The organism is bacterium (genome assembly GCA_020444325.1).
GTDB lineage: Bacteria > Bacteroidota > Ignavibacteria > SZUA-365 > SZUA-365 > BM516.
On sequence record JAHLLD010000004.1, the window covers coordinates 1 to 57671 of the forward strand.

Below are 57671 nucleotides of genomic sequence, written 5' to 3' on the forward strand. Positions count from 1 at the left end.
AATCTGCAATCTGCAATCTGCAATCTGCAATCTGCAATCTGCAATCTGCAATCTGTAATCTGTAATATTGCATCGCTCCGGCACGCACCCTATCTTACCCGCTCATTTCACAAACGGGAACATGCATGAAATCTGTACTCCGGAATGCGTTCGCGGTGTTAGGGGGACTCATCATCGGCAGCGTGGTCAATATGGGATTGATCATGGTGAGCGGGAATGTGATTCCTCCGCCTGAAGGCGTGGATGTGGCAAGCATGGAAAGCCTCAAGGCGAACATGCACTTGTTCGAAGTGCAGCATTTTATTTTCCCGTTTCTTGCTCATGCGCTCGGTTCGCTGGTTGGTGCCATATTCGCCGGAATGCTCGCCACTACCAGGAAAATGATCTTTGCCGTGGCTATCAGCATGTTCTTCATGATCGGAGGCATCATGAACGTGTTCATCCTGCCATCGCCGACATGGTTTATCGTGGTGGATCTCGTCCTGGCCTATATTCCCATGGGACTCCTGGGTGGGGCTATTGCAGCCTCCCGCGGAAAGGCACGGCCGCAGGTGCAGGCGTAAATGCATCGATAGAGTACTAGGTATCCCGGTTTCCATTGCATTTTCGCGACGATCATACTATCTTTACAATTCCCAGGGCGACGTACCCAAGTGGCTAAGGGGACGCTCTGCAAAAGCGTTATGCATCGGTTCGAATCCGATCGTCGCCTCAAGACCGGACAGTTTCTGTCCGGTCTTTTTTTTTCGGGGTTGGAAAGAAAGACTTGACTTTTACAAAATCTCTATGTTATTTAATGTGTCGTTATACCGTACAACATTACTTCGTAGTCTTCAGAAATGGCCATGCCATTCACGCACCATACCGTGGCGCGATCGACTGTCGAGTTACAGCCAGCAGCAGGTCAGCACCAGCACATCAGTGCTTCTTCCACATTCGTCGGGAATGGGGAGGACAAGCCCCGTATTTCCCTGTGCACGGGTTGCTATGAGGGACGCGGTGATCACACGCTGTATCTGCCCCGCCGGAAGGCGCGACGCTGCGAAGCATGTGCGGATGAACATCCAAATGACACCTGTTTCCTTGCGAAATGCGTTTTCTGCGGCGAAGACGCCATCGTAGCTCGCCGCGAAGGGAAGTCCATGTGGTACGCCTGTGAGAAGCACGAGTTTTTCACCTTCCAGGCTGATAAATGGAAGCCCCTGCCTCTGAACAGGGAAGAAAAGCGCACCATTCGTCGGCAGCGCATCATGCGGCGGATGTCCCATCTGCGCCGTGGTGCGATCACCCTTTCCGCCGTTTCCCTTCTGTATTTCTTCCTCCTCCGCACACCTCTGCGTGAACACTACGATTTCGATCTCATCGATTACGCCTCCACCCTCTGGAGTGGCGTTTCCGGACTGTTCGACAGCTTCGTGCAGCTCGGAACCACCATCGCCCAGAGCCTCTGATTCTCACCACACATTTTTTCAAATTTGTCATCCCCCTTGCGGGATTGCTTATTCAAATGCAGCGTACTGTCGAACCATGCACAATGGCTAACCCATTTCCGTCTTGACATTGCAGATAGTGGTACCGTATATTGGTACCATAGCACGGGTTGGATTTGATACGGCATGAACAATAGACTGCGCACAACGCTTGCGGCCATCTTTGATGAACCAACAAGAAGCGATATTTCATGGAGGAGAATTGAAGCTCTTATCCACGCTCTCGGCGGTGCAGTTTCCGATGGCCACGGTTCAAGGCGTCGTTTTCATCTTAATGGGAGAGTCGCAACGTTTCACAGACCACACCCGGGAGATGATACACGTAAAGCGACAGTTGAGGGTATCCGTCGTTTTTTAAGGAACGCAGGAGCGGTTCCTGATCAGGAAATAAATGGTGGGAGCCAGTAGCGCTATGACTGAAGTACGTGAACGCATATTTGACGATCTAGCCGGATGAAATTATGGAATACAAGGGCTATACCGCTGAAGTGGTCTATGATGAGGATGCCAGGGAATTCCACGGAAGTGTAAAAGGAATCCTGGACGTCGTTACATTTGTGGCGACAACTGCTGAAGAGTTGAGACAGGAATTCCACGATTCTGTTGATGATTATCTGGATTATTGCGCTGAGCTCGGGCGTGAGCCAGACAAACCATTCTCTGGCAAATTCAATGTGAGACTGACGCAGGATCTTCATCGACGTGTTTTCATTGCCGCTGAACGGCTTGGAATCAGCATTAACGCATTTGTAAACGCTGCGCTTGAAAAAGCGACAGAGAGCAGAGAAAACGAAGGTCTCACAATTGTTGCTTCACCAGGCAAGTCGTACAAGACACGACGAAAAAAGCAAGGTTGAAGCCGTAGGCAAGCGTCTGGATTGAGGTTCATCGTTGTCATTCACAAAGATCCTCCCCACTCTGTCGTCTTGTTTCCGAGCCCATCTCGCCCTAAATTTAAAAGATAGTTTTCTCCAGAAGCTTCTGACGCGCTGGAGCGGTCAAGAAGCCGGAATCTGCCACAGCATTGCTGAGTTGGTGTAGCAAATCCACCGCAGTGGTGTCCCTTTGTTTGAAATGCTTTTCTCGCTTTCAGCCTGAAAGCGGAGAATTGACCCCCTGGCCGGGGTGGCGGAATTGGTAGACGCGAAGGACTTAAAATCCTTTGGACCCGAAAGGTCCGTGCGGGTTCGACCCCCGCCCTCGGTACCAGAATACACACAATCACATATCGGTCAACCAATATTCATGACAGTACCGTTTATGCGCCGGATACGGACTTCCGTCGGCGCGTTCCTTTTGTTCGCGGCCATGCTCTGCTGCGTTCCACAACTCCAGGCGCAGGACCTCGGGGTGGAACAACAGGATGAGAGCAGCAAAGCGGCCACGCCACCTGAACGGCAGTATATGCTTCCCGCGGTGGAAATCCCTGTCAGCGATACCGCCTACATCGTCGGACCGGGTGATGTGCTGAGCATCAATATTTTCGGGACGAAATACTACAATTTTTCTGTCCCCGTCAATAGTGATGGCACGGTGATTATCCCCAAGCTGGGCACGGTATTCGTGCGCCACAGCACACTGCGCAAGGTGAGAGACAAAATCCATGCATTGCTGCGTGCCGAGGTGCGCAAGGCTGATATTGTCATCAGTCTCTCTCGCGCACGGCAGGTGAAGGTCACCGTGGCCGGTGCAGTCCGGAAACCCGGTGTCGTCACGCTGCCCGCCACTGCACGCGTCTCCGAAGCACTGTCCCTCGCAGGCGGCGCGGTTGAGGACACCACGGCGATGCGCAATATCGTGGTGCAGCGAATAGACGGACAAAAGGTGATGGCGGACCTGACACGCTACCTGCGTACCGGTGCGCTCGATGCCAATCCTTTCGTGAGCGGGGGCGATCGCATTTACTTCCCGGTGCGTGATCGCAACGTGAGGGTGTCCGGCGCCGTGGGGGCGCAGGGACAACTCGACTTCGTGCCCGGGGAACGTCTCTATGAGGCACTCGAAGTGTGTCAGGGACTCCGAGCTTCCGCCTTCCGTGACTCCGTTGTCATCCATCGCTTCCGGGCGGACAATCGCACGACCGACCCGATTTATCTCGATCTTCGGGGATACCCCGATGATCAGAGTGCGAATATTGAATTGCATCCGGGAGATCTGATCCTCGTGCGCCGGGTTCCGCAATATCAGCAGCACCGGCTGGTGCTCGTCACCGGAGAGGTTCGCTATGAAGGCAGCTACAGTATCGAGCGCGGGAAAACCACGCTGCGCGATCTGATTGCGCGTGCGGGAGGATTCACCACGGAAGCGTCTCTTGAAGAAGCGGTGGTTATTCGAAAACCGCCGGAAAACGAGAAAGACCCGGAGTTTGAACGCCTGCAGAAAATCCCTGCAGCGGATTTGCGTGAAGACGAGTACGAGTATTTCAAAGCGCGTTCCCGGGAGAAAGTCGGAACCATGGTCGTGGATTTCAAACGCCTGTTCCTGCAGAACGATGCGTCACAGAATATCGTCATGCGGGAAGGCGATGTTGTGGAAATCCCGAAGCAGAAAAATTACATCCGTATCATCGGACGCGCTGACAACCCCGGTAATGTTATTTTCCGTCCCGGCTGGTCGTACATGCAGTACATCAATGCCGTGGGTGGTTTTGGCTGGCGGGCCGATGAAGGTGATGTGCGCGTGGTCAAGGCGCGCACCGGCGAGCTGGTCGATGCCGATGATGAGGAAGATTACGCGCTCGAACCGGGCGACATCATCTGGGTCAAGGAGGTACCGGAAACAAGATTCTGGGAAACGGCTTTCGAAGCACTCGGCGTGATTTCCCAGATTGCCGGTATCTTGGGTATTATCATTGCTGTAAGCAGATAATGAGGACGCATGGCAGAAACGCAGCAATCAGCTGAAACGCAGCAATCATTTGAAAGTAAGGACCTGGAAACCTGGCGCCTCCTCTTTCGTGAGGTCTGGCAACGGAAAAAACAGGTCGCGGGCATTGTCGGCGCAGTCACCATCGTCATGCTGGTGTATGTGCTCATCATGCCGCAAACGTTCACCTCGACGGTTACCCTGCTTCCACCGCAGCAGGAAAAGAGCTCGCTCGGACTCGGTTCGCTCCTACAGGGAGCCAGCTCGCTTCCGATGCTGGACCTTGGATCCTCCCTCGGCTTCGGGGGACGTCCCTCCGACATCTTTGCCGAAATCCTGAAAAGCCAGTCCGTCGCTGAAAGTCTTATCGTGCAACACGATCTCGCGCCGTACTTTGGTGTCCCCTCAGATCTTTCATACCGTCATGCGGTAGAACCGTTGCGGGAGTCGACGGAAATCGAGGTCAACAAGAACGGAGTCATTCGCATTTCCGTCACGCTTGGGACGGGCTTCCTCGCCTCGGCCTCGGATATCGATTCCATCAAATCCCTCACCGCCGATATCACCAACGATTATGTGTACTGGCTCGATCGCATCAATCAGGACAAGCAGACGTCGAGCGCACGCAGTTCCCGCATGTTCATCGAGGAAGAGCTTACGAATACGCAAGCGGAACTGGATTCCGCGTATGAGTCCCTCGTGCGTTTCCAGAAGGAAAACAAATCCGTCTATCTCGAAAAGCAGATGGAAGCGGCACTGACCGGGGCCGCTCAGCTCCGAGAGCGGGTGAGCCGCGCACGCGGTGAACTTGCGCTGGCAAAAGAGGATTTCTCGGAAAACAGCATGGTCATTTCCCAGTTGCGGGCGCAGCTCGATCAGCTGGAAAAAGAGTATGCAGCGCTGAGCACCGGCGATACGAACGAGGACAGTGAATTTCACGTGCCCTTCAGCCGCGTACCCGACGTCGCCAGGAAAATGGCGTACTATTTGCGCAAGGTGAAAACGCTCGAGCAGGTCATTCTGTATCTCAGTCAGCAGTATTACCAGGATCGTGTGCAGGAAGCACGCGATACGCCGACCGTGCAGGTACTCGACGCCGCTGTTCCCGCCATCCAGCGAACTTCGCCGCGCCGTGCGGTATGGATGCTGATGACGGTCTTCTTCAGTTTCCTCATTGCGGTCCTCTCCGTGATGCTGCGCAGTGTCATGGCCGTGCGATCCTCACGCAAACACTGACCGCCGGGTGACCATGAACGCACCCGTGCTGCAGCGTTTTTCCCTCAATTTCTGGACATTGACTGTGTCCAAGGTACTGTACCGCCTGGTCAGTATCGGCGTAACCATTTACCTCGCCCGCGAACTCGGTGCCGCCATCCTCGGCGGGTATACCGTAGTCATGGGCATTCTCACCCTGTATCTCGCCTTTGCCGATCTTGGCGTCACGAATCTGGTGATCAAGGACGTCAGCCGGAATCGCACGCTGTCAGTGGATTATCTCGACAATTTCTTCGTGCTGCAGGCGATTGTTGGCGCGCTGCTGGTCGTGCTGATCATGCTTACCGGCTGGTTTTCGGGGTATGAGCAGCTCATCCTCGTCGCGCTGGCGATCGGCAGTGTGGGACCGTTTTTCAGCGGACTCTCGAATGCCTACCAGGCACTGATGAATGCGCATGAACTCTTCTATCCTTTTGCCATGATCGAAGTCGCCTGCATGTTGATTTTTCTCGCGGGCAATGTCATCGTCGTGCTCACTGGCGGGGGATTGCTGGCGCTGGTTGTGGTCACCAGTGTGGTCTCGGTCGCAAAGTTTGTTCTCGGCGCGGCATGGGCGAAGCGTTTCGCCATGCGTGTGCGCCTGCGTTTCAACTGGGACAGCATCAGGAAACTGCTCGTAGCCGGACTCCCGTTTCTTCTCATCAACGGCACGCATTTCGCCATTCAGCGCATGGACGTTCTTTTCCTCTCCTGGACGGTCAGTGATGAACGCGTCGGGATGTACGGGTTGTCTTCCCGCCTGATTTTTGCCTCGCTGTTCCTGCTTGCTTCCGTCGGGGCGCTGCTGTACCCGGTGTTCAGCAGGCTGCTCGCCGAAAACGGTGCGCGCGCGCTCGCTCTGTATCGGCGTGGAACAGTGTATGTGTTTTTGCTCTCCGCGATCATGGCGCAGCTTTTTTTCACCCTCGCGCCCACGATCATTCATGTCCTCTATGGAGACGCCTTCGTGGAGACGGTTGGCATCCTCCAGCTGCTGGCGCTGTTTATTCCGCTGTTCGGAATCGGACTCCTCGCGAGCAATGTGCTCATGGTGAGCGGAGCAGTATGGCGCGCTGTCTGGGCAAGCATCGTCGCGCTCGCCATCGGTGCGGCTGTCTCGCTGCCTGCCATCGCAATGTGGGAAATCCGCGGCGCCGCGATTGCCGTACTGATCGCGGAAAGCATTGCCGCACTGCTGTACATCGTTTTCACCCGTCAAAGTCTGCAGATGATGCTGCCGTTACGTCGACTGCTTACCGGTACACTCGCCGTGCTGCTTCCCCCGCTGTTGCTTTCGCTGGGCGGCAGGGGTGAAGGTCCCATCGCCGCTGCGGCATCCCTGCTTCTCGCTGTTCTCCTCCTCTTCCTCACGCGTACACTGACCATGCAGGATGTGCGTGAACTCCGTGCCTTGCTGCTGAAAAGGGAGGTGCCTGCATGAAATATGCAGAAACTGCATATTTCTCCCTGCGCGAGCTGCTGCAGCGTCCCCTGGTGTGGTCCGGTGTCGTTGCGTTGTTCACCATTGTCTTCCTTGTGATGACAGGGGAAAAGATGGTGGAATCACCCGTATACGCCGTGAGCCTCGCAGTGATGTTCGGGGCCATCGTTCTCATGCTCATCGACTTCCGGTTGACGCTCTTCCTGTTCATCGCCTTCCTGTTTGCCTATGAGGAATTCAACCTGAGCAGCGAACAGGGCTTCGTCAACGAAAGCATTGCAAACACCGTGCTTGCCGTCAAGGTGTTCGGTTTCGCGCTGATGGACGTTTTGAGTATTGTGCTGCTGTTACCTGTATTGGTGCGGGAGTGGCGTTATGCTCTGGAACATGGCCACGTGCGGTGGTTCCGTGCCGACCTTTTTCTGCTGCCTCTGCTTGCAGTCTGGATTTACGGCATGATACCCGGCATCGTACACATGCGTTCGCTGTCGGACTACACGTGGGACCTTCGTATGCTCGCGCATGTTCTCGTGTTCTATTTCATTTTCTCGCGCGCGCTCTCCACACGCCGTGATTACGTAACGGCACTGCTGATCGGTGCCGCGGTGTTCACCGCAAAGCATGGAATGTTTTTCTACCGCTATCTCACGGGCGGAGGACTGCAGACGGGCGTCTACAATCGCGTCCTGCTCGGCAGTGACTTGCCCCTGACCGCACTTGCGGTGACGCTCACGATTGCGTCTCTGCTGATTTTCCGCAGGGAGCTGCAGAGCGCAGCGCATAAATACCTGCATGGATTGCTCCTGTTGCTCGGCGTGTATTTCGTGGTCATGCTGATTGCGGGACTCGGAAAACTCACCTACCTGCAGGCGCTGTATTCGCTGCTGCTCATCGCGGTGCTGCACCGGAAGGATATTCGTCCACGTACCGTACTCGCGGTCATCGGACTCAGCGCGGGCGCGGCACTGCTCGTGTTTTTCACTGTGCTTTCGGCTGACAGCCGTGATGCCGTGCTCTATGCCTTGACCAGTGCATTCAACTGGTGGGACGCACTGAAACTTTATGGCGATCTCTCGTTTGGAACGCGTCTGCTGGAAATCATCAATGTCTGGGATCAGCTGACCCGCGAGGGAGCGCTGCTCCTCGGGCAGGGCTGGGGCGCGGCATGGCATGAAGTTGCCGCGCGCATGCCCTTCGACGGAGGCGCTTTCGCCGTGGAGGAACAGCACAGCGGCGTACACGTGCAGACGCATATCGATGCGATCACTTTTCTTCTCAAGGTCGGGATTATCGGCACACTGGCGATTTACGCCTCCATGCTGCGCTTCGCGCTCGAGGGGATACGGATGTACAGAGTCGAATCCCGTCCCTGGCATCGCTGGACGCTCATAGCCCTCGTGCTCATGATCATCATCTTTGTGCCGAACTATCTGTACTTTATTCGACTCAAGTATTTGCTCGGTTTCGCATTTGCCGGCATCACCGTATTCATGACAACGCATGACACAGCCCAGGACCACCATACCGGTCTCGCTCATCCTGACCACGAAGAATGAGGCGGAGCATATTCCGCTCTTCTTTCGCGGCGTACGTTCCGCTACGGTGCTGCCTGCGGAAATTGTCATCTGTGATGGTGGGTCAAGCGATGATACCGTGGAGGTGATCCGTCGCGAACAGAACGATCTTCCTGTGACGGTGATCGTCGAGAACGGGGCGAATATCGCAAGAGGACGCAATTGCGCCATCGCGGCAGCGCAGCACGATATCCTTGCCATTACCGATGCGGGTTGCATCATCGATGAGCACTGGCTCGAACGCATCACGGAAGATCTCCTTGCTGACGAGGCGGTGCACGCGGTCGGAGGGGGATATGAACTTATCGGTGATACCTTCGTGCAGCGCTGTACAGCCGCTGCGTCCATTCCCTTGTCTCTTGTCGACAAAGAAAGCTTTCTGCCGTCCTCTCGCAGTTTTGCGGCGCGGCGTCAGGCCATCCTCGATGCAGGGGGATACCCGGAGGAGCTGACATTCGCCGGCGAAGACACGGCGCTGGTATTGCGGATGAAAGCATTGGGGCAGCGCTTCCTCACCCGCTGGGACGCCATGGTGCAATGGTACACACGTCCGACCTTTCGGGGCTTCCTCCGCCAGCACAGGCTGTACGGGCTCGGTGATGGCGAGGCCGGCTCACATCAACAGCGGTACATCCGAAGCACTCTCAAGTGGATACTCTTGCTGGCGATCACCATCTCCGGCGTGTTCTTCCCACCATTGCTTGTCCTGGTCCCTCTTCTGCTCTTCCTGTATTTTCTGTATCTCACCCCGAAGTACGAATGGGGGAAACGTCCGATATTCCATGCTTTCGGGGGCTTCCTGTTCGTGGCACTCAAAGAGTGGAGCATGCTGACCGGGTATGTGCAGGCGAAGCTGAGGGGAAGAAAGGGAGGCGCAGCATGAGCACGCGTATCGTGCATATCGTCTTCAACCAGATTCGCAAGCTACCCCCGCTGATGGCTGAGCTCCAGGCGCTCACCAGTGCGTTTGATACCGTGGTGATCGCTCCTTCCTACGATCAGGAACCGGCCTTCCTTGAGCGCGTCCTGCCGCAGGTGCGCATCGAGTATGTGCATCTCGTCAGCCGTGAGAGATCTTCCGCACAGACACCGCTGCTGAAGCTCTGGCGTTTCGCGGAATTCACCTGGCGCTGCATGCGTGAGCTTCGCACCGAACGCCCCTCGATCATTGTGGGACATGATATGCCGGGTATGCTCCCGTTGCTGCCGTGGCTGCTGCGGGGACGCGTTCCGGTGCTGTACAATGCGCATGAACTGTGGTCGGAAGCCGCGGAAGATAATGCGCCCTTGCGCGGACTCTGGCGCAGACTCGAGCGTGTGGTCTGCAAACGCGCGGCACACGTCATCGTTCCTGAACCCCATCGGGCGAACATCGTGCTGAAGGAGTATGGTGCACGGCATGCCCCCATCGTGGTACGCAACATTCCACCCACGCCGCCTCCGTATCAGCAGTCCGATCTGCTGCGTGAGCGCTTTACGCTTCCACGGGATGCCGTGATCATGCTTTACCAGGGACTGTTCGCACCCACGCGCTGCCTGCTCCCATTGCTGGAATCGATGACGCATTTGCCGCCGCATTTCCACCTCGTACTTGCCGGAGAAGGGGATGCCGCTTACAGCGCAGAGATCGATGCGCGGGCTGCGGAGCTGTCCGGCCGTGTGCATCGTCTGCCGTGGACCCCACCGGACGATTTGCGCGCGATTACCGCAAGTGCGAATCTCGGCATCCTGCTGTACAGCAGGGAAGGACGCAACAACATTTACGCGGCGCCCAACAAGCTGTATGAGTATCTGTTCGCCGGACTCCCGATTGTCAGCTCGGCATTTCCCGGATTGCAGGCGGTGATCGAAGGTAACGAGTATGGTGCCTGCGCCGAACCAGATGATCCTGAGGCGATCGCTGGGGCTATTCAGTCCGCAGTAAATATCCCCTCAGGAAAGCTCCTTGCGGCAAGGGCGCGCGCACAGTTCAGGTGGGAAGATGAAGTGCTGCAGCTGCGGCTGCTCTACCAGGAAACAGTGAGGAAGCACCATGCGCGCTGATGCCATCGTCTGTTTCGCAGGGAATGACTGGTGGGCGCATAATCCCATGACGGAAAAACAATGGATGCGCGTGCTTGCTGCTGATGGATATACCGTGCTTTTCGTTAATTCCATCGGAATAGGACTCCCGGGAAAGGACTCTCCGCGTATCGCGTCACGCCTCTGGCGCAAACTGAAAAGCCTGGCCCGCTGGCTGCGGAAAGACGATGGCGTGTGGGTACTCACGCCGTTTCTGATTCCGCTCTGGTCCATCCCGGCCATTCGGCGCTTCAACCTTTTGCTTATCACACTGCAAGTACGCTTTGCGATGAAGCGCGCGGGAATGACGCGGGCGGTGTTCTGGGCGGGACTCCCCACGGCGGCATTACTCGTTGACCGCATTCCGCATGCATCCTGCGTGTACTACGTGCAGGACAATTACACGGCGTATTACGACGCCATGAATTTTACCCGTGTGGCCGAGGATCACCGCAGCCTGCTCGAGCGTGCCGATGTGGTGATCTGTGCTTCGATCGGTCTCGCGGAGCGTGAGTCCGCCACCGCATCGCGTGTCGAATACATTCCGCACGGCGTGCACCCGGTATTCCTGGAAGCGGACATTGCAGCGAGGCCTCCGATACCCGAGGAATTGCGCGCGCTGCCACGACCCATCATCGGCTACTGGGGGTCACTGGAAGCGCTGCAGGACACCGAGCGCACCGCCCAGCTCGCGCGTATGCACCCGGGGTGGTCCTTCGTCTTTATCGGCCGGGTGATGATGGACAACAGTGCGCTCGCCGCATTACCAAACGTGCATTTTCTCGGCTATCTTCCGATAGAAGACATCCCGCGCTACGGGATGCATTTTGATATTGGCTATCTGAGTTTCGTGCAGAGTGAATGGATCACATACAGCTGTCCGATAAAATTCCGGGAGTATCTCGCGCTCGGACTGCCCGTCGTGTCTCCGCCCATCATCGAGGTGGAGCGTGCCTTCCCTTCGGAAGGCTGCATCGCGCGGAGCACTGAGGAATTCTCCATCTGCATGGAGAACGCTTTTCGTGGCGACAGCGATGATCGCCGGGCACAGCGCAGAGCGTTGGTGCAGGAGTATTCCTGGGAGGCTTCCGCACGCAACGTTGCGACGGTACTCGCATCGCTGGAGGGAAGTGACTGATGTGCGGCATCACCGGAATTATCGGCGCGCATGAACCCGACCGGCTTCGGCTGATGACGCAGATGCTCGTGCATCGCGGTCCCGACGACGGCGCGGTGTGGACCATGGAAGGGGCAGGACTCGGACACCGGCGCCTGAGCATTCTCGATCTTTCCGAAGCGGGGCGTCAGCCCATGCAGACAGAAGATGGCCGCTACGTCCTCGTCTTCAACGGGGAAATTTTCAACTACACGGAACTGCGTGATCAGCTGAAAGGAAAGGGATATACCTTCCGCTCACGCTCTGATACAGAAGTGCTGCTGCAGGCCTGTGTCACCTGGGGTGATGAGGTGGTGGATCATCTCGTCGGACAGTTCGCCTTCGCGTTCTGGGATGCCCGGGAGCGCAGGCTGCTGCTGGCAAGGGATCACCTGGGTGTGAAGCCCCTGTATTATGCGCTTGCGGATGGTGCACTGTATTTCGCATCCGAAGCCAAGTCCATCGCGGCTGTTCTGGCGGATACGCGCGCGCTGCGTGAAGACCTGCTGCAGCAGTACCTCGCGTTCCTCTGGGTGCCCGGTGAAGACACCATGTTTCGCGGCATACGCAAGCTGCTGCCCGGAAGCATCGCCGTTTTCAAGGACGGTGCGATGCAGACACACCGGTACTGGGATGTCACGGAAAAATGGCAATCTGCGGGTCCCGCACGTCCAGTACCCGAAGAAAGGGACGAAGAATTTCGCATGCTGCTGCGTCGCTCCGTGCACTCACAGCTCATGAGCGATGTGCCTGTCGGACTCCTGCTCAGCGGAGGAATTGACTCGACCATTCTTCTCGAGGAAATCGCTTCGGTGCGTGAAAATCCGAAAGCGTTCACCGCGCATTACTCCGACGCCAGCCGGGGACGCGATGTGTTCGAAGACGATCTCCCTTACGCCCGTCTGGCCGCTGACGCCTACGATACGGAGCTGGAAGAAGCGGAGCTGGAAAGCGATGCGCCCAAACTTCTGCCCGATGCGGTCTGGCACTGTGACGAACCGCTGGCCGATCCCACGATCGTCACCAATCTCGCACTCTCTCGCCGTGCCCGACAGAAGCTCACGGTGCTGCTCACCGGTATGGGCGCCGATGAAATACTCGCGGGATATCCGCGCTACGCCGCAGTGCTGTTCGGAGAGCGGCTTCGCGGTGTGCCATCATTTCTCGTCTCGGCCGGTACGACCATGCTGCGCGCACTTGTCCATGCGGGACTGCTGCCCATCGAGAAGGGACGGCGTCCACTGTACCTGATGTCCCATCTCTCACGTCCTTTCGTGCAGCGCTTCATCGGGTATTCCTCATACAATTCCGTGCGTGATCTCCGTGCGCTGTTTGATGGCGCTGCGAGGGAGCTTGTGAATGAAAAAGAGTTGTACGCGTTTCATGACGGACTCTTTGCGCGAAGCGAAACACTGACCCCGCTTTCGCGCATGCTGGCGGCGGACCTGAGTACATTCCTGCCGTATCTGAACCTGGAGAACATGGACAAGACCAGCATGGCGGCTTCGGTGGAGATGCGTGTGCCGTTTCTCGATCATCGCCTGGTGGAATACAGCATGGCGCTGCCGGATGAAGACAAACTGCGCGACAACAGTCAGCGCAAGGTCCTGCTGCGCCGCGCATGGGAGCATCGCATCCCCGATCGTATCCTGCGTCGGCCGAAGACCGGATACAGCCCCCCGGTCCGTGGCTGGATGCGTGACAACCTGCGCGAATTCACGGAAGACCATGTGCGCAGCTCCGCGTCCACGCGGGGCTTGTTCGACGCCCGGCGCATCGATCGTCTGCTTGCGGAAAACGCCGCCGGGAAGGAAGATCACAGCCTGCGCCTCTGGCAGCTGCTCGTCTTCGAACTCTGGATGCGTGCATTTGTCGATGGGCCGCTTCCAGCACCCGCCCTTGATCCGGCGGATCTGCCCGACCTTGGTCCGGGAGGCGAAGGATGAAAAAGCGCAGCACCATGAACACATGGCAGCGTGTGTTTACCGCATTGCTGCTCGGACTCGCACTTACGGGGACGGCGTTACAGCTGCATGTCGGACTCGCTGACAACGGTGACTACACGCGGCTGATGCAGTGGTTCTCCACTGGTCCATCAGGTTTCGCGGAAAACTGGCCTCCAGCAGACACGCAGGAATACAACGACCGTTTTTACAACAACGTCCCTGCTTTCTGGAAACTCGACTTTCCCTTCGCTTCACGCTGGGTGAGTTCGATCCTCCCGCTCTGGCTTGCAGGAATCCTGCTCAACGTGTTGCTGTTCTCTTCGCATACGCTGTACCTCCCCATACTCTCCATTATCCCCCGACTCCTCCTCCTGCTCTTCATCTGGCTGCTGCTGCGGCATTTTGCGCGGGAGGGGGGACGCAGCGCACCGCTGCTCTTTGTCGCTGTCGGACTCCCTCTTGTATTCCTGTCCTTCAATACAGAGTACGTCGCCTACTTCACGAGCTTTTACCAGGAGCCCGCCTCACTCACCGGGCTGCTGCTTATCATTCTCGCCATCGGGTATTACACCGGAAAGGATGATAGCCGCTGGCGTCCGTGGCTCTCAGCCGCCGCCGTATTTTTCATGACCACGGCCAAGCTGAGTAATATTCACTGGGCGCTCATCGCCATGCTCCTGCTCGTGCCGTGGAAGCTGCTGCGGCATCGCAGGAAACGGCTTCTCGTGTATGTGCTTCTCATCGGTATCCTCCCGGCCGGATTTTCCCTGCTGCAGGCATCGCTCTACGGCACCCGGAAGGTGAACGCATACCAGAGTATTTACTGCGGCGCAATGGTGTTCAGTACTCATCCAGCATCGCATCTCGAGCGCCTCGGCATGCCGGATGGTCTGAAATACATCGGACATCATGCGTATGGGCCCGAGGGTGAGGAAGCCATGCAGCGCTATCCGGATCGCATGACACATCGCGTTGTGGCCGATGTACTGCTGCATGAGCCTGTCATCGCCTGGCGCATGCTGGTGTTCGCCGCTGACAGCATGCAGCAGGCAGAACTCACGCATCTCTCGAAGCGCGTGCTCTACAATCAACCGGGCAGTTCGCGTCCCTGGCCGCAGTGGACACCAGCAACAGTCGCTGCCGACACGCCGCTCAACGCATGGACCCGGCTCAAGCGCAGCGCCTTCCCGCAGGGACAGTCACTCATCGCGGGCAGCATTCTGCTCCTGCTGCTTTTTCTTCGTGCGCTGCGTTCGAAGAACAGACTGCTCAGGCGTTTTGCCGCCGTGGGTGTGCTTCTCGCACTCGGATTGTTGTCGGACATGTGGATGCAGATTTTCGGGGATGGCCAGCGCGATCTGATCAAGCATCTGTACCTGGCGAATATCTGCTGGGATGGCATGGTGATCGCCGGTCTTGGTGCAATGGCATCGCTGCTCGCCGGAGGGAAAAAGAAAACGAATCACGGAACAAAAAAGCGCAGCTAAGCGCCGCGCACACAACCGCACAGGAGCGACATGGCAGGAAAGGCAAGCGTCATATTCTGGTCTCTGTACTACCTCAAGCCGTCGATGATTTACTGGCGCGTACACCGCACCGTGAAAGGCGCTGCCATTGGCATGATCGAAAAAACGGGTTTCAGCCGTGTGTTCTTCGCGCGACCCGTTCCCGATCCCGGCGTGACCCCGGTGCCCGCGCTTTCGTCCCGCTATCACTGCGAAGATATCGACCTGGCCGCCGGACGCCTGCAGTTCCTCAACGATGTGCTCGAACTTCCGGATTCACCGTCGGCAAGAACGGACGCTGTCGCGAACAAACCGCTGCTCTGGCAGTTTCACTTCGGGTATCACGATTATCTGCTTGCAATGCTCGCGGCACAACCGACTCCCGCCCTCGCGCGGGATATCCTGACCTTTCTCGAACGCTGGGAGGAAACCTGGCCGCTGCACGCGGTGGGAGCTCGCACGAGCGCCTGGCATCCGTACGTTCTTTCCATCCGTATTGAATCCTGGGTGCGTCTGTACACACTGCTCGAGGAGCAGGATGTGATGACAACCGATCACCGTCGCCTGCTGGCGCAGGGCATTGAACGCATGACACGCGTGCTGCTGCGCAATCTCGAGAAGGGCACGATGGCCAATCACCTGTTGCGCAATATCAAGGCGCTGGTGTTTGCAGGACTCTTCCTGGATTCTGCCACAGGAGCGCAGGCCCGTCGCGTAGGCACCGATCTGCTGGAACGGGAATTGCGGGAACAGGTACTCGACGACGGATGCCACTACGAACGCAGTCCGATGTACCATGTCTCGATGACCAATGACGTGCTCGATATCGCCGAAGCCATTACACTTTCCGGCAGCACGGTCTCGGATGTCCTGGCACAGACAGCCGCATCGATGGTGGGCTTCCTCGAGCGCATGCGGCACCCGGATGGAGAGATCCCCTTCTTCAACGACGCGACCCGCAGCTTCTTCCTTCATACCGACGAGGTGCTCGAGCGCGGGAAATCACTATGCCGGGAGATGGAATGGGATATTCCTGGAGAGGCGGACCCGGCCGCCGGCAAGCCTGCGCGTGTTTCCGGATTGCTTACTGCCGAGACTGAACGGAGCTGGCTGGTCTTTGACGCCGGGAATGTGGGACCGGATTATCAGCCTGGACACACGCATTGCGACACGCTGAGCTTCGAATGGTCGCTTGATGGCAGACGCTTCGTGACGGATACCGGCGTGTATCATTACCGCGAATCGCAGGAACGTACGTATGCACGTTCCACAGCCGCACACAACACCGTGGAAATCGACGGGGAAGAGCAGTCCGAGGTTTGGAAGAGTTTTCGCGTGGGACGTCGGGCGCATATCCGGCATCTGTCGCGTGAGCAGCGGGACGGTGTCACCATCCTGCGCGGCACGCATGATGGATACGCAAGACTGGGAAGAGGGATGCTGCATGAACGTGCCGTGGTTATAGCGGGCGATGCCTGGGTTACGGTGGTGGACTGGCTGCATGGATCGCAGCGTCACCAGTATCGGAGCTTCCTGCATTTTCATCCGGATGTAGAGTTACAGCCTGCGACGGGACGCGTGGACATCAAACATGCTGATCGCAGCATTGTGTTCCTCAGCGCGGGACCGGAATCACTCGTCACCAGGAATACCGAGTTCTATCCTGCCTTTGGTGAAAAAGTGCAGCGCAGCAGTATTGTGCTGCAGAACCATGCATTGTTTCCTCATACGACAGCGTATGTGTTTCTGTTTGAAGGCGCCAACAGTCCTGTCTCCATCAACGAAGGCGATGGAAGTGTGAGTCTTCGTCTTCCCGACGGAAACAACATGCGACTGGCATCGAAGTATTGATCGCTGCGATTGGAAAGGAAGCATATGAAGCACACTCCCATCAATCTCCACGAAAAGCTTACCGCGGTTACAGAGCAGTGGTCGCCACGCGTCGTAGCGGAGCTCAACGATTACCAGGTGAAGCTTGCAAAACTGGAAGGGGAGTTCGTCTGGCATTGTCATGAGGATACGGATGAACTGTTTTATGTGCTGGAGGGAGAGCTGGAAATTCGCATGCGCGATGGGAGCGTGAAACTTGGGGAAGGGGAAATCTACGTGGTGCCGAAGGGAGTGGAACACTGTCCGGTCGCCATGCAGGAGTGCGCTGTGCTGCTGATAGAACCGCGTGGTGTGCGCAATACCGGGGATGCAGGGGGCGCGCTGACAGCCGAAAATGATATCTGGGTTTAGTCATTAATAAAGCAGCAGTCCCGCGGGCGCGGGACTGCTGTTATCCACGATGTAGTCGCTCCGTCATGAGTGGAGAAGTATGAGCTCCCTGCTCCCGCTTGCGGAATGGAGCTGGAGGAAGTAAAGCCCCGGTTCCAGACGAGAGGTGGCTATAGGAAGAACATGGTGCCCGGCGTTCATGACCTGGTAGTCGAGCAACGTGGCGAGGAGAGTTCCGTAGCGGTCGTGAAGGGTGACCTTCACTTCAGAGGGTTGGTTGAGTCCGAACGAGACCGTGCCATAGGTCTGAAACGGCGCGGAAGATTCTGTCCACAGTGAAAAACTCTGCGGCACCGCATCGGGTGTCACGCTGATCACCGGGGAGACGATGGCGCTTCCGTCCTCGCGCAGTTGCCGAAGCCGATAGTACGCGACGCCATCATCACGGATGTTGTCAAGAAATGTGTATGTGCGATCGGCTGTCTGCGCTGAGCGCATGTAACCGACGGATTTCCAGTGGCGGTCGATCTGTGAGCGGCGTTCGATGGCGAATGCCTTCGTGCCTCTGTCGCTGACGCTTTCCCAGCGCAGCTGTATCACTTCACCTATGCGCGCGCCGGCGAACATGTGCAGGTCTGCAGGTGCAGGCTGTTCGGCTTCCTGCGTTTCACTTGCAGCTTCAAGCAGTGGCTGTGCGACAGGTGTGAACGCGATGGTGGCGTTCGTTGTGAGAGTGGAAGCAGCCGCGTGAGATCGCGTTGCCGTGTTGCTGAATCGCGCCTTGTCTGCATCGTCGCCTGTATGGGAACTGCGGTGGAACGGGAGTCCGGTCGTCAGCACGCCGGCAATGCTCGCGGTCGAGAACATTCCGCCATTGGCATACTGCTGCGCGGAGGCGCTGAGTGTTAGCAGAAGCGACACGATGATGATATGCTGAATGCTACGCATGATGCTATCCTCCTTTCACTCAGCGGATGACAATCATACGTTCGCGCACGACTGTCGACACGCTGCGGAATTCCAGGAAGTAGGAACCCGGCGTTACGGAGGAAAGTGTCAGTGGCACCACATGCGATCCATTGTAGAGGGACAGGTGCTGCGAGTACTGCGGCAGCAGTCGTCCGCTTGCATCGTAAACATGCAGGTCGCCATCCATCGGTTCGGTGGTGCTGAGTCTGACCGTCGTCACCGCATCGCTGCGCACGGGATTGGGATATATCTGCATTTCCGGTGCTGCGGGCAGGGGCTCGATCTCGAGTATGGATGAGTAGTTCTCCGTACCATCACGATCGATCTGCAGCAGGCGGTAAAAGAGTTTCTCTCCACTGAAACGCGATCCGATTCCGGCATCGACGAAGCTGTAATTGAGGGGTACGTTGCTGGTGCCGCCACCCGGAATCTCAGTGATATCGTTCCAGCTGTCCTGATCCGTTGAGCGCTGCACGCGGAAGGCATGGTTCTGCAGTTCCGTTTCCGTGCGCCATTTGAGATGCACGTCCTCATGGACCATGGCGCCGGAGAAATAGGTGAGTTCGACAGGGAGGGGACCAGTTGAGCCATCATCTATATCGACATTAAAGCGTGAGAGGATTACGTCGATGGGCGTAACCACGGTGTAGTTGCCAGTCATGGCAAATACGAGTCCAATCGGGTTGGCGCCAGAAGTATTAGTCACGACCAGGGAACCGGAATCCCCACCTGCTGTAAAGACGGCTTTTTTTCGTGGTGGCTCTACAAGTATTTGATTTACGAAACGGGTTGCTCCTGCAGGGTATGCAATAATTACGGTCGTATTGATAGCAATCACATTTCCGTCAGTGAGTCCAGTTGCTTTCCCGTACTTCTGCACCGATTGATTGAGAAATGCGGTCGAGGTTGTTGACGAAGGTATGCCATACCCATCCTGCGGGGTAAAATTCGCGACCATACTTGCACTGGTCTGAACCAGGGCAGCATCCATAGTATTGTTGGCAGTCATACTAAACGCGAGCGGTTCGAAATCCGCCAAGCGTCCGATAGTATCTGCCATAATGATTTGACAGCTGACATCGCTACGCCCAGGCTGCATTATCAGATTACCATTGCTCGCAGCATTATACCGCGCAAATACATGATTGCATGATAGGATATATGTGTTGGTTCCATCTGTCACTCGCGCCCCAATGGTACCTGCACCACAATCAAAGTAATTACCGGATGAAACGCCGATAGGGACAGGTCGTGTATACCGTGTCGTTGTGGATGACGTCGAGGTGCCAGCGATTGGCTTCGATGGACCCGCTACGCGTTCGACAACAGGGATTCCTTCAATCTGTTCTGGGAGAATTTCAGGACCAAGTTCTCGTTCAGTCAGCAGAACGAGTGCGATTTCACCCGATTCCGTTGTACCGATACCAATCCCGAAAACGCCTTCTATGCCGAGAAATTCCTCAGTATAGTAATCCTGGACCTCCATGACATGCTGGACGATACGGTTCTCAACAGAGAGTACCATTCCATCATCATCACTATCCTGGCCCAGGGCCTGTCCGTGCAATGCCACGAGCGTCAGTACCATTCCTGCAAGCAGGACGGTCAGACGTCTGGCATACGCAGCAAGTCGGTTTGACTGTTTCATACTTCCTCCAGTATTTGAATGGTTGCGATTCGACAGCCACGTCGAACGAGAGCTCTTTCGAAACTCTGCCATCCAATCTAGGAGGGGGACCTTTCAGCGGTCTGAATCTCCCATTAAAGACCCATTACAGTTGTCTTACGACTTGTTAAGGTTCATCTGACTCCATATAGAGGAGGTCACTTCTATATAGTAGGGAATGATTTCCTGCCTTGAAGCGAGACGGCCTTTTCCTTGAATTCTCAGTGCGTCAGACCGAATATTCAAGGAAAAGGCCGAATTATGCAGTTTCTGCATATCAAATCAGTGGAATTTATGCAGTTTCTGCATAATTCCAGGTAGTTTCAGGAGCTAGCCGGAGATTGACCGCAACAGCGGCTCACTTCGTCAACAGCTTAGCGCAATAGTGTCATCCGACGTGTACTCTGCTGATCATTCCAGGACAGCCTGTAGAGATAGATTCCGGAGGGCAATCCCGCTGCATTGAATTGCACCCGATGACTACCGGCCGCTCGATACCCGTCCACAAGTCGACGCACTTCCTTGCCAAGAAGATCTGTCACAACCAGCTGTACCTGTCCGCTTCCCGGAATGCTGTACGTAATTTCCGTGGAAGGATTGAACGGGTTCGGGTAGTTCTGTGCGAGGGTGAAGCCCTGTCCGTCAAGCACGGGGGCGGTACTTACGCCGGGATCTTTCTTCAAAATCAGAAGGAAGCCAGGTCTGCTTGCCGCATCCATGTTCGGGGGAGAAGAGCGTGTCAGGTACACACCATCAGTGGCCTCAACCCGCCAGATGACGTCTTGCTCTTGTGTGAAGGGATCTCCCGAGATTACGTCAATGAGTCCGGCCAGAAGACGGTGTCTGCATGTAAAACAGGTATCACGACCTTCATGATTCGCGTCGAACACCTGCGCACGGGCCAGGGTCACTGCATCGACAAAGGAAATTTTGTATCTGACGGAATCGGAGAATGTCATGGGATTGAAGCGGGAAACCTGAATGTCGGTATAGGGATCTTGCGGATTGGCTTTCTCCCAGGTAAACACCTCCAAATCATCCGTACTCCACACTTTGAGCACCGTCGAATCAGGCGGTGTGAGCAGGGTAAAAGGGTTGGGAGGATGATCGATTATCTCGTAGGGTGGTGTCCGTCCGGAAATGGAAGGGTGGCTGACGGAGTGCACGAGTATCCATTGCAATTCGTCCCCGCGCGATTCGAGGCGGGATATCCTCGAGCAGACGAAATAGTTGGTCAGACCGGTGATATAAATCGTGCCGGAGAACGGGTCCGCAAGTCCCTGGCAACCACCGAATTCCGCCGGAAAACGAGCAGAGAACTGCACTTCAAAGGTGGTGTCTTTGATGAAATTCATGAAGCGATCCCGCGGGACGACGATGAATTCGTACAGACGCAGCAGGAAAACACTGTCCGATCCCTGTATATTCGTCGTCAGGTCAACCAGGAAATTCTCCAGCGGTCCCCTGGTGAACTCCAGGTCAGGGGAATCCTGTGAGAGATTGCTCCATCGAGGCGCGATGGAAAGAACGACCTCCTGACCCTCAGTTGCGTCCGTCTGCGTGAATGTGAGCGAAGCTTCACCGTTCTGGAAGAGGGATTTACCGACAGTGTAATGCAGGCGGGGTCCCTGCGATGTATGGGTAAGGGAGTCCCACACCAGCGGCGTCCCGTTGACAGTCGCCTCCAGCCAGGTGTATGCCTCGGAATCTCCGTTCCAGGACCTCGTGCTGCTGTCGACTTCCGCCATCGAGCCGTCGACAAGGAGTTCGACATCGTGGCCGGTCTGATCCCAGTCCGCGATGATATCACCATTGTCATCCCTTGCCCGCAGCGTGAAGTTCAGTATCGTCCCGACCTCCACGGTGTACGATGCCGACGTGTCATATTCAAGCGCCACACCTGCGCCAAGCTGCGCAGCATGTTGCGCGAGCATCCCTGCTGGAAGCAGGAGAAATAAAAGCGCAGATATCGTGAAATATCGTGTCATGGGTACCTCCACCCGGTTTGTGAAAACAGTAGAAGATATAATCGTCAAAAATCCTGCAAACCGCAATCCCTGGAACAACAACCGGTCGGTATATATGCACCCTGGAGTTGCACACAGTTGGCACCAGTGTTATTGTAGGGGGGAAGTCCGTTCCGAGAGCATGATGAATTTTATCTACAAACCTTCGATGCTCAGATTTTTAGACACCGCAGCCATTCGTCTTCCGAGCAGGTATTGCCGTCATCTGTTCGTGGCTCTTCTGCTGAGCTGCCTGTTCGCGTCCACCATGTTCGCGCAGGATACCACATCCGGGGTGAAGGATTCAACATCGAGCGGGACGAAACTGACAGTTGTCACACATGATGGCGAGACACTGCAGGGTGTCTTCCATCACTGGAGTGCGGATTCACTGTTCCTGATTTCGGAAGAGGGCAGGATGACAGGGATACCGCGGAGGGATCTCGAAAATGTGAGCGAATCCGCAATGCTGGGAGGCGAGTACGGAGAAGGAGTGGAGGTGGATTCCACCACTGCGGCTTTCCGCGAGCGTCCCGCCTCGGGGATACTGCTCGTGCCCACCGCCTGGCAGAAGCCTTCCGGACATCCATTGCTCGCACTCTACGAGCTATACTTCATTTCCGGTTCCGTCAGCTTCGATGACCTCATCACGCTGTCGGCAAATGTAACGGTTCCCGGACTTACAGACAGGGGAGAAGGACTCCTCGGTTTCGGAATGAAAATCAGTCCGATCGTCCGCGAGAGCTTCGCCCTCGCTGCGGGATTGTATGCGGTACGGGGTTATGATGATTACGAGGGAGTGACAGCATACTACGTCTGCATGTCTTTCTTCATTGATAAGGCCAGTTGTACCATCGGACTCGCCAGTGCGACCGCGCAGGAGAAGTACGAAGAATGGCACGCTCTGCCTTTCCTCGGAGTGGACCTCCCGGTTTCTTCCGACGCCCATTTCCTGTTCGAAGCTTCGGCATTCGAGGCGGGCGCTGGAGTGCGGATTCAAAGCGGCCGAGCGGTGTTCGAGCTGGGAGGCATATACATTTATGACGATGCAGACTTTTCAGTGCTCCCGTGGCTGGGGATAGGATTTCTTCTCTAAGTAGTCCGCACTGTGCGGTTCGAGGATTGCTTTTCAAATATTCCAGGCGTAGCCTTCACCCAAAGCTTGAACTTATGCTGCCGGTTGGAATTTTTACAGGGAGAAACGGGTTCAAATAGGAGTCCCATTGTCCAGGATATCCAGCGAAGTCATGCAGATGGTCGCATGCAGTGGACGCAGCTGTTGTTGTGTTGGGATGTCGGAAAGGTTGTATGATGGACAGAAAATCCTTCCTCAAGGCGCTTGCCCTGGCACCCGTTACTTTTGCCGGATTACGTATGAATACTCTTGCCCAGTTCTCCGACCTTCAATCTGCCGGCGACGGAAGCGGCTCCGCTCAGCGAATGCCGGTGCTCTTCCTCGGGCATGGGAGTCCGATGAACGCCATCGAAGAAAACAGCTTCGTGCAGGGATTTCGCAATGCCGCGAAAGCCCTCCCGCATCCAACCGCCATTCTCTGCATCTCGGCGCACTGGGAGACGCAAGGGACACACATCACGGCGATGCCGCAGCCACGTACGATTCACGATTTCGGCGGCTTCCCGAAGGAACTGTATGAGGTGCAGTACCCGGCGCCCGGCGATCCTGCGCTCGCGCGGGAAACAGGGAAGGTCGTCAAGAAAGCGAGTATTGGAATGGATGAGTCGTGGGGACTCGATCACGGCGCATGGTCCGTCATCAAGCACATGTATCCGCAGGCGGATGTCCCGGTGCTGCAGCTCAGTCTCGATGTCACGAAGCCACCGCAGTATCATTTCGAACTGGCCCGGGAACTGGATTTCCTGCGCAGCCGCGGTGTTCTCATCGTAGGCAGTGGAAATATCGTGCACAATCTCCGCCGCGTTGCCTGGGAGCATCTCGATAAGAAAGAGTATGCATTCGACTGGTCCATCGAAGCGAATGAAAGCATGAAGCTGCACATCCTGAGTGGCAACCCCGAAGCGCTCATCGACTTCCGCTCCCAGGGAAGTGCCTACGACCTCGCCATACCCACCGCAGAGCATTTCCTGCCTCTGCTGTACGTTCTCGCTCTCAGAGGCAAGAGCGAGGAAGTGACGCTTTTCAACGATCACATCGTGGGCGGTTCCATTTCCATGACCTCACTGCGACTGGGATAGTGCACGGTGACGAGTGACTGTTGTCATTCGTCCTGTGCGCGGCAACATGCCGGTAGCCGCGCAGCCTTGACATCTGCCTGGTGCTTTCATAGATTCTGGAGTTAGCAATCCAGTACTGATGTTTGCGAGACTCCGGCAGCAATGCTGTCTGCTGCGACCTCGCACAGGAGGTGAACGTGCAAACTGCCGCGGATATCGTGCGAGATCTTCTTGCGCACGCGGATATCACACTGAACGGTGAACGGCCGTGGGATATGGTCGTGCACAATGAGCAGCTCTATGACCGACTCCTTCGCGACCGGGCGCTGGCGATGGGGGAGGCGTACATGGACGGGTGGTGGGACAGCGAGGACCTGGGAGAAACGATCCGTCGCATCCTCTCATCCAACCTCGAACATGCCATTTCGATTCGGACACTGATCCTTCCTGCGCTGAAGGCTCGTTTCACAAATCGTCAGAGCCGATCACGCGCGGCGAAGGATGTCTCCTCGCATTATGATCGTGGAAATGCGTTGTTCACTGCAATGCTCGACAGGCGCATGACATATTCCTGCGCGTATTGGGGTGAACATGAATCGCTCGACGCAGCTCAGGAAGCGAAGTTGGATCTGGTATGCAGGAAAATTGGATTACAGGAAGGGGATCGGGTACTGGACATTGGCTGCGGTTGGGGGAGCTTCATGAAATTTGCGGCCGAACGTTATGGCGCTCAGGCGGTTGGTGTGACCCTGTCGAAGGAGCAGGTGTCCCTGGGGAAAGAACTCTGTACGGGATGGCCCGTGGAATTCAGGCTGCAGGATTACCGCGAGCTGGATGAGAAATTTGATCACATCGTCTCCATCGGCATGGTCGAGCATGTCGGCGCTGCCAACTTTGAGAGTTTCATGCGCGTCGCGGAACGTTGTCTGAAGGATAATGGACTCTTTCTTCTGCATACGATCGGGACACGATCCGGTCGTGTGGACCCTGACTCATGGTCCGACCGCTACATCTTTCCGGGCAGCCATCTTCCGACTGCCGGTGAACTCGTCACCGCGGCAGGAGAGCGTTTCATCGTCGAGGACTGGCACAATTTCGGTGTCGACTACGCGCGTACTCTCGACGCCTGGTTCGATAATTTCTCCGCACACTGGAAAGGGGAATTGGACGCGATATACGACGAACGTTTCTATCGCATGTGGACCTATTTCCTCAAGAGCAGTGCCGCTTCCTTCCGTGCACGCAGAAACCATGTGTGGCAAATCGTATTCTCAAAGCGCGGGGTTGACGGTGGTTACACCGCGGTGCGCTGATCTGAGAACAGTGAAGGAATCTGTATTGACCTTACCGAATCAACAGTAATGATCGGGGTACACGAAGATCAGGGCGATACCGCTGCGTAAATTAATAATGCACCTGCGTGTCTCCACACAGGTGCACTATTGTTGTCTTGATGTTCACGCCGGATACGTTCGGAGCATGCTCCTACTTGATCAGCATCATGCTTCTGGAAACGGATTCGTTACCAACTGTCAGGCGGTACATATACATTCCGCCGGCAAGCTGCGAAGCATCGAAATCGATCTTATGATTGCCGGAACTCTGCAGCCCATCAACCAGAGTTGCCACCTGCTGACCGACCGCATTATATACGCGCAGCATCACATATCCAGGACTTGCGATGTTGTAGGAGATCACGGTGGAGGGATTGAAGGGATTGGGATAGTTCTGGGCGAGATCCAGGCTTCGGACAACTGCGCCGTTGCGTGCGGAATTCTTCGGCGTACCGTAGGCCACAACTGCGGAATAGACGCTCGGGTATCCAAACGCGCTTCCATCACCCCAGCATGCGAGTGTGCGATTGGCGCTGCTGGCAATGCCGATGTAGTCACCAAAATTCGGGGTCATATTTGCGACGGTGTTTGTCCAGTCTGTGGAGGATGAGGTTACCAGCATGGGAGTAGAGAACGTGACTCCACCATCCTCGGAACCGGCATAATACACGTCCACGATTCCAGCACCGTCATTGTCGTACCACACCATATCCACGGTTCCATCCGGCTGTACATCAACAGCAGGCCAGAACTGTGCATGCGTCCCGCCTGCAACCAGGGTGCCTGCACTCCATGTCGCACCGCCGTCGCTCGACCAGCTGAGGTAGACATCGGTATCCCCGTTCCCGAATCCACCGGTGACGGACTGCGGACCGCCATTGGCAATTCGGCTGTCCTGGTACGCGACGTAGATGCGTCCCTGGAACGGATCGTCGTCGCCTGTCGCAATTGCCATGCGCGGGAAGTCATTCGTATTCGAGCGATTGTAGCCGGTCGGGGGGAAAAATGCACCGGAGGATATATCCGACACCGTAGTCCGCGGTGAAAAGCTTGCGCCACCGTCCGTCGATTTCGCGAAGACGATCTGCGGTGCATCGGGCGTACCCGCTAGAGGATAGAACCAGCCGCGTTCCCATGCGACACAGATATCGCCATTCGGCGCGATAGCAACAGCAGATCCCTGATTTACGACACCGGTGTTCGCGGTTACCGCTTCATCAGCCTGGACAATTGCGTGCGTCGCGAAGCTACCTGCCCTGTCGGAGGATGTATAAACTTCAATCTGTCCAAATCCCCACTGCGGAAGTCCGAAGATTTCGATAAAGTTTGTGACAGAAACCGCGACCATGTCTTTTGTGCCACCGTTTTTCCCGGCTGTGATTGCTTCCTTGTCGTATGTGTCAGCACCATTGGCCTTTGTCGGTGGAATCAGTACGGAATTGTTGAAAGAGAAATTCTTCCCTTTGAAGCTGCCACGATGGATAAGCAATCCTGTTTGCCCATACGCCGAATTGTCGACGAGAGGAACGCTCATGTTGGAGTAGTAATAGGTTTTCATTCCAGGGCCACCAGTGGTGAACCAGGGATCCCCACGTGTAATCCAGGTCGCTCCGTTCTGCATATGCGGCGTCGGGGTGCCGCCATCGGTCCACGACTGTCCTCCGTCACCCGACCAGGCATACCCGCTGAGTCCGGGTACACTCGGTGCGGCACATGGTGCGTTCCAGGGAGGTCCACAGAATCCCTCTGCATCGTTCCATCCTGCAACGAGAAATGTTCCCGATGGATCAGACGCGATAATTGTTTCACTGCGTCCGAGACGGCCGTTTGGAATCGGCAGCTGGGGAGCATTTACAAGGGTGTTGACGCCGACGTTGCGGCCAATCTTTCCGAAAGACGACCCGGCTGCGGGATCAATAACCCCGCCATTCGGCGTGTATTTGATCCCGACCATTTTGTTCAGCTGCACGTCCGTTGCCGCACCGGCGTCCTGCGCATGCACGGAAAATGACGTCACCAACATCAGAAGAGCAAACAACGCCACTGATCTGCACAAAGTATATATTGTATTACGCATAAAGATCTCCTCTACTGGCACACGACAGGCACGCGCCATCCTTCAGAAGGATACGGTGTTTCCGCCCACGTTCAGGGTTGGTGTTGATCATGTATATCGTGTGATGGACGGCGAAGTATACAAAAGAGATCCATGATATCCAAATTAATTATCATTGCCATGCCAACGTTGACTTTCCACGCACGAAACTATATTATCTGACAGATCACCAAAACAGCAAGGAGGGGTACTGATGACCGATATCGGGTACAGGCTTGCAAGCTGGATGCACAAACACATGACCAATGTGCTTGTCGTCGCATCATACGCGGCATTGTTTATTCTGCTCGTCGTTGCCATCGGATTCTGGCTGCAGCCGGATAAGGAAGATGTGAAACGGGAAGTGCAGGTCACACAGGATGATGCACCGATTCAGCGCAGGTAGGTGGTGAAGCGAAAGGGAAGTCTTACCATGTGATCGGATACGCAAGGGAGATTGCAAAGCCACCGTAGGATTGCGGTCCGAGTTCTTTTTTAAGACACGCAATCCATGCACCTGCGACTGAATCTGGAAATGTTCAGGGTATTACATATATTGGGAGCTGGAATTCCATTTACGATGAAGGACGCTCACGATGCTCGATGTTGGCAGCCCGCTTTACAAACCTGGATTCCCACGTTCGAACCGCTATGATGAATCATGGATGATGGATAATCATATGGGACCGAATCCCGTATGGCTTATGGAATGGCTTGCCGATGGCATGGAGTTGCGTGAGGGGATGCGCGTGCTGGACCTTGGATGTGGAAAGGCGGCGAGCAGCATTTTTCTCACAAAGGAATATGGTGTGCAGGTGTGGGCGGGAGATCTGTGGATCGGACCGGATCACAACTGGCGTCGCGCGAAAGAGGCGGGTGTGGAGTCGCAGGTGTTCCCCCAGCGTATGGAAGCGCATGCGCTGCCCTTTGCGCAGGGCTTCTTCGATGCCATCGTGTCAGTCGATGCGTATCAGTACTTCGGAACGGATGAGATGTATCTCGGCTACCTCTCAAGGTTTCTTCGTCCCGCGGGACAGCTGGGTATCGTCGCCGTCGGACTCGCGCGTGAAATCGAGACTGTGCCGCCTGCTCTGATCGAACCACAGTCCAATGGAAAAGTGTTCTGGGAAGATTCCTGCTGGTGTTTCAAGCCGCCGGCGTTCTGGGAGCGGAGCTGGGGCCGCAGCGACAAGGTGCGCAACCTGCGCGTCGATATGCTGGAGGATGGCTGGCGGCACTGGCGCGATTTCGAGCGGGCACTCGAAACCGTCGGGAAAACCATTTTCCCTTCCGACGCCGAAGCCATCGATCGTGACGCAGGCGAAACGCTTGCGTTCGTTCGCATGCTCGCAGAGCGTACGGATGTCGAAGCCATAAACTACTACGACCCCACTCTCGGCGCTCTGGTCGGCGTGGATACCTGATCAAACACCGCCTCTTTCATATTGCGCGCACTGACTACGAGTACAGTGCGTGCTATTCTTATATCTCTTTCCGTGCGGGAAGGACACATTTTCCTGGGTACTACCGCCTGTGAAAAATGGGTAGTATTGCCTATTGATTATCACACCATGTTGTCCGATAGTTATAGTGTCAACACTCCGCTCAACTCTTCCGCCCTTCGCATCCCCGCATAAATGCAGGAGAGGCAATTATGTTCTGGCGACCGCATTCTCTTTCCATTGTGGTATTGATGATTCTCACGCTGTGCAGCTGCAGTACAGGACCGAAGTGGAATCCTGATCATGCTCATATGCTTGCACATATCTACGGATTGTCAAATCCGCTTCGGGATGTGCAGGAACTGCAGCAGTACGTTTTTCAATACCAGATTGAATTGCGTCGTGATGGCGGCGTTGTCCAGTGCGCGCGCGAACTCGGGGAGCAATTGGTGAAAAGGGGAGTGGAGTCGTTCCATAAAGATGATTATGACCGTGCCTACAAACAGGCAATCGCCCTGGGCGGAAGCATGGAACAGGTTCATAATGTTGCAGGCAGTATTCATGAAGGAGATGTAGACCTGCTGCTTCTTGGCAAGGAACTCATCTGGCTTGCCGATGTATTACCTCACGCGGCAATGGGGAACTGGGAGCCCTATGCCAACACGGGAACGGTCGCACGGCAGCAGGTCAGGCATGTCCTTCCATACATGAATGTGCTCAAAACCGATGCCGGCATGCAGAGTATTGTGAAGAATGCCAGGATTCAATTCAGTCCACTCGCCGAAGAGCAGATTATACTGCTTGCCAGTATTATTGATAATTGAGGAGTGAACATCCTCGTTTAGAACTGAAACAATATCATCGCATGCGCGAGCCCTTCACCATAACGTTCGGCTCTGAGGCGTAACGCCCAGCGGGGATGGAAATTCCAGTCGACACCGCCATTGAATCCCAGGTATGCCTCCGAGTCCCCGTAAGTCGGGAATTCGAGATAGAGCGGTACTGCAAAGTTGAATGTGAGGGTAGGACCAAATGCGAATTCCACGCCATTCCGGATAATGATAAATGAACCGTAGTCTTCAATGTATTGTGCATGAATGTCGTGGTAATATCCCAGGGGAATATGCCAGCCGTAGTATGTCAAATCATCGCCGATGTAATAGTCGAAACGGTGCTGCAGCGTTGCGATCGTGCCACTGGCAGAAGAAGTGTCACGTCCCGAGGGATATACCGGATCCATCTAGCCGGCGCCTGCAGTTTCACGTATTCGGATGCGATCAGACAGATAAAACTCTGCCCGTCCCGCAATGATATTGCTCCTGTTGGGTGTGGGATAATAACCATGATAAGCATATGATTCCGTAATGAATCCACCACCGACGGAAAGATCCGGTGCAATGAGATGTGAGTAGAAGATTTGCTCTGTCTTTCGACGGAAGCGGTATGTAGGGAAGAACGTGTTCATCGACGAGATGAGCAGGGAACTCGTTGGAATGACGACCCTTGAAGTTGGCAGCAGATGCTCTTTGTCCCACAAACGCGGGATCGTAGTGTACATGTATTCCAATTCAATATGATCAAGGGTTCTCGCATGCCCTGTGCGGGACTCGAATACTGTGGAGACTCCTAAACGATCCTCTCCCATGCTCAAACCAAGCAGAAGGCTATGCTTGAATTCATAGGCGGGAATGCGCCCGGCCTGAACACTGTCCTGTACAGGTTCGGGACTGGGAGGAGGAATCACCTCATCTGTCCCTTCCAGAAACGTGATATCGGATCGCCGTAGCTCAGCATCCCGCATCTGTCCGTTGCCGGCATCCAGTCGTAGCGTTACGCTACTGTCGGTTGTCGCGACGATCCATCCCTCCAACGTCCCACCGCGCTGCAGCTCCACTTCGACCTGTGCGCAGACGGGTGTGCGAAGGAGGAGGAGTAACAGGAAAAGAATAGATCCCTGCAGCATGGCTAAGGAAACAGATGTGCGGTGCGCGTACAGACGTGCATACCCCATGGTGTATTACCCTCAATTGGGTGGTGCCAGGATTAAGGAGCCATCGTCCGCTTATTTCACCTTCGAACAGAGAATATCTGCGGAATCGCCGACGCCATACTGTTTGGCCTTGCCGTATCCGCGTCCGTTGTAGTCCTGTTTGTAGGAAACCTCAAACATGCGGCAGGTCCCATCCGCTTTCTTGAACACCGTCGTGGTGTTGATCGTACGCGATACGATCGCTCCGGTGACCGGGTGATGCTGGATGGTCCAGTCCCGGTCTGTGATGATAACCTTGAGTGGCGTTTCCTTCCACGCACCCAGTGATGCCATCATCTCTTTTTCCAGGGACGCGTTGCGCATCGCAGGAGATGGGAGGCTGACACCGGAGAGCTTCTTTTCTCCGAGCTGCCGATGCACCTCGGCAATACGGTCCAGTCCTTTCGAACAGTCGAGCTTGAACGATCCTTCTGCGATCGTCTTCCCGTAATCATCCAGCGTCCGAATGGTAATGGTATGACGTCGCGGAGATATGTTTTTCAGTTTTTCCGTGAAAAGCAGGGCTCCACGTGTAGTTGACTGGGCTGGGTCCGGAACGACCTCGGATTTCAGGGTAGAGGCCTCACGTGCCGCGCCGTCGAGTTTGAAATTGTAGCGCACCATTTCGTTTCCATCGACGAGCATCGCAGTATAAGCGACATTCGAGTTGTTCGTCACTTCATTGTAGATCCCTTTGAAGTACATCATACCATAGATATTATCACCGGCTGCGAAATTGTCCTTCATTGCCGAAACGCTTTCTGCGCCGGGCGTAATGGGGGAGGAGGAAAAGACAATTTCCCCGGCATGCTGCCTGTGGAATTCCCCGGTATACACCGCGGAGGCCAGGGAAGCGCCCATGCTCTCGGCAGCCACTTTCGCATCATCACGGAGTTGCTGGATGTTGACATCATCAGGTGTGACCAGCAGTACAGCCTCTGCAGTGAGCAGTGCAGCTTCTGCTGCCTCCAGGGCCGCGCCTGCCCGCGAACTCCCTTTCGCCTTCTCAGCGTATGCCAGCTCAATGGCCGCGTTAATCTCTTTTGTGATGTCGCCTTTAACCAGTCCGTCGAAATGCGGAGGGAAACGTGTCATGATGTCGTCGTACTTGTGTGACTGCGACTCCCGCATTGCTGGTTTCATCTCCATGGCACGCTCGACCGTCTTCCGGGCGTTCGGATAATCCGCTTCCTTGCACTTGTCGTAGAAATTCTGTGCTTCCTTCTTGTTGCTGAGCATACCGCTGTAAAAGCTGTTGATGCTGAGAAGCTCGCGCACCTTCCAGTACACGTCGTCGAGCATCTTTTCTGCTTCCGCTTCCGATTCACTATCGTCGTTTATGCCCATCTGCTGTTTTGCCTCGGGGGAAGGTTCCCGTGTCTGCTGCTCTTTCTCCTCGTCGTCGGAGTCCTTTATAATTTTGTCCAGCGTTTTCTCCGCGCTTTTCTTGACCTTTCCGAGGTCGAATTGTGCCAGGGAGTGGGTGGGGATGACAATCGATATGAGAACAAGTGCGGAAAGAGCATACAGGAATCCTGACAGCAGGGAACGTGGCATGGTTATTCCTCCGGAATAATGCGTGTAACGATGGGTGCTGCGGAACATCGGCAGACGGGTATTGCCCCGGAAAAGGCGGGACCGCGATGGTCAAACGGGGAAGAGTTAATCGTATTTAAGGTATTTCTCTCGTAAAATCAAGTACTTGGGGCGCATACTATCTGTCACGGCTCATACCCGCTGCTGAGACAGGATATGTCTGCGGTATCGATGGTGATGACGCTATCGGCGGTCAGCACGACAGCCATGAGCGCGCCGTCTCTGTATTTGAGTTCCCACATGTCCCCATCCGCGTGCAGTGAGCTTCCATCACGCAGTGTTACCCTGATGGGCCAATCAATCCTGATGAAGCGGATGTCGTTGTACCTGATCGCGTGGTAGGTAAGCGCATAACCCACGGAGCCGTGCAGATATCGTATGCCCTTCACATCCGCGATCGAAGAATAGTCTGCATTGAATGTCAATTCCGTGGAGTCCGTTCCGACGGTGACATCAAACGGCAGCAGTCCGGTACGTCCCTGGCAGAACCTGTCAAATGCCGCACTCAGCTCTCTCTGTCTTTCATCGTATTGTCGCTTCACGGAGTGAATGCTGTCGACGAGCTCAACGACATCCATCATGCATGCTGATGTGCTCAGACAGCAAAGAACGCAGATCGCTATGAGAAACCTTGAGAGCATGCTGTAAAATGGCAGCCTTCGATCCATTCGTTGTCACGAGGTTGTAAAAATGTCTGCATCGGGAAGTGCACGTGTACATTGACTCTGCGTAATGGCATTAATCATGATAAAGCCATACTTTGTTCTTATTCATGAGCTATCTTCAGGGGCCCGATCCGGCAGGAATGGAATTCCATACCAATCAATACATTTCAGAAACACCTTTGTGGAGGAGAGCAGTGAAACGAATTTCTATTCTTACAGTACTGTCGGCGATAATGGGGCTCGTGCTAATTAGCAGCGGCTGTGCCTCGCTTGACGACGTCATGCGTGCGAAGGCTGATGGGAGTGAAGGCACGACTGCAACGTATCCCGTTACAGAAGATCAGGCATGGGAGATAGCGAAAACCGTTTTCCGCTGGGAAGGTGCCGATGCCGTCGAGGAACACCGCGAAGACGGATTCATGCTGACGAGCAGTGGTATGACACTGTTCACATCGGGAACAGTCATGGGCGCGTGGCTTGAGCCTGCAGGTGACCAGAAAACGACGGTAACCGTCATCACGAAACGGAGGATCGCTACGAACTTTGTCACAACGCTTACAGAATCCACCTTTCATAAACGGTTCGCCCAGGCTGTGAGGATTATTGAAAGTGGACAAAAGTTGCCCCTTATCGCTCCGGAATGGCAGGATGGGATGTAAGATTCTAACCTATGTTGCAATCAGTGATACATGTTTGCGCGCATATTTGAGCAGGAATCGAGGAAAATCGTCTGCTCAATTACCCGTCTGCCGAGAAAATCCGAAGTGGAATACAGAGAAGCATTCGACATACTGTTCAGCCTGTTTGGTGTGCTTGTGGCAGCCATCGTCCTTTTGATATCGAAGCCCGGAAGCTACGGCGAAAGGTGGCCGAAACTGACCAGGGTGGTGTGCTGGGTGCTTATCGTCGTGCTGACGCCATTTCTCATATACAACATTGTGCTTTCGTTTATCGGATAGATGGGGTTCGTAGGTATGAATACAATTTCCATCCGGATTTCCGCAATTGTCATGACTATTGCGTTTACCGTCTGCACAGGCACTGAAGGGATTCATGCGCAGACGCATCCCGAGGACACGCAATTGTTCTTCAATGTCTCGGGCCGTTATGGGACTCTTGACCGGGATTTCAACAATATTGGACCGGGTATCAGGACAGTCTCAAGCGGTACATCCTGGGATGTCATGCTGTCGTTCAATCCCACATGGTGGCTCGGAGAGCGCACTGCTGTTGAGCTGGAGCTGGGGTATTGGGCATCATCCATCAAAACCGAGACCGATGGAGTGGAACAGTCTATTTCCAATGAGGCCGGTTTTATTATGCCGCATTTCCTGCTCTCACTGGGCAGTGTCGATTCACTGCTGGTCCCTTATGTAAAGGCGGGTGTTGGACTGCTCAGTATCGAGGAGGAAGACGTTCCTCTCGGTTTCAGTGCCGGGATCGGTACACTCATTCTATCCGGCTCCCCACTGATCATGAAGATAGAGCTGAGCTATAAACTCAAATCAGCGAATTCAGGCAGCCACGTTGTTACCGAGACGCAGTGGCAGGGACTATTCGTCACTGCGGGTGTGGGAATAGAAATTTAATTGTCGTAGTAAGCAATCGTTTTCATGATCGTATGGAGGAGCGGATGTTCAGGTACAGTGCAATCATCATTGTCGCTTTTTTTACCACGCTGACTGTCGCAAGCGCACAGAGCAAACTGCCGAACGTGAGTATCAAGTGTAATGGCTCGGCCGTTGTTGTGCATAATCATTCCGACTACCCTGTGCCGCTTGGGAACATGAGTCTCATGTGGAAGGGACGTACGGAGGCCTGGTGGAAGTATGATCCCGAGACAAAGATAATTCTGAAGGCGGGGGAATCACGAGGTATCCGGTACGACGAGATCGTCAAGAATTACGATCCGGAAGCGGACGATGGGTATCCCTACCAGATAACGATTGCGGTTTCGACGGAGGACAAAAAGCCGGCATTGCTTCAGTTCGGCCGGGACGAGGATGGCCTGTACACCATGGATGAGAATCTGAGCATGGTCATTACTCCTGAGGAACTGCAGCGTCGTGCAGCGGAGCGCGAGAGCGAATAGGTCGTCGTGATTTTCCCCGGTGTGGGATGCGGACGGATCGATCTACGGTTACTGCACGACTATCCCGTGTGATTTGATCTGGCCGGACTGCAAAACACTTACCTGGTAATACCCCGGACGCAGTGCGGGCAGCGTGAGTTGTATCCGCTGGCGCTGCCCGCGAAACTCAAGCTGTCGCTGCAGCACGGTTTGTCCCAGCAGGTTGCGCAGCAGGATGGTACCTGTGCCGGAAGCGGGATTCTTCAGATCAAGGGAGAGCTGTCGTGTTCCGTTGGGGAGAGGATTCGGAAAGAGATCAAAATCCACGGCCGAGCTGACGGCGTGAGAGGGAGTCTGAATGCCTGTAACCCAGTGGGGATTGTGGAGAAAGGGATCACCGAGCAATGTACTGCGCGTGCTGAGGGGAGGAATGGAGTCTCCGGGTCCGCCACCGCGCCGGAGCTTGACCTCGAGCAGCGCGAGTCCGTAACACGCATCTTTGTTTTCTTCCATGTAGCTGCGCGCTTCCATCCCGATGTTGAAGAGCGCCATGCCGAATGCGAGTCCCGACGACACGATTGCTCCCACGGCTCCTCCATCCTTCACGCGCAGCATGTTTTCGGGAACGGACTGCGCGCTGTCGAGATCGAAGCGCTGACTGCAGGCAACGGTGTAGAGGAAGAAGGGTTGCGTGCCAAGCTCCAACGTCGGGATATCCGTGGCATCGACGAGATGCAAGGCGGACCAGTGGTCCGGCGCCCCGTGTCCCGCATACAGCAGTGTGCCGATACCATGGGAGATATGATGCGCGAGCGAGTCGATAATGGTTTCCGCATTCTCTGTGTTGGCCGCCAGTGCGACAGAACGATCGCGATCGGGATCGAAGGAGTTTTGCCAGGTATGCACCATCGACAGGAAAGGATCCCCCTCTTCGTAGTCCGCAAGTCCGAGCTGATCGAGCGAGCCCTGGCCCGGGGACAGCTTCTCGTAGGCAATGGTCTTCGCGACCATCGTCCGCACCTCCTCGATGGAAGCCGCGGGAAGCCGTCCTACGGCCAGCTCAGGGAGGGCGTCATCATCGTACAGATCGTCCGCCAGCATGTCATCAATCGCCACGGTATCCGTGAACAGCGTGCTGTGCGCCGGATGCGGCGGGAGCATGTATGTCGGTACCCACTCAACATCGCCGACGAGCAGCAATGCCACCGGCGCGGGCGGCGTCCATGAATGCATGGCATACGTGGTGAACTCCCGTATCGAAGTCAGCGTATCCGCCGCGGGAAACGCCTGGAGGATAGCTCCGATCGTGGCCACCTCGTACCTGATTCCCTGCGTGCCGCGATACTCCACGAGTGGCGCGACGTCCTGCGCGAACGCATCGGGTACAATAAGAATGCCATCGGCTGAAATGGAGGGATCGCGCAATCCGGTCTGCGCACTGGCTGCGCCCAAACTGGCGCAAAGCAGGAGGGAAACAACAATGATTCTGATCATACGACCTGCAGGAATGATGAATATACCCGGCATACAGTATGACCTGAGCCTAAGAAAAACAATTCCAAAGCAGGCCCATCATTCTATTTCATCAGCATCATTTTTCTTGCCGTGTGCGTATCGTCCGCAGTCAGCCTGTGGAAGTAGACACCTGACGGCAATCCCCCGGCATTGAACTGCAGGGAATGTGATCCCGGGGTCAGGACTTTGCCATCGAGCAGGCGACGGACTTCCCTGCCATACAGGTCAGTAACCACGAGCGTGACACGCCGTGACGTGGGCAGGGTAAACTCAATCGTCGTTGATGGATTGAAGGGGTTGGGATAATTCTGCTGAAGCGCGATGCTCCGGGGCAGGGAAGTGATATCCTGACTGGAGAGGGAAAGGTCTTGCACGCGGTAGATTCCGCTGCGATACGAATCGACCTCCTGCTCAGTCCTGTGTGCGACCCAGAGCACGTCGTCAGCGTCGAGCGTCCAATCCCCAAGCGCTCCCCAGAACTCCGCGGGTGAGAACAGCAGCCGCATGTGCGTTGCACTTGCCGTTGCGTTCGGAATGATGAGCAGGGAGTCACTTCCCACGGGATGCGCGATGTACTTGATGTTGCCATCGCCTCCCTTATACGCTTTCCATTCCATGTAACCGGCAGTACCGGCTATGCTGCGAATGGTATCGAATATCCTCCCGTCATTCATTGGCGACCATGTGATGTCCTCTCCCGCTACCTGTCTCCAGAGAAGGACCATGCGTCCCTCAGCATCGGTGAGCAGATATCTGCGACGTTCTTCATTCCCTGCTGCCGTTGTATTGCTGCGTCGGACCTCGCCGTTGGCGGAGCAGGAGTACACGGTGATGGAGTCGAGCCGGTCGAACAATACGACGACCCTGTTATCCGTTGTCGGCTGCACGACAAGTTCCGGAGAAAGATCCAGGTGGAAAGGGTATTCGAAGTAGATACCACGTTCGAGAACGGCATCTCCACCACCGGGCGTGGTGATTGCCGCGAGGCGCAGACCGACACTGTCCATCGCGTGCGCATGGCCCGCCGTTCTGTAGAGGACCATCACCGTACCGTCAGTGCGCTGAACGAGGCGGGGGTTATACCCTGGTCCGAGAGTGAAAGATTGCAGGAAGGAGGAATTCTCTGAGAACCGCGCCACGCGGATTTCCGCTTCATAATAACGGTGCGGTATTTCAGCTGGATCCAGTACCGTGATCGCCTCCCACACCAGCCAGAATCCACCACTCTTCAGCTGAAGGACATCAGGATGTCGTGCGTCCTGAAATTCTCTTATCGTTTCGAGTACATCGTTCCATGTATGCTGCAGCGCCATATTCCCAATGCCGTAACCCGAATGGACGCTCGCTCCGCCGATCTCCCATGGCAGCGTCGCCAGGAGTATGTCCCGATCAAAGGAGCCTCCGATGCCAAAATCAAACCCACCCTTTGCAAAGTAATTCATGCCGGATTCGAGGGGACCGATGGAATGCAGGGTGTGCGACTGCAGCGTTCCTGCGCCGTCGATCAGATGCGCATTGAGATCCTTGAACTCATATTTGACGTCAAACATGGGAGGCGGCGCTCGGTGGATGCTGTCCGTCCCGGTAATGCACACCATGCCGCCCGGCAGTGCGTGCAGTGACATGGCACTGAGCCGGTTGCCGGAGTATCGCTCCGGCAACCACCAGTGATCTACCGTCTGTGCACAGACGTCGAAAGTCGAAATAAATATCAGGGAAAGGATCAGGACTCTCATGGCGTCCCCCCGGACAGTGCGGATGAAGCAGTGGTGTACGCATCCATAATACCCGAATGGGGGGAGAGTGTCAAGATGAGGCTACGCTGCTAACTTAACGCTTCACCATGATCGGCTGCACGGACTGTTCACCGCCATCTGTCGTCACGGCGAGAAGATAGAGTCCGTTGCTCAGATCACCGATATCGATCTGCTCCTGCCAGGTGCCTTCTCCCCGCTGATCGGTGACGGACATCTCACGCACACGTTCGCCTTTGACGTCATACATGGACACGGCCACGCGCCGCGGTTCGGGCAGCGTAAATTCCACGGTAGCCTTTGCCTGCGTGATGGGATTCGGGTAGATGTTCGCGGCGAGAGAGCGAGGAGCTGTCACACCGTTCTCGGTGTTCTCCTCGAGCTGTCGCTGTTGTTCTTCGACTGCACGTTGGACGCGGTGGGGAAGCTTCTCGATGAATCCGGGGTCAGGTTTGAACCAGTAGATGTAGTAATAATCACCGGATTCCGTAGCGACGGCGGGGTTCTCTGTGGGCACCTTGATGGGGATGAGCGTTCTCATGAAGCTGGCTTTTGCACCGTGGATATTCTGCTCGGCGGCACCTGAAGCACTGCTGGTCGTCGAATATGTACGTCCACGCGAATTGGTCACTAATACAGGGGCATACAGATCTTTCTTTTTTTCCTGCTTCTCTTCATCGGCATCCTTTCGATCAAAGGACAACGTGTAGCTGACCACACCGTTAGACTTCTCCTCCATCTCCGTACTCATCCCGTCATAGAATTCTTCGAGCACGCCACCATCTTCGGTCAGTGTGATTCCGATGTTCTGAAGCTCGGCCGGATCGAGTTCGTATATCGAATACCCCTGTATGCGAAGCTTCGTCCACTTTGCATACAGATCATTTCTGAGCTTTCTTCGGGCTTTGTTTTCGGGTGAGTTCGGATGCTCCGCCTTCCGCCTCTCCAAAGCGCGCTTCATTGCTAGCGACATTTCATCAGTAGTGCGCTGCATATCCGGGGACATCCCGGTCGAGTTACTGGAGGTATCCTTTTTCGTTTTTAAGGAGTCGTCGTCCGTCACACTGGAAGTTGACGTATGCTGCTCCGGGGCCTGCTGCAGCTGCGCTGCCGGTGCGTCCGGGTTGTTCTGAGACTGAGTGGATTCCTGTGTGAGTTGATTTGTGTTTTCTACCTGTGCGGTGTTGAGATTGAAAATGATCAGTAATGCTGCGACTAAAACCATAACTCCTCCGACTACAATAATTGAGCGATGAGCGATTGGCATCCGTTTTCTGCGATACGGATGAGCCGTGGAAAGGAGATAGTCCTGAACAGTCGATGTCGACATGCGGGGCTCCGTGTTGCGGGCTTCCTCCAGCATGGAGTCAAGAGTTCTGTGTTTCGACGTACTCATTGTTCGACCTCGATTCTTTCCTTTGCCGGCTGCGCATTTCCGGTCTGGCTGGAATCCTCGTGTTCAGGTACTCCGAGGAGCAGCGCGAGCTGCTTCCTGGCGCGGACGAGACGGGATTTGACACCGGACATTGATCCACCTTGCATTGTGCGAATCTCCTTGAGACTGAGTCCCGACAATTCATAGAGCACAAGCGTTTCACGCAGTTTTGGCGGCAACTTTGCAATGGCAGCATACAGCGCTTCCATGTCCGCCGAGAGTTCGATCGACTCGGCCGTCTCAAACCGGAGTTCTTCATGCTTTCTCTCGAAAGGCAGATGCAGTGTTCTGCGCTTTGCCATGAGCCAGTGCAGCCGTTTCGCAATCGTAATCAGATAGAAGCGGAAGGACGATTGGTCGCGAACAGTGTCGAATGCCTGGTAGGCACGCAAAAGTGTTTCGCCAATCAGATCGCCTGCATCGTCCTGATCGCGTGTCATGCCGCGGACATAGCGCTCAAAGGCCGGATAGTGCTCATCCAGCAGCGAGAGAAATGCGCTCTGCCTTGCTGCGTCTTCCTGTGACGGCGGTGCGGTCGAATTCATCCGGTTCTGCGTGGTCCCCCAGCTGGGTGATTAAGGTGGATCCGGTATCCCGTCTCCATGTAGTAGAGGGAGAAACAGGAAAAAAGTCGCATGCAAGGTACAGATAATGTGAACAAGCGGCCCGGAGGGGGCCGCCTGCGCAGGTGACGACGGATACAGATGCATGCGAGGGAGGGGGAAATAACAACGAGGAATGAACATCAACTCTGGGGAAGCGGTGTTGGGGATTTCACATCTGCGGCAGATTTCCTTTTCGCGAACACACCGACAAGGATCAGTGTAGCGACGATCTGAAGGAAGATCGCGGCGGTAATGATCAATGGGTGCTCGGCCAGGAGCGTCTCGGGTCCGGCTATGGCGGCAGTGAAGAAGGAGAGGTTCATCACGTTGAAAAGTACGATGACGGCCAGAAGGGAACGGCTGCCTCTGTACACCCACCAGCACCAGATGCCATAGGCGGTTTCAACGACAAAGCCCAGGAGCGGCAGACTGTACACACCGAGTCCCAGCTTGACGGAACCGGCGATCGGAAGTACGGCGATATCAGCGGTGTGTGTCAGCAGATCGAGAACGATGTGGGAGAGGATTCCGATTCCAACCGCGAGAGCGAGAGCGGACTGCTTCAGTCCATACCGCAGGACAGCCGCGGCCGCAGCTGCGATGACCACGGTCATCACGATCGAGTGCGAGTACGGCATGTGCACGAGGTGAATGTTGGCGACGGAATGCACCGCGGCATCGGTGATTGTTCGCTCTATCCCCAGGAAATTCAGCGCAACCCAGAGCAGTTCGATAAGCTGCACGGATATGAGCAGCCATATCATGGACACTCCCGGGAATTTCTTCTTCAATACCAACGCGGTCGCTGCATGATTTATGGCAAACATGATGTCTCCTTTTTCTATATGAAGAGTACTATATCAGTATTATCAGTACTCGTGTAATCAAAAAATTTTACGCCGAATTCAGCGATGTTTTCGAGCGCCCGGTCAGAGCCCCTTCAAGGAAGAGGGTGGTAAGTCCGGCATAAGCGTCGATATTACTGAGAGGGGAAGCGGACAGCGCCTCCGGCTGCACGGCAAGTTCGGTGAGTTTTGTATACACGAGCAAGATGAAGTCCAGTTCCATATCACTGCGGATAATTCCTTCGTCGATGCCGTCCCGGAACAACCGGCCGTAGAGATTATCGAGGCGATCCTGCCGCATGGACTGATACACATCCCAGAGCTCGGGGGTGTGCATGCGAAGATCCGTTAGAAACTCCTCGCTGACTTTTGTCAGGATGCTCCCGGTGAACCGTGTCACCGCGGTGAGTTTTTCCTGGAAGTTCCTCGTTCCATCAGTGACAATAGCCTCAAGCGTCTCGTTGATCTCCCGATTGATCTCCTCGAGCACCGCCTGAACCAGGTCTTCCTTGGAGGGAAAGTACTTGTATATGGTGCTTTTGCTCGTTCGTACCTCGGCAACGAGGCTATCCATCGAGACCCTGTAAAACCCATGCCTGAAGAAGCGCTGAGAAGCTGCGGCAAGAATGCGATTTCTGGTGTGATCGGAAGACATTGTGAGACTATGAGTACTGTTATGGTCTGTTTAGTACCAATATAAGATGTGCGAAACGCGAAGTCAAGCCTCCAGCGTGCAGATTCTCCCTGAGAAGGACGTAAAGCTCAATTTTAACATGTGTTAAAATTTACGGACGGGATTTTAGCATGCATTAAAATCTCATGACGGTAATTTTAACATATGTTAAAATGGGTGTCACTTTGCTCACAGGACCCATTTTGGCTGTTTTCGGCAGGAAAATCATGACAAACCTATGACAACCCCGATGTTCGGATTTCGTATTCTCATTCAGGACAACAACGGAGGCGTTTTTGAAACATCACACTCCATTTCTGCTCATTGTATTGGTCTGCTTCTGTAGTCCCCTGCGAGCGCAGCAGCCGGTGGAAGTGAAACTGCGTTCTGGTGAGGCGATTGAGGGACTCCTTTCGCGCGTGGACGAAGACAGTCTCCAGATAATGAGAGAGATGGAAATTGATTTCCCGATCACGCATGAAACGGAGGTGCCATTCTGCTATCCCGTCGGGGATATCATGTACGTGGACATGTTGTCCGGCACAACACCGCTGACGACGATTGCGCAGGGCTTGGGACAAACCGTTCTCGGAAGTGCGGCGATGGCGTTTCTACTCATGGAAGCGATCGGAAAGGAGGAGGATGAGTCGTGGCCATCAGATCTCCAGATCGCTGCCGGAGGCGTTGCTGTTGTCGTGGGCATTGTCGGCGGACTCATCATGACCGCTACCGCTGTAGAGATCAACCCCCTCGCCAGGTACTGGATGGATGTGCCCGAGCATCGCGAGTCGTTGAAAATCATGGCAAGTACCGCGGAGGGCGTGCTGCCTCATCGTCTGCACGACACGCCGACTATCATCGAGCGCGCGGAAATCACATGCGACTACATGACGCTCCACCTTACCGACGGAAGGGACATCAGAGCGTATCTCTACGATTTCGACCTGAGAGGGATATTCATCATCACGAACGATTCCGGCTATCGCGATGCTCATGAGGGACGCAGAATCGGACTCGTCGCCTGGCGCGCGATATCCTCCATCTCATCCTCTCATGACGACTGGCTCTGGCAGCGAAAAGCGGATGACGTCTCCCTGCTTCGCGAGTGGACGTTTGTGAGGAAATGAGGATATCCTTTATCGATAGGAGGTTCCCATGAAAAGGTATGCCGCCTTGAGCTTGACCGCAATGACGATCATTCTGCTTTCATCCTGCGCCAATCTATGGATATCCGCGGACGCTCCCGATCCCTGTGCTGCCGCTGCAAAAGCGAGCTCACATCAGAGCGCAGCCAGCAAACCCGGGGACTTGCCATCACCGGAATACTACAACCTTGAAGCCTGGTGTGAGAACTACAGGGAATACCAACGGCTACGTCTTACGCACTCTGCGTTCAAAGCGGATTCCATGATGACCGCAAAGCATGGGGAGAGTTATCTTGGTCCCTGGACTCCCTGACTGCGTTCAGTTGAGAGGGGATTTCATAAATGAGATGATGGCTGCCACAACGAAAATACCTATCACGATCCCAACGACAGTAAGCAATCCAACAGCTACGCCAACGGGATGTGCAGGATTCGATACGGTGCGATGAATGTTGGCTACCTGCGCATAAGGAATCGCCAGAGTATCGCCGGTTCCGAAAGAAGCGGCTGCCGTGCGAAGCTGCAGCGTGGCAGCGAGTTCCAGCTTGAATCCTGCCGCCTTCGCGCGCTCCGTACTCACACGCACGCGTTCGCCATCTTGATCCACGCGCATGACCTGGCAGTACAGAGTGTCCCCCTGCGCAGCGAGTTTCTGGTAGAGGTTACCCTCAATGATATAGTGATAACTTTCCTCGAAATCGTCTTCGTCAGGGGGATGAAGGATGCTTTTCGTTGGCGAGCACGCGGCCATCAGGCTGATGACCAGCAACGCTGAGATGAAACGAACACCGGGGATATTCATGGTTCAACCCGCTTGAAATGAATTGGGATGCTGAGTGCATGGTAGTCCCTTCCGCGCTATCCGTTGTCATGAGGATGTCATTTCACAGTCCGATTGACAATTCCGGCACGATTGCGTATTGTAAGCGCATGGAGGAAATGCTCAGAATCCGAGGCATATGGGTTGTAATAGGGATGGTTATGCTGCTCTCAGCGGCATGTGATGATCGCAACATCAGTATGGGGTAACATTGAAAACGGTTCTACGGAAAACACTCTTGGGTCTCGTGGGCGCAGTTGTGATTGTGCTTGCCTCGAGCACCTACTGGCTCACTGCACAAAAGGCAGCACAGGTGGCAATGCCGGATATTCAGCGCATGCAGGTTCTCGAGGCGCTGGATGTTCTTGAATCCCGTGGATTTGAGAACATCACGATAAAAGGGCAGGACACCCAGGATCCGGATGAGGTCGGGGTCGTACTTGAGCAGATCCCCGCTCCGCGCCAGGAGGTCTCGACAACAGCGGAGATCTCAATCATTACGGGCGATCCAGTTATTACCGAAGGCGCGACCACATGCTCACGGCGGCGCAAAGAGTAGCATCCCTTGAGATCAGGAATGATCTCCTTCTCATCATTTTCCGGTGTCGACGTTTAACGCAGACACGATGTTTATTTCCGAGTGATTCACACAGGAGAAATCCCATGGCAAAAGGATTGAGATTCATTGGATTAGTGTACGCCTTGCTGCTGCTGGCAACGAGCGCTTATGCCCAAGAGCAATTGCATCCACTGGAGTTTTCCTGCGATGGAGTAACGATGGACATCGGGAATCCGACGGATGCGCCCATTACGATCCGCGGGATGTGGCTTTTCGGCGAGACGACAGAATACCGGAGGTCCAATCTCGACCTGCGAATCACTATCGAGCCAAAAACCATCAAGACCGTCACGCTCAAAGATCTGGGACTGGCCAGAAAACAATGGGGAGCAGCCAGCCGACCGGTCAAGGTCGCCTTTCACGCCCGATGCGCGTCCGATGAATACATGATCTCCTACTACGAACTGAACGATGAGGGGCACTACAGGCTGAATTCAGAGTCAAGTGAAATGCTTACAGGATACATGAAACAGGTCCCAGGTTGGAGTCAGATCTGGAAGTGATGGTGAGAAACTGTTTGGGGCGTGATCAAGGAAAGGGAGTTGAAAATTCTAACCCTTTGTGATTCCCAGGGGTAGATTATCAGAGGATCGAGAGAATCAATACGAGTATGACGAGCAGCCAAAAGCCAAGGCCAGCCCACATCGCCGGTTTTCTCCAGTTTGATCCTTGCTCCACCGATCCGTAGTCTCCACCAAGCCATTCCGGCCTCAAGCGACCAAATGAAAACGCGAACAACACGACGTCTCCGGTGAGAAGTAGCAAGATCTCGAAGACCAGGTAGAGCACTATTTTCAAAATGATTTCGAGAATGTGTGCGAACATGGCAATCCTCAATGGACAAGTAAACATTCTCCCATGGATTCCTTGTCATGATTTTAAACGGCCGATCTCCCTGTGGAAAAGTACGGGGACTATTCACAGTACCATGTTCTGGAAGATCTAGTTTGGAAAGGAATTTCAGCGCCAAAGGCATTTCTCAGCCGCCCACGAACAACATTCCAAATCCAAACATGACGACCGTTGTAACGACGGCGAGGATTGCATTGACCAGAATCAGTTTGCCGATGCTCGGATCAGAATGCGGCGTGTCCATTGTGTAGAGCAGCATGAATTGCATGCTGGTGATGAAAAGGTACCCGTATCCAAATGACTCCGGTGGCTCGAATATGCGCATGAGCGTGAGGAGCGTGACGCCCGTTACCACCAGCACGGTCATCACTACGGCAAGCCTCTTTCCGGTTCGAATAAGGTTGTTCGTGAATGCCGGTTCTTGCATCGAAGGATCAGTCGTCCCCATCGTGGGTTCCTCCTCGTTTTCATTGCCTTGTCCCATGCTGAAAATACGACGCGGACCAACTTGCTACAAAAGGTCTGCGACAATATTACGCCTTCAGAAGACCGCAAAATAGCTGCATTGTCCCCCTCACCAATCCACACTATATTGAACCCTGCTGAACTGCTGTAAGTGTATCGAAATTGCTTGCTCGCACGTTTTCCAGGCCGCGCTCCGGCGCTCGGAAACTCTCGACTACGGTGAGATTACGGTGATAGCGTGCAGGTGCCGCTGCAACACATAGCCAATAAACGACCTACATTGATCTGCCCCCAAAAAACCGGTCCAGCAAAAATGTTAGTCTTTGAGTACATTTCACTGGAAAGGAGGCTGCAATGGCCAAGAAGAAACACACACCGGAACAGATCATACAGAAGCTGCGTGAGGTCGAAGTGCTCGTTGCCGAGGGCGCAACGATTTCAGATGCAGTACGCCATATAGGGGTGACGGAGCAGACGTATTATCGATGGAGGAACGAGTACGGGGGCATGCGCACGGACCAGGCGAAGCGGCTCAAGGAGCTCGAGAAGGAGAATGCTCGCCTCAAACAGATGATGGCCGAGAAAGATCTCGACATTCATATTCTGAAGGAGGCAATAGCGTTTGAATCAAAAAAGTCCTCAGCCCGGTGAAGCGGAGGCGTCTGGTCACCCATATCCGCGAGACCTGCGCTGTTTCCGAACGCCGGGCGTGTACGACATTGAACATTCATCGTAGCACCTATCGGTATAAATCCCACCGCAAGCCGGATGAGTCGGCGTTGCGCTTGGCCATCATCGGTCTGGCCCGGAAGTATGCATCGTATGGCTATCGGATGATAGCCGCGATGCTTCGTGAGCTGGGGTGGCACGTAAACCACAAGCGCGTTGAGCGGATCTGGCGTGAGGAAGGTCTGAAAGTGCCTCAAAAACAGCGAAAACGTCGTCATCTCTGGCTGAATGATGGCTCCTGTGTACGGTTGCGTGCCGCGCATCGCAACCATGTGTGGAGTTACGATTTCGTTTTGGATCGCACCATGGACGGGCGGACATTCCGGATGCTGACAGTAATCGATGAATACACACGAGAATGTTTGGCGATCAAGGTGGAGCGAAAACTGAGGTGGGAAGATGTCGTCGAATGCTTGATGGATTTGTTTCAACGGAATGGCCTTCCCCGTCACATCCGCAGCGACAATGGATCGGAGTTTACAACCGACAATGTCACGGGATGGCTGAAAAGTCTCGAAGTACAACCGATGTTTATTGAGCCAGGCAGCCCCTGGGAGAATGGGTACAATGAGTCCTTCAACGGAACGCTTCGCAGAGAGTTGCTTGAGCGTGAAATATTCGATACGTTGACTGAGGCAAGAATCCTGATTGAACGCTGGAGGCGAGAGTACAATACCATGCGTCCACACAGTAGCTTGGGATATCGTCCACCTGCGCCGGAGGCGATCATTCCATTTGAAGATTTGTTGGGGAAAAACGTGCTGGAACAGCCGTTGTCGAGGGTGGATAATTGTCAACTAAACTAACATACGACCCGGACCTAAGAATGGGGGTTGAGCACAAGGAGGGTGAGAAAATGAGCTTTCTGCCGAGCACGACGAGCAATTGCTTTGCTCATATCATGGGTGGAGAGTAATGGTCAATCTTGTCTGCATCGGGGTGTTTACTAACTTGATGAATGCCTTTGGGGCGGTAGAATACAGATGCCAAGGGCCTTTTACGCCGCTCATAAGCTTTCAACAAAATGTTTAAAGAAATTATTTGAATACACTACATACAAATTGGTGAACCCAAGCTAAACCAGAGTATTTAATGAAGTATAGGATTCACTTATATCGAATGTTCAAGATTATAAAGCTAAGTACGACAAAGCCTCAGCAGGTGTCTCAATGTCCTTCTGCGAGAATACTATACGTCTTAGTAGTGTGTGTGTTCTTGTTGTGCTTTTGTTGCCAGCTTGACGCACAGGTCAGAGTTCACTCAAATGGCAAGGCGATTTCCAAGGCGCTTATAGGTGAGATCGTCAAGCTTGGAAGAATCCATCCTACCAAGCATATCGCAGTTGGGTGGTTGGTCGAGGAACTCGGGGATTTAAACCAGGACGGATATGATGACTATGCCGTTTCGTCGTACCTCGACACAACATGGATTTACTATGGAGGCGATCCCATTCCGACGGAGTCCGAGCAGTACGTACTGGGCGGAGGGAATGCAATAGAAGCTGCAGATGTGAATGGTGATGGGGCAATTGATATTATAACAGCCAGTAATGGACGTTCGAGGGAGGATCCAGATTTATTTCCTGGCAGGAGAGGCAATATCCGCGTATTTCTGAATACCGGAGTATATCCGTTCTATTCTACGGTGCCAGATCAAGAGATAAAGGGTGATAGTGCATCGGGAATGCAAATGTTTGGCTGGGCGGAATCTGCTCCAATCTACGAAGGGGTTAAGGCGGTTGATGCAGATGGAGATGGAAAAACGGATCTGCTTTTTGTAATGTACGACGTGGATTCAACAAGTGTTCGCTTTGGGTTGCTCATGGGAGGTTACCCATTCTCTGGACGGCCCGATACGTACCTGCACTATCCCAGAAGGGATTATGTCGATCGCTCAGTCGATTCGAGACAATTTCTTGTTGGTGATCTCAATGGTGATGGAATGACGGATATGGTTGTAAATCATGTCTGGAAACCAAGTGCCACGGGAACTGCAATAACTGGTTGGGAGATCTTTCTTGGTAACAGTAACGGACAGTTCCTGAGCCCTGACTACGTCATGGGGTTGGATGGAAGATGGACGATGAATGACTTTACACCCGTCATCAGGGATCTGAATAACGATGGTTACGACGACATAGTAGATGGGATTGAAAGTGTTGCATACGAGCAACCAAAGGTGTGGTATGGGAGTGATGTTATAGATGACATCACTCCAGTGGATTCCCTTGAGATGCCGGATCGTGATATTCTCGAAAATCTCAGAGCAGCTTCTGCAGTAGGTGATATGAACGGCGATGGCACGGATGATCTCATAGTCGGATGGATACCCAAGTATGCCCGGAATGGAACAGCATTCCATTTTTATCCCAGTAGATCAGATCATCTACATCTGCTCCCATACGGAACGTTTGGTATAGACCAGACAGTTGTCCCCGTCAGTGCAGCGTGGACGTTCCCTGTGGGGGACGTAAATGGCGACGGCTACGAAGATATTGCGGTGTTGGGGAGATCAACGTGGACGGAGTACCCAGGTCAGGACAACGGTTTCGTACTTTATGGCGGGACGGCACATTTGGTAAATGTCAAGACAACAGTGGATATCCCCAATCAATATCACATCAGTGTGTATCCAAATCCCTCGTCAAGTAGATTTGGCGAGCTCAGCGTCAAGATTGAATCATCAGGAACGACCGATGGAGAGATACTAATCTACGATATGACTGGCCGGGAGTACTATAGTAATATTGTGGTCCTTCATGAAGGAAGCCAAACAGTTTGTATTAGTGATAGGGTTCTTCCTGTTGGAGTGTATTTGATTGTTCTGACTACGAAGCAAGGGGATATATCCACTACTTTTATACAGATGTAGCAATGGTCAAAAATATTGGTAATACGTACTCAAAACGGACCTGAGAAATGCTTAGATTCGAGAAATCATGCATTGATCTTGTCCATACTGTGGGCATCATTGGGCGTGGAAGCTCAGTGATAAACGGTACCGTTGCCGCTACTGTCGGAGCAGCTACACGTGGTGCACTGTCTGGCAGAGCTTTCGCATCAAGGAGTCTGCGAAGCGTAAGCTGCTTGAGTATTTCGTGCTCGGTGTCCCTGCCTACCGTCTTCGCTTTCGTGCTCCAGCCTCCGTTCGTACCGTCGAACGATTCTATCGCGCAATCAGAAAGACGCTTTGGATCCACCAGCATGTCGACAGCGAGCCGCTCAATGGATCGATTGAGTGCGATGAGACCTGTTTTGGCGGGTATCGGCCAGGGAAACAAGGCTGGGGAGCTGCCGGGAAGATCATCGTCTTCGGGTTGCTCAAGCGAAACGGAACCGTGCGTGCCTTCCCGATCCCTGCACGCGACAAAGAAAATGTGCTGGACCTGCTCAGCGAGAACACGAGTCTAGGAAGTCTGTACTTCACTGATGAATGGCGAGTCTATGCTTCTTTGTCTGTACGTGGAGAACATGTTGTCGTTCGAAAAGAACGTGGGAAACCCACACATTCTTAATCCTTTCAGGCGTTTGCTATTCACAGCCAATCGTCTGTAAGATAGTTCCACACAAAAACGCGTATGGCCAGTATGAGACGCCATATTTTGATGTATTTGTAGAAAATACTACTAATGATACAGTATGTGTCCAAGGTCTCACGTATGACTATTGCGCTTCGCCTATGGCATTGTCTGTCGATGGAAAAGAAATGCTGTATGATGGACCATCATGCACTGTGCTTAGCGGCGTATACGTGCGGCCAAGATCAAAATTATGCTATAGGATGGCGGTCACGCACAGGAGCTGGTCAATTGAAAAATTGTATAAAGCGCCTGAAGGTCAGTACGTATATCATTATAATTGTAATATTGTTCTGGTTAAGAACCGTCGCCCGACAAGAGCGCCTGTATCGAGACTGGACGGAGAAGTCAAGTACATTGTTAGGAGTAGAGACAGTGATGCAGCCATAGCTGAAGAGTTTACTTCATGGATACGAAGTCAGGGTAAGATACCGCCTACAACAAATATATATGAAATGATCCTTGGTATGATAGAAAATAATGGAGTCCGAGCTATAGATAGAGTGCTTCATCACGTACTATTGGTGTCTAATTCTTATAAAGACGAGTACGCAAAGAGAGTCTGGAGGTGTTTAGACGATGATATAAAAGAGAGTGTATCGTCAATAGAAAATAGATGTCTAGAAAAGTGAAAGATGATATAAGATTCCTGTTAGATGTAGATGATACGTATATAGATTGGACTGTATGACGTCAGAACCTCTTGGACAGTAAAATATGGTAGACGATAGTGTCTACCCCTCGTTGTATAAAATGCTAGGCATTCGCTGTACTTTCCTTGTCGTAATACCTTCGTCCGTCAAGCTAGCTTTCCATGCATCTATCCGAGCCTTTGTCGCTTTGTCCTTCACGTATTGCTCTGCAAGTATGTCTATTTCTTCACTGCTCGGTTGCTGTCCAGGCCAAATGTGACAGAACAAGTAATTGTAGCAAAGCGGCTTCGCTGCGTTTATTGCAGCGGCTAATGGTGTCATGCTCATGTATAGAGCCTCATGGTTGTAAATAAAATGATTGCGGCTATTGTATATAACCTCAGCATCTTATTGTATGATGTCAGAACCTCATGGACAGATTTGGGGTAGATTCCGTAGCATCAGACAGCGAAAGAAGGTTCCTATGAGCCACCTGGACCGCCTCGAACGCAGTTCCCGGCGTGTCCTTTATGCAGATTCTGCATGATGACGGTATCGAGGTGGGGAAGGTGCTCATCAGGTAGGCTGGACCAGGTCTGCCAAACGCTGTCAGAGCAGAAATTTCCTTGCATGCTGTCCAAAATGCCGAGAAGTTGAAAGGCATCCAGCCCCTTGAACACTTCGACACGCAACGGATGGAGACTTCGCTGAGACTTGCCGCTTCTACCTGAAGCACAAACGCATTCTGCCTCGCAAATGGCGGAAGAACGCAGCAATCTGTCAGAAATGGAGGTATCTGCAGGAGCTGTAAGCCTTGACCTTCTCCCTCGAATTCACCATTATGAGTCCGAAAAGGTTCTTGTTGCATCCCGATTCGAGTTGTGGATTCACGAGAGTACGAAAACTAGTAATGGGGCTTGGGCCTGAATGTGGGGCGAGACCGCTCTTCAGAAATAAGGTTCAGCAGGAGTGGCAATGAAAAATCTGAAAATTCTGTCTCTACTTCTCTTCGTGGTGCTTCTCGGCAACACCTGCACCGATTCCACCACCGAACCGCCTCCGGCAAAAGTTGAAGGCCCATCTTCGCAGGACTGGACCTGGGAACACACGATCATCGATCCCGAAAACACAAAAGGCCATCTATGGGACGTGTGCTACATCAACGACACCTGCGTGTGGGCGGTGGGCTGGATACAGCACAAAGGAGAGAACTACAACGCCTGCCGGTGGAATGGGAAAGAGTGGAAGCTGGAGAAGGTATGGGAAGAGCCTATGGGCTCAGCAACGGAACCGAGCGTGCACGAAATACATACTCTCTTTGGGACTTCACCAGATAATATCTGGTTTCTGCAGGGCACCGTGTTCATTCACTGGGATGGACGTGAATATGAAACAGATTCACGACTGCTCACTGCGCTGAGAGATGTCGGTGGAATGCGTACGTGCTGGGGTACCGGTCCCAGAAACATCTACGCAGCTGGGATGAAAGGCCAGATGATTCACTACAACGGGAATTACTGGAATTTGTTGGAGAGTGACATCGACCAGGATATCACGGCAATGCACGGAAACGGCGATACGGTGCTCGTGGCGGCGACGGGACCCGGTGATGCTGGTCCAACCGCATTTTACACGGTCGTCGGAGAAAAGGTCGCGTTCTTCTCGCAGGACAGCCTGCCCCACGGCGTGCAGGCCCTCTGGTTCAGCCATCTGGATGACATTTACACGGATGGACCGCATGCATTCCATTTCGATGGGAAGAATTGGCAGAAGACGATGGATTGGGAACTAGAGCATAAAAGCGGATACGGAAGAGACATGGCCGCTAACAACAGATGGGATATACTGGTTGTCGGGGCTGTCTCAACAATACTGCACTACAATCAGGAAGAGTGGAAATCATTCCAAAATCTGCCAGGTCTTGAAAGCGCCTATTTCTACGGCTGCGCAATACACGGGGACGAAGCATGGGTTGTAGGAGTACTCACGGAAGGTACGGAAGTGGTTATTGTCAAAGGTACGCGATCGGCAAAATAGGAAGCATATAGAAACTCTGATTTCCGGGCCCGGGGACTGGGGATAGTTCATTTATCCCAAACAACCTGTTTACAGGAGGTTTCAATGAAGCGACTGATTATCGCGGTCGTTGCGGGACTGCTATGCCTGATCCCCGTGACAACGCTGGCGCAGCAACTTACCTTCATCCAGGGCTCGAATTACACGCGTTCGATCCGTGGCAAGGATGTTTCCGGTTGGCCCCCGTCGTGGAATCCCATCACCGATCCGAGTCCGCAGGGCGACGGATCCTATCTCGTCGGTGACTGGGAGTCTGGAAACGACAAGTATATCGACGTGATGGCAATGCAATGGGATTTTCCTCTTTCACTCAGTCAGGGAGCGTTCGTTGACAGCGTTCGGTTAACGCTGCTGTACGGCACCTCACAGAGCCTGAAACTGTCGGTCACGTTTTTCCACGCGGACTACGAAATCTGGCAGCACGACCGTGATGACCTACAAAGACAGTAAGCCGGTGCTGCGTGAAGCGTTTTATGTCACCGGAGAACTGCAGATGTCGGCGGAGTATGACCCGCAATCCGGTTTGCAGTATGGAACGGAAAAGTGGTTCTACCGCTCCGGGCAACTGGAGGAGAGTACCGATTTCGTGTATGGACATGCACATGGATGGAGTGTATGATGTCAGAACCTCATGGACAGATTTGGGGTAGATTCTAAGGTGGTATTTCCGTAGAATCAGATAACGACAGGAGGTACCTATGAGTGACTCAACAGACCCGAACTCAGTCGCACGAGAGATCAAACGCAGGACCCGCCGGAAATTCAGCTCGGAGGAGAAAATCCGGATCGTACTCGAGGGATTGAAGGGAGAATACAGCATCGCCGAGATCTGTCGGCGCGAAAATATCCATCAGAATCTATACTACAAGTGGAGCAAGGACTTCCTCGAAGCCGGGAAGAAACGTCTTGCTGGTGACACGATGCGTGAGGCGAACACGAGCGAAGTCCAGGAACTGAAAAAGGAAAACGAACACCTCAAGCAGGCCGTGGCCGATGTGTTCCTGAAGAACCGGTTGCTGAAAAAAAGCTTGAATGGTATGGGAATCGATACGGACGGGCTATGAGATACTCTGCCGCGGAAAAGATGGAACTGATCCGCATCGTGGAAGGCTCGGATCGATCGGTCAAGGAGACACTCGACACGCTGCAGGTTCCGCGATCGAGCTTTTATACCTGGTATCGGTCGTACCGTGAAGGAGGGTTTGACGGACTCCTGCAGCGCAAGCCGCTTCCAGGCAGGATTTGGAATCGCATCCCGGAAGATGTGCGAAGCCACGTACTCGATGTTGCCTTGGAGAAGCCCGAAACCTCACCACGTGAGCTTGCCTGGTATATCACCGATACCGAAGGCTACTTTATCTCGGAATCCAGCGTGTATCGCATACTTTCGGCTGCGGACCTGATCACCAGTCCGGCATATACCGTGATCGCGGCAGCGGACCGGTTCAAGAACCCAACGCGTGCAGTCCACGAGCTCTGGCAGACGGACTTCACCTACTTCCGCATCGTCGGCTGGGGCTGGTACTATCTCTCGACGATCATGGACGATTACTCACGGTACATCATCGCCTGGAAGCTCTGCAAGACAATGACCGCTACCGATGTACAGGATACGCTGGATCTGGCCCTTGAACGGAGCGGTCGTGAGCGAGCCCGTGTTCTGCACCGTCCTCGCCTGCTCTCGGACAATGGACCGTGCTACCTCTCGAAAGAACTGAAGACGTACCTCGAAGAGCATGAGATGGTCCATACACGAGGAAAACCGTATCATCCGACAACGCAGGGCAAGATCGAGCGCTACCACCGAACGATGAAGAATCTGATAAAGCTCGATCATTACTACTACCCGGAAGAACTCGAGCGTGCCCTCGCGAGCTTCGTTGATTGGTACAACAACGAGCGGTACCATGAATCGCTGCAGAACCTGAAACCGGTGGATGTGTACGAAGGAAGGATGAGGGAAATACTGACGGAGAGAGAGCGGATAAAGCGAAGGACACTACGACAGAGAAAACAGTTCAATCTGCGTGGGAAGGCCCCACAGCAACGTTTAAAACTACACCTTAGCAATCATCCCAATGTGTCCAAGAAGATCTGAAGACATACAGTACTCTCCCTCTTTCAATCGCTTCCACTTCAATCCGCATAATCCACATGAGATATTCGGTGGATATTATTATGGGCTGTGGCGTGTAACAGATAGCACGATCATCAAAACGACCACTCATAGCAATGGTAACGATCATATTATTACGCCCAGAGAGCCAAATGGGGCTCCGAGTGTGAGGTATCAGTACAGAGATGTGGCTTTTCATCCATATGTTGATGGCATATACTATCTCTGTTCAAACGAATACACTAAGTTTGGAACCAGGATAGAATCTATTTGGAAAACAGAAGACTTTGGGCAAACATGGAGAATACTGTATGATAGACGAGATTCGTACTTTCATCGAATTGTCGTCAATCCAGAGAAACCAAACATCATTCTAGTCGCAACAAATGAAGGTATATTAAGAACTACAGATGGGGGACAAGAATGGAATTTTGTTGATAACAGTGTATTTAAGGCTTTGTCATTCACTGATATATTGGTCGATCCATTAGAACCGCAAACTTATTACTGTTCATCAAAGTCCATGTCGGGACCGAACGCACATAAAAAAAACGGGGAACGGGCGGGTGGCGTGTATAAATCTACTGATTATGGTTCGACCTGGGTCGGTATGAAGACTGATGGAATGCACAGCGTATCCGTAAACTATCTGTATTACCATGAGAATCCTCGTCGTCTCTATGCCGGTACAAGTGCAGGTCTTTATGAGTACTTACTGGGCAAGCCGTCAGGCACCGATGGTGATAATAAGGTACACACACCTGCATCGCCTGAATGGACAGCGTCCCCAAACCCAGTGCGATCTGGCGAGAACATTGTTATTGAATTGTTTGGTGGTACCGCTGATGTTGCTATGTTAAAGTTATATGACGCAACCGGAAAGTATATGAAGACCGTGTATGCTGGAGAGATCATGAACACCATGACGATATCGGATAATACGTCTAGCTATGCGCCTGGTGTTTATTTCTATCGTCTTACGAGCAAATGCTGTCATGAAATTAGAAAGATTGTTATTGTTGAATAGACTTGGGAGCAGAGATGAAAATAGAGGTAAATTGTGTCAGCCACCCTTTCGTTGCATTAGTATGCGTTCTGACGTTATCGTTGACTTGCACAGCACAGAATGAACAGGAATGGAGCCTGATTTATCCTGAACCTGGGGATGTGGTGCCGACGGGGCAGGACGAATTTAACGATGTCGAGTTCTTCGACGAGACGACGGGCCTGGTATGCACACATAGCGGCGTACTGAGAACGACCGATGCGGGAGAAAATTGGAGCTACACAGAACTTGTAACAGACAAAATAGGCCCTCGTTATCTGAAGGCAATCGGCATCGTAGATGAAAATACTGCATACGTTGTGGGAGACGAAGGCAGGAAGTATGTCACAACCGATGCCGGTGTCTCCTGGGTCGAAAGAAGGGATGACACCTGCTATCATTATTTGTGTGCCTTCTTTCTCGATGAAAAGACGGGATGGCTCGCTGGCGATTCGAGTTGCTCGGGGTCGATTACGGAAGGGAAGGCATGCGTATGGTTCACATCTGATGGTGGAGCGTCATGGACGCTTCGTGGGACATTTGATGAAAAGGTGCCAATTACAGGATTTTACCACAGTATACTTAATATCAATTTTACCAATGACCGTATTGGGTACATGACAGGTTCCTACGGTCTCGTCGCCTTCTCCGAGGATGGTGGTGCGAACTGGACTCAGATCAAACCTCAGATCGGAAGGCATTATTATGCTCTTGCTGTACGCCGGGAAGGTCATCTATTTATCGGCTCCGATTTCAGCGAGTGTTACCAGACCACAAATGGCGGAACTGAGTGGATCGAACCATCGATGCCAAATGGTACCAGTGTGTATTATGATATGCTGTTTACAGATGATACGAACGGTATCTGTGTTGGACGTGGTTCTGTCCCAGCTCTTAAGACCCAGGACAACGGACAAAACTGGACATCCGATAGTATACCAGAATTCGAAGGCTGGCGTACCCTGAGATCTGTTTGCTATTCAGGTCAACACTATTACACAGTAAGCGAGGAAGGCCAGATATACAGAAAGGAATATAGTTCGACATCTGAGGTCGCCCCAGTAAAGATGACAGATGAGTTACTTCTGGATGTGTACCCCAATGTGGTTTTGCAGGGACAACAAGTACATGTTGACAAAAGACATGAGCACGCAGTAAATATAAGCATTCGAATGTATGATATACATGGT

53 protein-coding genes, 2 tRNA genes and 2 pseudogenes (1 of these 57 running past the window's edge) are annotated in these 57671 nt (G+C 53.8%); 40 read left to right on the forward strand and 17 right to left on the reverse strand.

All coding sequences use genetic code 11. The annotated features are described in order from the left end of the window. The first annotated feature begins 125 nt into the window (after window positions 1-125). The 17 genes from KQI65_06805 to KQI65_06885 all read left to right on the forward strand — a co-directional run bounded on the left by KQI65_06805 (window position 126) and on the right by KQI65_06885 (window position 17533). A complete protein-coding gene (locus KQI65_06805) occupies window positions 126-563 on the forward strand; it encodes a hypothetical protein (GenBank protein ID MCB2204444.1) in 438 nt (145 codons plus the stop codon). A 76-nt stretch (window positions 564-639) separates the two neighbouring features. Beyond that, window positions 640-712 (forward strand) — tRNA-Cys (locus tag KQI65_06810). Window positions 713-839: 127 nt separating this feature from the next. After that, on the forward strand, window positions 840-1451 hold the full coding sequence (locus KQI65_06815; GenBank protein ID MCB2204445.1) for a hypothetical protein: 612 nt from the start codon (window positions 840-842) through the stop codon (window positions 1449-1451). Window positions 1452-1616: 165 nt separating this feature from the next. Then, a complete protein-coding gene (locus KQI65_06820) occupies window positions 1617-1898 on the forward strand; it encodes a type II toxin-antitoxin system HicA family toxin (protein ID MCB2204446.1) in 282 nt (93 codons plus the stop codon). A 53-nt stretch (window positions 1899-1951) separates the two neighbouring features. Continuing rightward, window positions 1952-2347 carry a type II toxin-antitoxin system HicB family antitoxin gene (locus tag KQI65_06825; protein ID MCB2204447.1) on the forward strand — a complete coding sequence of 132 codons (396 nt, stop codon included), beginning with the start codon at window positions 1952-1954 and terminating at the stop codon, window positions 2345-2347. 262 nt (window positions 2348-2609) lie between these two features. Further along, window positions 2610-2699, forward strand: a tRNA-Leu gene (locus KQI65_06830). Between the two features lie 36 nt (window positions 2700-2735). After that, a complete protein-coding gene (locus KQI65_06835) occupies window positions 2736-4358 on the forward strand; it encodes an SLBB domain-containing protein (protein MCB2204448.1) in 1623 nt (540 codons plus the stop codon). A gap of 9 nt (window positions 4359-4367) precedes the next feature. Beyond that, complete coding sequence (locus KQI65_06840; protein MCB2204449.1) at window positions 4368-5591, forward strand: hypothetical protein; 1224 nt, start codon at window positions 4368-4370, stop codon at window positions 5589-5591. 13 nt (window positions 5592-5604) lie between these two features. After that, window positions 5605-7050, forward strand: coding sequence for a flippase (locus KQI65_06845; GenBank protein ID MCB2204450.1), 1446 nt, complete (start codon window positions 5605-5607; stop codon window positions 7048-7050). Further along, entirely contained in the window at window positions 7047-8606 is a 1560-nt protein-coding gene (locus KQI65_06850; GenBank protein ID MCB2204451.1) for a hypothetical protein, read from the forward strand. Before KQI65_06845 ends, KQI65_06850 begins: the two co-directional genes overlap by 4 nt. Continuing rightward, entirely contained in the window at window positions 8551-9507 is a 957-nt protein-coding gene (locus tag KQI65_06855; protein MCB2204452.1) for a glycosyltransferase, read from the forward strand. The genes KQI65_06850 and KQI65_06855 overlap by 56 nt, the downstream gene beginning before the upstream one ends. Beyond that, entirely contained in the window at window positions 9504-10667 is a 1164-nt protein-coding gene (locus KQI65_06860; protein ID MCB2204453.1) for a glycosyltransferase, read from the forward strand. The genes KQI65_06855 and KQI65_06860 overlap by 4 nt, the downstream gene beginning before the upstream one ends. Then, window positions 10657-11823: a glycosyltransferase gene (locus KQI65_06865; GenBank protein MCB2204454.1), complete on the forward strand. Its 1167-nt coding sequence runs from the start codon at window positions 10657-10659 to the stop codon at window positions 11821-11823. Before KQI65_06860 ends, KQI65_06865 begins: the two co-directional genes overlap by 11 nt. Then, on the forward strand, window positions 11823-13787 hold the full coding sequence (gene asnB / locus KQI65_06870; protein ID MCB2204455.1) for an asparagine synthase (glutamine-hydrolyzing): 1965 nt from the start codon (window positions 11823-11825) through the stop codon (window positions 13785-13787). Before KQI65_06865 ends, asnB begins: the two co-directional genes overlap by 1 nt. Then, window positions 13784-15274: a hypothetical protein gene (locus KQI65_06875; GenBank protein MCB2204456.1), complete on the forward strand. Its 1491-nt coding sequence runs from the start codon at window positions 13784-13786 to the stop codon at window positions 15272-15274. Before asnB ends, KQI65_06875 begins: the two co-directional genes overlap by 4 nt. A gap of 30 nt (window positions 15275-15304) precedes the next feature. Then, complete coding sequence (locus tag KQI65_06880; protein MCB2204457.1) at window positions 15305-17143, forward strand: heparinase II/III family protein; 1839 nt, start codon at window positions 15305-15307, stop codon at window positions 17141-17143. Window positions 17144-17167: 24 nt separating this feature from the next. Continuing rightward, a complete protein-coding gene (locus KQI65_06885) occupies window positions 17168-17533 on the forward strand; it encodes a cupin domain-containing protein (GenBank protein ID MCB2204458.1) in 366 nt (121 codons plus the stop codon). A 63-nt stretch (window positions 17534-17596) separates the two neighbouring features. Here KQI65_06885 and KQI65_06890 read toward each other — a convergent pair whose 3' ends face one another. The 3 genes from KQI65_06890 to KQI65_06900 form a co-directional block, all read right to left on the reverse strand. After that, the gene (locus KQI65_06890) at window positions 17597-18460 is read right to left on the reverse strand and encodes a hypothetical protein (GenBank protein MCB2204459.1); all 864 of its coding nucleotides are present in this window, start codon (window positions 18458-18460) and stop codon (window positions 17597-17599) included. A 19-nt stretch (window positions 18461-18479) separates the two neighbouring features. Then, window positions 18480-20129, reverse strand: coding sequence for a T9SS type A sorting domain-containing protein (locus KQI65_06895; protein ID MCB2204460.1), 1650 nt, complete (start codon window positions 20127-20129; stop codon window positions 18480-18482). A gap of 392 nt (window positions 20130-20521) precedes the next feature. Then, window positions 20522-22135 (reverse strand): T9SS type A sorting domain-containing protein, encoded by a 1614-nt coding sequence (locus KQI65_06900; GenBank protein MCB2204461.1) that lies wholly within the window; start codon window positions 22133-22135, stop codon window positions 20522-20524. Between the two features lie 187 nt (window positions 22136-22322). Between KQI65_06900 and KQI65_06905 the strand changes: the two genes are divergently transcribed. The 3 genes from KQI65_06905 to cfa all read left to right on the forward strand — a co-directional run bounded on the left by KQI65_06905 (window position 22323) and on the right by cfa (window position 25659). Next, window positions 22323-23249: a hypothetical protein gene (locus KQI65_06905; GenBank protein ID MCB2204462.1), complete on the forward strand. Its 927-nt coding sequence runs from the start codon at window positions 22323-22325 to the stop codon at window positions 23247-23249. Window positions 23250-23464: 215 nt separating this feature from the next. Continuing rightward, on the forward strand, window positions 23465-24367 hold the full coding sequence (ygiD, locus tag KQI65_06910) for a 4,5-DOPA dioxygenase extradiol (protein ID MCB2204463.1): 903 nt from the start codon (window positions 23465-23467) through the stop codon (window positions 24365-24367). Between the two features lie 176 nt (window positions 24368-24543). Beyond that, entirely contained in the window at window positions 24544-25659 is a 1116-nt protein-coding gene (gene cfa / locus KQI65_06915; GenBank protein ID MCB2204464.1) for a cyclopropane fatty acyl phospholipid synthase, read from the forward strand. A 172-nt stretch (window positions 25660-25831) separates the two neighbouring features. Here the strand turns inward: cfa and KQI65_06920 are convergent, their stop codons facing one another. Beyond that, window positions 25832-27718 (reverse strand): T9SS type A sorting domain-containing protein, encoded by a 1887-nt coding sequence (locus tag KQI65_06920; protein ID MCB2204465.1) that lies wholly within the window; start codon window positions 27716-27718, stop codon window positions 25832-25834. Between the two features lie 271 nt (window positions 27719-27989). Here KQI65_06920 and KQI65_06925 point away from each other — a divergent pair, with 271 nt between their 5' ends. The 3 genes from KQI65_06925 (at window position 27990) to KQI65_06935 (ending at window position 30041) form a co-directional block, all read left to right on the forward strand. Then, window positions 27990-28181: a hypothetical protein gene (locus KQI65_06925; GenBank protein ID MCB2204466.1), complete on the forward strand. Its 192-nt coding sequence runs from the start codon at window positions 27990-27992 to the stop codon at window positions 28179-28181. A 190-nt stretch (window positions 28182-28371) separates the two neighbouring features. Continuing rightward, the gene (locus KQI65_06930) at window positions 28372-29199 is read left to right on the forward strand and encodes a methyltransferase domain-containing protein (GenBank protein MCB2204467.1); all 828 of its coding nucleotides are present in this window, start codon (window positions 28372-28374) and stop codon (window positions 29197-29199) included. A gap of 329 nt (window positions 29200-29528) precedes the next feature. Next, window positions 29529-30041 carry a hypothetical protein gene (locus KQI65_06935; protein MCB2204468.1) on the forward strand — a complete coding sequence of 171 codons (513 nt, stop codon included), beginning with the start codon at window positions 29529-29531 and terminating at the stop codon, window positions 30039-30041. A gap of 17 nt (window positions 30042-30058) precedes the next feature. Here the strand turns inward: KQI65_06935 and KQI65_06940 are convergent, their stop codons facing one another. The 4 genes from KQI65_06940 to KQI65_06955 all read right to left on the reverse strand — a co-directional run bounded on the left by KQI65_06940 (window position 30059) and on the right by KQI65_06955 (window position 33423). Continuing rightward, window positions 30059-30457: a hypothetical protein gene (locus KQI65_06940; GenBank protein ID MCB2204469.1), complete on the reverse strand. Its 399-nt coding sequence runs from the start codon at window positions 30455-30457 to the stop codon at window positions 30059-30061. Further along, a complete protein-coding gene (locus KQI65_06945; protein ID MCB2204470.1) occupies window positions 30458-31180 on the reverse strand; it encodes a hypothetical protein in 723 nt (240 codons plus the stop codon). A gap of 99 nt (window positions 31181-31279) precedes the next feature. Continuing rightward, window positions 31280-32803 carry a hypothetical protein gene (locus KQI65_06950; protein ID MCB2204471.1) on the reverse strand — a complete coding sequence of 508 codons (1524 nt, stop codon included), beginning with the start codon at window positions 32801-32803 and terminating at the stop codon, window positions 31280-31282. A 164-nt stretch (window positions 32804-32967) separates the two neighbouring features. Beyond that, window positions 32968-33423: a hypothetical protein gene (locus KQI65_06955; protein ID MCB2204472.1), complete on the reverse strand. Its 456-nt coding sequence runs from the start codon at window positions 33421-33423 to the stop codon at window positions 32968-32970. A 317-nt stretch (window positions 33424-33740) separates the two neighbouring features. Between KQI65_06955 and KQI65_06960 the strand changes: the two genes are divergently transcribed. The 4 genes from KQI65_06960 to KQI65_06975 are packed head-to-tail and all read left to right on the forward strand — an operon-like array spanning window position 33741 to window position 35599. Next, window positions 33741-34166: a hypothetical protein gene (locus tag KQI65_06960; protein ID MCB2204473.1), complete on the forward strand. Its 426-nt coding sequence runs from the start codon at window positions 33741-33743 to the stop codon at window positions 34164-34166. Between the two features lie 30 nt (window positions 34167-34196). After that, the gene (locus KQI65_06965) at window positions 34197-34466 is read left to right on the forward strand and encodes a hypothetical protein (GenBank protein ID MCB2204474.1); all 270 of its coding nucleotides are present in this window, start codon (window positions 34197-34199) and stop codon (window positions 34464-34466) included. A 15-nt stretch (window positions 34467-34481) separates the two neighbouring features. Then, window positions 34482-35096, forward strand: a complete 615-nt coding sequence (locus KQI65_06970; protein ID MCB2204475.1) for a hypothetical protein — start codon at window positions 34482-34484, stop codon at window positions 35094-35096. Between the two features lie 44 nt (window positions 35097-35140). Beyond that, window positions 35141-35599 carry a hypothetical protein gene (locus KQI65_06975; protein ID MCB2204476.1) on the forward strand — a complete coding sequence of 153 codons (459 nt, stop codon included), beginning with the start codon at window positions 35141-35143 and terminating at the stop codon, window positions 35597-35599. A 48-nt stretch (window positions 35600-35647) separates the two neighbouring features. Here the strand turns inward: KQI65_06975 and KQI65_06980 are convergent, their stop codons facing one another. The 6 genes from KQI65_06980 to KQI65_07005 form a co-directional block, all read right to left on the reverse strand. Then, window positions 35648-37072 (reverse strand): hypothetical protein, encoded by a 1425-nt coding sequence (locus KQI65_06980; protein MCB2204477.1) that lies wholly within the window; start codon window positions 37070-37072, stop codon window positions 35648-35650. An 83-nt stretch (window positions 37073-37155) separates the two neighbouring features. Then, on the reverse strand, window positions 37156-38829 hold the full coding sequence (locus tag KQI65_06985; protein ID MCB2204478.1) for a T9SS type A sorting domain-containing protein: 1674 nt from the start codon (window positions 38827-38829) through the stop codon (window positions 37156-37158). A 94-nt stretch (window positions 38830-38923) separates the two neighbouring features. Continuing rightward, window positions 38924-40072 (reverse strand): T9SS type A sorting domain-containing protein, encoded by a 1149-nt coding sequence (locus KQI65_06990; protein MCB2204479.1) that lies wholly within the window; start codon window positions 40070-40072, stop codon window positions 38924-38926. Window positions 40073-40239: 167 nt separating this feature from the next. Next, the gene (locus tag KQI65_06995) at window positions 40240-40827 is read right to left on the reverse strand and encodes an RNA polymerase sigma factor (GenBank protein MCB2204480.1); all 588 of its coding nucleotides are present in this window, start codon (window positions 40825-40827) and stop codon (window positions 40240-40242) included. A 200-nt stretch (window positions 40828-41027) separates the two neighbouring features. Beyond that, window positions 41028-41714 (reverse strand): hypothetical protein, encoded by a 687-nt coding sequence (locus KQI65_07000; protein MCB2204481.1) that lies wholly within the window; start codon window positions 41712-41714, stop codon window positions 41028-41030. A gap of 67 nt (window positions 41715-41781) precedes the next feature. Further along, the gene (locus tag KQI65_07005; GenBank protein ID MCB2204482.1) at window positions 41782-42387 is read right to left on the reverse strand and encodes a TetR/AcrR family transcriptional regulator; all 606 of its coding nucleotides are present in this window, start codon (window positions 42385-42387) and stop codon (window positions 41782-41784) included. Window positions 42388-42701: 314 nt separating this feature from the next. Between KQI65_07005 and KQI65_07010 the strand changes: the two genes are divergently transcribed. Together KQI65_07010 and KQI65_07015 are read left to right on the forward strand one after the other, a co-directional pair. Further along, window positions 42702-43532 carry a hypothetical protein gene (locus KQI65_07010; protein MCB2204483.1) on the forward strand — a complete coding sequence of 277 codons (831 nt, stop codon included), beginning with the start codon at window positions 42702-42704 and terminating at the stop codon, window positions 43530-43532. 28 nt (window positions 43533-43560) lie between these two features. Further along, complete coding sequence (locus tag KQI65_07015) at window positions 43561-43863, forward strand: hypothetical protein (protein ID MCB2204484.1); 303 nt, start codon at window positions 43561-43563, stop codon at window positions 43861-43863. Window positions 43864-43869: 6 nt separating this feature from the next. Here KQI65_07015 and KQI65_07020 read toward each other — a convergent pair whose 3' ends face one another. Beyond that, complete coding sequence (locus KQI65_07020; GenBank protein ID MCB2204485.1) at window positions 43870-44352, reverse strand: hypothetical protein; 483 nt, start codon at window positions 44350-44352, stop codon at window positions 43870-43872. 229 nt (window positions 44353-44581) lie between these two features. On the opposite strand from KQI65_07020, the gene KQI65_07025 reads away from it, so the two are divergent. After that, entirely contained in the window at window positions 44582-44929 is a 348-nt protein-coding gene (locus KQI65_07025) for a PASTA domain-containing protein (protein MCB2204486.1), read from the forward strand. A 104-nt stretch (window positions 44930-45033) separates the two neighbouring features. Beyond that, window positions 45034-45492: a hypothetical protein gene (locus KQI65_07030; protein ID MCB2204487.1), complete on the forward strand. Its 459-nt coding sequence runs from the start codon at window positions 45034-45036 to the stop codon at window positions 45490-45492. Between the two features lie 79 nt (window positions 45493-45571). Here the strand turns inward: KQI65_07030 and KQI65_07035 are convergent, their stop codons facing one another. Next, a complete protein-coding gene (locus KQI65_07035) occupies window positions 45572-45814 on the reverse strand; it encodes a hypothetical protein (protein MCB2204488.1) in 243 nt (80 codons plus the stop codon). A gap of 154 nt (window positions 45815-45968) precedes the next feature. After that, complete coding sequence (locus KQI65_07040) at window positions 45969-46289, reverse strand: hypothetical protein (GenBank protein ID MCB2204489.1); 321 nt, start codon at window positions 46287-46289, stop codon at window positions 45969-45971. 371 nt (window positions 46290-46660) lie between these two features. On the opposite strand from KQI65_07040, the pseudogene KQI65_07045 reads away from it, so the two are divergent. The 9 genes and pseudogenes from KQI65_07045 to KQI65_07085 all read left to right on the forward strand — a co-directional run. Beyond that, a pseudogene (locus KQI65_07045) lies at window positions 46661-47766 on the forward strand (IS3 family transposase). A 361-nt stretch (window positions 47767-48127) separates the two neighbouring features. Further along, the gene (locus KQI65_07050) at window positions 48128-49906 is read left to right on the forward strand and encodes a T9SS type A sorting domain-containing protein (GenBank protein MCB2204490.1); all 1779 of its coding nucleotides are present in this window, start codon (window positions 48128-48130) and stop codon (window positions 49904-49906) included. A 226-nt stretch (window positions 49907-50132) separates the two neighbouring features. Next, window positions 50133-50549 (forward strand): transposase, encoded by a 417-nt coding sequence (locus KQI65_07055; protein MCB2204491.1) that lies wholly within the window; start codon window positions 50133-50135, stop codon window positions 50547-50549. 1670 nt (window positions 50550-52219) lie between these two features. Further along, window positions 52220-53281 carry a hypothetical protein gene (locus KQI65_07060; GenBank protein MCB2204492.1) on the forward strand — a complete coding sequence of 354 codons (1062 nt, stop codon included), beginning with the start codon at window positions 52220-52222 and terminating at the stop codon, window positions 53279-53281. An 84-nt stretch (window positions 53282-53365) separates the two neighbouring features. Continuing rightward, complete coding sequence (locus tag KQI65_07065) at window positions 53366-53770, forward strand: hypothetical protein (protein ID MCB2204493.1); 405 nt, start codon at window positions 53366-53368, stop codon at window positions 53768-53770. After that, window positions 53748-53939 (forward strand): hypothetical protein, encoded by a 192-nt coding sequence (locus tag KQI65_07070; GenBank protein ID MCB2204494.1) that lies wholly within the window; start codon window positions 53748-53750, stop codon window positions 53937-53939. Before KQI65_07065 ends, KQI65_07070 begins: the two co-directional genes overlap by 23 nt. Window positions 53940-54018: 79 nt before the next feature. After that, window positions 54019-55334: pseudogene (locus KQI65_07075) on the forward strand (IS3 family transposase). A gap of 289 nt (window positions 55335-55623) precedes the next feature. After that, window positions 55624-56463: a T9SS type A sorting domain-containing protein gene (locus tag KQI65_07080; GenBank protein ID MCB2204495.1), complete on the forward strand. Its 840-nt coding sequence runs from the start codon at window positions 55624-55626 to the stop codon at window positions 56461-56463. A 14-nt stretch (window positions 56464-56477) separates the two neighbouring features. Continuing rightward, a protein-coding gene (locus tag KQI65_07085) for a T9SS type A sorting domain-containing protein (GenBank protein ID MCB2204496.1) crosses the window boundary here: on the forward strand, window positions 56478-57671 show its 5' portion. 147 nt of this gene lie beyond the right edge of the window; the window shows 1194 of its 1341 coding nt (coding positions 1-1194); the start codon lies at window positions 56478-56480; the stop codon falls past the right edge of the window.

Coding starts and splice junctions, on each gene's coding strand:
- KQI65_06805 (MCB2204444.1), top strand. CDS start 126: ATGAAATCTGTACTCCGGAATGCGTTCGCGGTGTTAGGGGGACTCATC.
- KQI65_06815 (MCB2204445.1), top strand. CDS start 840: ATGGCCATGCCATTCACGCACCATACCGTGGCGCGATCGACTGTCGAG.
- KQI65_06820 (MCB2204446.1), top strand. CDS start 1,617: ATGAACAATAGACTGCGCACAACGCTTGCGGCCATCTTTGATGAACCA.
- KQI65_06825 (MCB2204447.1), top strand. CDS start 1,952: ATGGAATACAAGGGCTATACCGCTGAAGTGGTCTATGATGAGGATGCC.
- KQI65_06835 (MCB2204448.1), top strand. CDS start 2,736: ATGACAGTACCGTTTATGCGCCGGATACGGACTTCCGTCGGCGCGTTC.
- KQI65_06840 (MCB2204449.1), top strand. CDS start 4,368: ATGGCAGAAACGCAGCAATCAGCTGAAACGCAGCAATCATTTGAAAGT.
- KQI65_06845 (MCB2204450.1), top strand. CDS start 5,605: ATGAACGCACCCGTGCTGCAGCGTTTTTCCCTCAATTTCTGGACATTG.
- KQI65_06850 (MCB2204451.1), top strand. CDS start 7,047: ATGAAATATGCAGAAACTGCATATTTCTCCCTGCGCGAGCTGCTGCAG.
- KQI65_06855 (MCB2204452.1), top strand. CDS start 8,551: ATGACACAGCCCAGGACCACCATACCGGTCTCGCTCATCCTGACCACG.
- KQI65_06860 (MCB2204453.1), top strand. CDS start 9,504: ATGAGCACGCGTATCGTGCATATCGTCTTCAACCAGATTCGCAAGCTA.
- KQI65_06865 (MCB2204454.1), top strand. CDS start 10,657: ATGCGCGCTGATGCCATCGTCTGTTTCGCAGGGAATGACTGGTGGGCG.
- asnB (MCB2204455.1), top strand. CDS start 11,823: ATGTGCGGCATCACCGGAATTATCGGCGCGCATGAACCCGACCGGCTT.
- KQI65_06875 (MCB2204456.1), top strand. CDS start 13,784: ATGAAAAAGCGCAGCACCATGAACACATGGCAGCGTGTGTTTACCGCA.
- KQI65_06880 (MCB2204457.1), top strand. CDS start 15,305: ATGGCAGGAAAGGCAAGCGTCATATTCTGGTCTCTGTACTACCTCAAG.
- KQI65_06885 (MCB2204458.1), top strand. CDS start 17,168: ATGAAGCACACTCCCATCAATCTCCACGAAAAGCTTACCGCGGTTACA.
- KQI65_06890 (MCB2204459.1), bottom strand. CDS start 18,460: ATGCGTAGCATTCAGCATATCATCATCGTGTCGCTTCTGCTAACACTC.
- KQI65_06895 (MCB2204460.1), bottom strand. CDS start 20,129: ATGAAACAGTCAAACCGACTTGCTGCGTATGCCAGACGTCTGACCGTC.
- KQI65_06900 (MCB2204461.1), bottom strand. CDS start 22,135: ATGACACGATATTTCACGATATCTGCGCTTTTATTTCTCCTGCTTCCA.
- KQI65_06905 (MCB2204462.1), top strand. CDS start 22,323: ATGCTCAGATTTTTAGACACCGCAGCCATTCGTCTTCCGAGCAGGTAT.
- ygiD (MCB2204463.1), top strand. CDS start 23,465: ATGGACAGAAAATCCTTCCTCAAGGCGCTTGCCCTGGCACCCGTTACT.
- KQI65_06925 (MCB2204466.1), top strand. CDS start 27,990: ATGACCGATATCGGGTACAGGCTTGCAAGCTGGATGCACAAACACATG.
- KQI65_06930 (MCB2204467.1), top strand. CDS start 28,372: ATGCTCGATGTTGGCAGCCCGCTTTACAAACCTGGATTCCCACGTTCG.
- KQI65_06935 (MCB2204468.1), top strand. CDS start 29,529: ATGCTTGCACATATCTACGGATTGTCAAATCCGCTTCGGGATGTGCAG.
- KQI65_06940 (MCB2204469.1), bottom strand. CDS start 30,457: ATGGATCCGGTATATCCCTCGGGACGTGACACTTCTTCTGCCAGTGGC.
- KQI65_06945 (MCB2204470.1), bottom strand. CDS start 31,180: ATGCTGCAGGGATCTATTCTTTTCCTGTTACTCCTCCTCCTTCGCACA.
- KQI65_06950 (MCB2204471.1), bottom strand. CDS start 32,803: ATGCCACGTTCCCTGCTGTCAGGATTCCTGTATGCTCTTTCCGCACTT.
- KQI65_06955 (MCB2204472.1), bottom strand. CDS start 33,423: ATGATGGATGTCGTTGAGCTCGTCGACAGCATTCACTCCGTGAAGCGA.
- KQI65_06960 (MCB2204473.1), top strand. CDS start 33,741: ATGGGGCTCGTGCTAATTAGCAGCGGCTGTGCCTCGCTTGACGACGTC.
- KQI65_06965 (MCB2204474.1), top strand. CDS start 34,197: ATGTTTGCGCGCATATTTGAGCAGGAATCGAGGAAAATCGTCTGCTCA.
- KQI65_06970 (MCB2204475.1), top strand. CDS start 34,482: ATGAATACAATTTCCATCCGGATTTCCGCAATTGTCATGACTATTGCG.
- KQI65_06975 (MCB2204476.1), top strand. CDS start 35,141: ATGTTCAGGTACAGTGCAATCATCATTGTCGCTTTTTTTACCACGCTG.
- KQI65_06980 (MCB2204477.1), bottom strand. CDS start 37,072: ATGATCAGAATCATTGTTGTTTCCCTCCTGCTTTGCGCCAGTTTGGGC.
- KQI65_06985 (MCB2204478.1), bottom strand. CDS start 38,829: ATGAGAGTCCTGATCCTTTCCCTGATATTTATTTCGACTTTCGACGTC.
- KQI65_06990 (MCB2204479.1), bottom strand. CDS start 40,072: ATGGTTTTAGTCGCAGCATTACTGATCATTTTCAATCTCAACACCGCA.
- KQI65_06995 (MCB2204480.1), bottom strand. CDS start 40,827: ATGAATTCGACCGCACCGCCGTCACAGGAAGACGCAGCAAGGCAGAGC.
- KQI65_07000 (MCB2204481.1), bottom strand. CDS start 41,714: ATGTTTGCCATAAATCATGCAGCGACCGCGTTGGTATTGAAGAAGAAA.
- KQI65_07005 (MCB2204482.1), bottom strand. CDS start 42,387: ATGTCTTCCGATCACACCAGAAATCGCATTCTTGCCGCAGCTTCTCAG.
- KQI65_07015 (MCB2204484.1), top strand. CDS start 43,561: ATGAAAAGGTATGCCGCCTTGAGCTTGACCGCAATGACGATCATTCTG.
- KQI65_07020 (MCB2204485.1), bottom strand. CDS start 44,352: ATGAATATCCCCGGTGTTCGTTTCATCTCAGCGTTGCTGGTCATCAGC.
- KQI65_07030 (MCB2204487.1), top strand. CDS start 45,034: ATGGCAAAAGGATTGAGATTCATTGGATTAGTGTACGCCTTGCTGCTG.
- KQI65_07035 (MCB2204488.1), bottom strand. CDS start 45,814: ATGTTCGCACACATTCTCGAAATCATTTTGAAAATAGTGCTCTACCTG.
- KQI65_07040 (MCB2204489.1), bottom strand. CDS start 46,289: ATGGGGACGACTGATCCTTCGATGCAAGAACCGGCATTCACGAACAAC.
- KQI65_07050 (MCB2204490.1), top strand. CDS start 48,128: ATGAAGTATAGGATTCACTTATATCGAATGTTCAAGATTATAAAGCTA.
- KQI65_07060 (MCB2204492.1), top strand. CDS start 52,220: ATGAAAAATCTGAAAATTCTGTCTCTACTTCTCTTCGTGGTGCTTCTC.
- KQI65_07065 (MCB2204493.1), top strand. CDS start 53,366: ATGAAGCGACTGATTATCGCGGTCGTTGCGGGACTGCTATGCCTGATC.